This window comes from Zhongshania marina (assembly GCF_002915595.1).
Taxonomy (GTDB): Bacteria; Pseudomonadota; Gammaproteobacteria; order Pseudomonadales; family Spongiibacteraceae; genus Spongiibacter; species Spongiibacter marinus_B.
In genome coordinates this window covers 1-57671 of the sequence record NZ_PQGG01000033.1, presented here as the reverse complement: position 1 = coordinate 57671, position 57671 = coordinate 1, and the positions used below count along the sequence as shown (strand labels likewise).

Here is a 57671-nt window from a genome sequence, read left to right as displayed (position 1 = left end):
TACGGTTCTAGCGGCATTGCCCGACCAAGCTCTTCAGCGATCAGGCAACTTTCGAGAATACCGCCACCGAATCCACCGCTATTTTCGTCTAAGCCCGCGGCCATCCACCCTTGGCTAACCATGTATTCCAACGCCTGCCGATTGACTTCACCACTAGCGGCGTAATTAAGTCGATTTGCAAAGCTGTATTCTTTTTTTACATAGCGACGTACGCTATCGCGCAATAAGGTTTGCTCTTCATTTAATAAAAAATTCATTCACTATCTCCACGCTAGTACGTCAAAATTTTCCCAACATGGCATTCGCGATAATATTTCTTTGAATTTCATTACTCCCACCGTATATGGTAGTTGCACGTCTATACAAATAATCCGCCGCCACACCGTGAGCTAACTCAGGCCCCTGAGGATAGCCTCCCTCTGGTTTTGTCGTATATTTAGGAAAATATACCGCGCCGTAGCTGCCTAGCGCCTCTAATGTCAACGCACCAATTTCCTGCTGCATCTCTGAACCTTTAACATGTAAAATTGATCCTGCCTCCCAAGCCGATATACTCTCCCCGGCACTCGCCTCATGCTCACTCATGGCCCTTAAGGTCATATATTCAAGGGCATTCAAGCGTGCACTGAGATCGCAAATTTTTTCCTTAAAGGAATAACTATCTAGCAGCGGAGGCTGGCCATCAATAGACTGTGATGCAACTTCAATTAAGCGTTTCAGCAGCGCCTTATTTCTTGGAATTTCGGCGCTCCATGAACGCTCGTTCTCAAGAAGGAATTTTGCGTAGCTCCAGCCCTTCCCAAGCTCACCAACTAAGCCACTGGCGGGAACCACAACATCCTCAAAGAAAAACTCATTTAAGGTGTGGCCTTTTTCAATAGAGTAAATTGGCCGCATAGTAATGCCAGGTGAATCTGCTTTGACAAGAAAAAATGAGATCCCCGTCTGCGGCTTTACCGTCTTATCGGTGACCGCTAGCAAAAAAAGCCAATCAGCAAACTGGCCTAGTGTTGTCCAAATCTTATGGCCATTAATAATATAATTGCTGCCGTCAAACTCAGCGCTAGTTTTAAGCGACGCTAAATCCGATCCAGCATTCGGCTCAGAGAAACATTGCCCCCACCAGCTTTCAGCATTCTTTATTTTCGGCAAATGCATCTGCTTTTGTTCTGACGAGCCATAGGTATAAATAACCGGTGCCACCAGTGACAGACCAACAATAGGCTTTTGCGGCGCTCCGGCGCGCATACATTCCTCTTCAAAAACCAACTGTTTTGCCGTCCCCCAGCCAGTGCCGCCGTACTCTACCGGCCAGTTGATTGCTGACCAGCCTTGTTTCTCAAGAATTTGCATCCATAAAATTACGTCTGCTTTTTCTTCATGGTAGGCACGTAAGCCGCGCTGAGCCACCTCGACTGGAAGATTATCAGCAATAAACTGACGCACCTCTTGCCGAAACTCTACGATGGATTGATCGCTAGTTAAGTCCATGACACCCTCGAAATAAAACGTCCTTAAAATAATTTTTTAACATCTGACAATATAACTTTTAAGGTCGGCGTACGCGGCAGGCTATCAACAATCGTCCATTTCGCCGGTATTTGATAAGACAACAAGCGGTCTCTCGCATGCTTTTCAAGCTCTACAACTGTTAATTCAAACCCTTTAGCCAACTCGACGGCTGCGGCCGGAATTTGCCCTAATTTTTCGTCCTCAATGCCGACCACCGCAGCGTCTAGTACGGCTGGGTGTTCACGCAATGATTCAACAATCTGCTCTGGCAAAATTTTAAATCCGCCACGAATAATTGCGCCATCCCCCCGACCCTTTATGAATACAAAGCCATCCTCATCTAATAGGGCGAGATCCGTGGTTCTTATCCACGCTTCGCCCAAGCTATCTACTTGCGCTTCTAGCCAACCAGTCTCTCCTGCTGGTAACACGGTGTCGCCGTCTACATCGATTATGCGAACTTGTACACCCGCAATGGGTTTACCGGCACTACCCAATTTCGTGAGTCCAAAGTCTTTACGCAGCTGGAATGTCCAACTAATAATAGTGCCGCAGAACTCCGTTGCGCCGTAGGCCCACAATAATGGGATGCCATAGCGCTGTTCAAAACTGGTTTGTAATTCTGGCTCCAGCGGCCCTGCCCCACCCGACACCACTTGAATGCTACTCAATTTTTCTTTTGGCACATCAGCGTCAAGCAGTGTTCTTAATATTGTGGGCTGAACAAATAATATTTTTGGCTGATATTGCTCAACTGCCGCCAACCAATCGTCCAGCTTAAATTTTTCTAAAAGAGCAATGGGGCGCTGCAATGCGCTCCCTGTGACCAACTGGCATAAGCCGCCGATGGTGCCAAAAGGCCAACTCACAATATCAGGAGATTTCGCCACCTCAGGGCCAACGGCTAAAATACTATCTATAGCACGCTGGATAACTGAGAATGGCATAGTGGTACGTTTGGGCGCCCCTGTAGTACCGCTACTTAATACTTCAAATCCGGAGTTTCCAGCAGCGCGACGATGGGCAAAGTTTTTTTTGTACACGCCTATTGCGCGACAAGAATCTTCTCGATTCATCGGCAGGACGATGCCAAGTGCGTGGCTATTTTTCACCACCGCGGTGATATCATCGCTCCAATCCTGTTGGTCTCCAATCACCACCCCTAAATTTAATTCCTGTATATCCTTGGCCATGGCAACGGCGGATTGATATGCATGAACCATTGTTACCGCTCTATTCCGAGCGATCATACCCAAAATGACTGCAGCCTGCTGGGGCCTATTACGGGCGACAAGACCAATACTTACGTCACTATCAACATTGTGCTGAGAGAGGAATTCATCAAGCTCGTCGACAATAGCTGCAAATTCTGACCAGCACCAATCCTGCCCGTTGTAGCTAAGCAGAGGCGCTGTATTGTCGGCCCTCAGCAAAGTCGTTAACTTATCTTTAACATCACTCATACAATTCTCTAGCTCTTCGTGATTTGCGCAAATAAAGACTCTGCATTTAACTGACGCTGAAACTCGGCAAGAAACCTTCCTGCATCTGCACCGTTGATAACACGATGGTCATAACTGAGGGATAGTGGCAACATATACCTGATACTTGCCTGCTTATCTGCAGAAAAACTTTGCTTATACTCCGCCCGTGACACACCAATAATCGCAACTTCTGGCGCATTTATAATTGGTGTAAAACCAGTACCGCCCAGATCACCCAGCGAGCTTAGGGTAATGCCGCCACCAGACATTTCCTCCATTGCTAACCCGCGACTGCGAGCTTTAATTGACAACCTCGAAATCTCCTCAGAAATATCGCTAATGCTCTTTGAATCACACTGCTTTACAACACCAACCACTAGCCCCTTCTCTGTATCAATGGCGATACCAATATTGTAATAGTGCTTTAAAATGACATTTTTTCCAGAGTCGTCCAGAGACGAGTTAAATATTGGATACAGCTTTAATGTAGCTACCAAAGCCTTTATAAGCAGCGGCAACATTGTGACTTTCTGTTCTGGAAATGCGTTATTCCACTCCTTTCTTTTTTCATCTAGTGTAGAAATATCAACACTGTCGTGATGACAAACATGAGGAATAAGTAAGGCATTTCTGCTTAAAAACTTTCCGCCAATAAGTTGATTTGCCGGCAAAGCCCTAAGCGATACCTCTCCATATTGCGTGTAATCGATACTGGGGAGTGGCGGCAATTCAGCAAAATGTTCATTCATCAAACCAGCTCTCCGAGCACGGCACCAACTTCATAGACCTCGTCTGCTGGCGCAATTATTTTTAAAACACCAGCGCCAGGTGAAGGAATATCCTGAACCGATTTATCGCTTTCGAGGGCAAACAATAAATCCCCCTCTGCAACACTCTCACCATCGTCAACAAGCCACTGCGCTAGTTTTCCTTCGCTCATAGAAAAGCCAATTTTTGGCATAAGGATTTTCATCGCCATATTATTCTCCTTGAAACCGTCTATACTTACTTAAGAGCCAGTCTAATTTCGTTCTCAAGATCCGCTTCGCTAGTCATAAAGGCCAGCTCTAAGGGTCTTGAATAAGGTACCGGGCACGATGGCGCCCCCACCCGTCTAACCGGTGCAAGGAGATCTCCCCAAAGTTCCTGCTGCACTACCGCTGCGATTTCTGCGCCAACACCAAAGGCTTTAACTGCCTCATGATTTATGACTAAACGCCCAGTGCGCTTAACTGACTCCAGTACCGTCGCCTTATCCCAGGGACTGATGGTACGCAGATCAACGACCTCCAGCTCGACACCTTCTGCGCTAAGCTTTTCTGCTACTGCCAATGCTATCCCCACTTGCGGCCCATAACTAACCACCGTCACATGCTTACCCGCTCTGACAATGTTTGCCTTACCTAAAGGTATTCTTGAATTTTTCTCCGGCGCAGTACCTTTTTGCGCGTAGGCGATAAAGTTCTCAATAAATATGCACGGATCGTTATCAAAGATACATGACTGTAATAAACCATAGGCCTCGGCTGGACTTGAGTATGTGACTACCTTTATACCAGCGGTGTGAGCAAACCACGCCTCTAAATAGTCTGCGTGCTGACCGGCGGTAGACAATCCCGCGCCTGTTGCCATTCTTATTGTCAAAGGCACTTGAGTTTGCCCGCCCGACATGAATCTCAGTTTGGCGGCATGATTGACAATCATATCCATCGCGACCGTCGCAAAATTCATCATCATTATTTCCACAACTGGTCGCATACCAGCCATTGCGGCGCCAATGCCCGCTCCCACAATGGCTTGCTCTGATATCGGGGTAGAGCGCACTCGGCTATCACCAAAGCGAGTCGACAAGCCTCGGGTGACACCCGCGACGCCACCCTCTTCTGGATCAGCGACATCCTCCCCCAGTAAAATGATGCCATCTTCAATAGTCATGGCGTCTGCCAGCGCCGAGTTGATCGCTTCTACGGTGGTAATTTGATTATTTAACGATTCCATCATTCATTTCCTCAGTGTTGGGCTGCCGCGAGCACGTCAATATTTAACTCATCCAGTTCCGGCCATGGTGCCGATAGCGCGCTCGCAATCGCCTCTTTTACTTGTTTGTCGAATGCGACTTCTAGTTCCATCAACACTTGCTCTGAGGCATAACCCTGTTCGATAAGCCATGCTCTAAACTTGGGAAGCGGGTCTTCTGCCATAGCCTTAGCCTTCTCCTCCTTGTCCATATAGCCATCTTGATCACCGAAGACATGACCGTAAAACCGAAAAGTCATTGCCTCAATTAGGGTAGGTCCCTCACCATTCCGGGCTCTATCAATTGCGGTTTTAGCGGCGTTATACATTGCAACTGGATCGTTGCCATCAACATGAATACCTGGCATACCGTAAGCAGCAGCGCGGTCTGAAATTCTCGTCACCGAGGTCGCCTTTTCAAATTTAGTATGCTCACCATAGCGGTTGTTTTGGCACACAAACACTACTGGAAGCTTCCAAATAGAGGCCATATTTAATGCTTCATGAAAGGCGCCAATATTCGAGGCTGCGTCACCAAAATATGCGACACACACTTTCTTTTCATTCTTAATTTGATAGGACAGCGCCAAGCCATTGGCTATGGGAAGACTAGAACCAACAATCCCAGTGGTTAACATACAACCCGTTTCCGGATGGGTAATATGCATGGGGCCGCCTTTGCCCTTGCAGGTTCCTGTAGATTTGCCGGCATATTCCCCCCATAATTTTTCTAGGGGGATACCTTTGCAAACCATATCGTGCATGCCACGATAGATAGTGCATATTGAATCGCTATTATTGAGATTAACTGATATCGCCGCGGGAATGATTTCTTGCCCGCGAGGCGAGTAATAGATCATCGGCAAGCTGCCATTCATGATCACGCGGCGGGCATTCTCGTCATTTATTTTTGCAAGCGCACTTTTCTTATACATATCAAGTAGTATTTCTTGATTCGGAATATCTTGATTTGCCATGATATAATGCCTCTTTTTTTCATTTATTTACTTGGAACTCGATACTTTCTATGCCCATAGAGTCGGAACTATCAGACACTCAGAAAAATATTATTAACGAAGCTGAGAAATTATTTGCCAACCGAGGCTATTACGGAGTCTCGCTACGAGACATCTCTGGTGGCTGTGGTATTTCTCTGAATCTTATTCGTTATCACTTTGGTTCTAAAGACGATTTATTTCGTTTTGCAATACAGCGCAGAACAAAAACAATGAACCGCATTATGTTGGCCTCGCTAAACAAAAACATGCAGGACTCGCAAAGCGCTCCGTCTATTTACTCCGTTGTATCAGCCTATGTCACCGCCTTTGATGTTTTGAATTCAAAAAAACATAAATGGCGAAATTATTTAAAACTTCTTGTTCACTGCGACAGCCTTACTGACAAGCCCGAATTAATCAAAGGCCTGCGAGAAGCTTACCAGACCGTTTTTGAAAGTTATGTCTCTGCCTTTGAAAGCTGTGGTCTGAGCAAAAAAAATGCAAATTTGGCTGTGTATTTTATGCATACCGTTGTCGGCCAATCTGCTGTTGAAGTTTATTCAATATCCCACCTTTCAAATAACGTATGCGACCCCAACAACGACCCTACACACACCGAGCAAAAAATTCGTTTTATCGCCAATGGTCTATTAACACTTACCGATTAAATCATCCACCACATGCGTGCTTGGCGGCCCGTCTACCGGAATAAATACAATCCGCAATTGATGTGCCGCTGATGTAAAATCCGGCGGGAATGCCTACAGCACAACGCCCAACGGCGTACAAACCCGCAATAGGCTCACCACCATTTTGTAAAACGCCACCCGATTGCTCGTCAACTTTTAACCCCCCCATAGGAATAGATGGACAGGGGAACAACTTATTTTTTGTGGATAAGCTCAAGGCGTAATACGGTCCAGCTCCAAGCTTTTGCAAATACGCACTCGATTTTTCAAACGGATCGACACCATTAGTCACAATCTCATTGTAGGTCGCTACGGTATTACCAAGACCGACCTCGTCAATATCGCACTTTTGGGCCAAACCACTTAAAGTCGCAGACTTCTTTAAGTTAACGAGCAAATTCAACAGTAAGGGCGCACCAAAACTCAGCCAATTGTCATTTAATTTCGGCATTGCCTCGCGGTAGGCATTTTTGATCGCAGATTTATCGACGATAAGCCACGCGCAGTCATTCTCTTGCTCTACCAACAATCTACCTAGGTGCCCTAAATACACATCTTCTGCTACAAATCTCTTTCCCGCCTTGTTTACAACAATCCCGCTTACAAAGCTTAGTGGTGGCGATAGCGAACGCCATGCGGAGACTTTATCCATGTGCGACACAATACCGCCGACACTTTGCCCAAGGCGTATACCACTACCGTCACAGCCGACCGTGCCAATGGGAATGGCATCAATATAATTTGCTGCATATTGATTCACCATCGCTCTGTTAAACGCAAAACTACCAGTAGCAAGAATAACGCCGCACTGCGCACTGATGCGGCATACAACACCTTCAGAGGCCTCTAACTCGGCTATGCGCCGTAACGTTCCGAAGGCCAGCGCTGGTATAAATCGCTGGTAGCGATTGATCTTGGCAATCAGCTTTTGATGGCTACGAGCTGCTTTACTTCCCGCCGGTATAAGCAAAGCCTCAACACCAACAACCGCACCGCTCGTATCGACAATTAAACGTGCCACCCGCACTTGACGCCTAATAGCTACGCCACGCTCTGTTGCACTCTTTATTAATTTTTCAGCGAGTACTGATCCGGTAAAACCCTTGCCGCTCACCCTGTGCCCTCTCGGGGCCGGCGTCGAAGCCGCGGCATTGCTTTTGGCACGCTCATTACCGGAGTAATATAAGTCGTAACCGGCGCGAGGATACGATCTTTTACTAGTATCTACTCTGCTACCAAATTCCACGCCGTGTGATTCCAGCCATCGCAGGTTTTCAGCGCTGCGTGCACAAAAATCATGTAATGTGGCATCGCTTACCGCACCCGATATTTCCTTGTGCAAATAGGTATACATTTGTTCTGGAGTATCGTTGAACCCCGCTGCTTGTAAATGTTCCGTGGCACCGCCGTAGTAAATGCCCCCGCTAAGTGCTGTAGCGCCACCACCGTCAAAGCGCTCTAGCACGGTAACTCGCTTACCCTGAGCACATGCTTCTAATGCCGCACTGGCACCTGCGGCACCAAGCCCGACCACAAGAACATCGGTATCTTCACTCCAAAATCCTGGCTCATCGGAGGCGAGTAGCGGTTCATTAACAACATAAGAAGCCGAATCAATAAACTCGCTTACCGGCAATTTAAGCGCACTATTCATACTACTTTTCGGCACTCAAATATGAGTCAATCACACTGTGAAAGTGTATTATTTGCTGCTCTTGCACTGGGTTGGGCCTAAGTATATCGATACCATCCGAGTGCATACCCTTCTGAACTTCTTCCATATTTTTAACGTCTTGCAGTAACAACATCGGAATATCATCGGAATTAACTCGCCAGTTCTCGTACCGCTCCTTTTCAACTTTAGGTGCCTTATCTTTACCCCAAGCGATAATCGCACAGAGATCCAACGTACAATAATTGGGATCGCTATCATGCGGACGAGCACGCATCACTAATGTGCCGTCATAGCCAAACACCAAACTCATATTTGGAAAAACATTCCAATCCACACCAATTTTTGCCGCTGTTTCCGGATCAACCAAGGGGAAAAAAGCACCTTCGGCTTGAGCAGCCTCATACATGCTGGTCACCGCTGCCATCATAATTTCCATGTGATCCAGCCCTGCAGGCAAACCCTCTATTGCTTTAATCCCTGCATCCATTGAGCGCTTAGATTGCTGTCCATTTCTGGTTTTATCTGCAACCTGATCAAAGGTTTTAAAGAAGTTTATGATGGCTGAGCGATAATCCTCTGGCATATCACGGCCGGTGCGACGAGAAGGCGACCCAGGTGGCCGCTCCCACGTGTATATATGATGACCATGAATTCCCTGCGACTGGCTGTAGTTACTTTCATCGACGAACGGCAGAAATTGCGGGTGAACCCCCATAACATGGTAGCTCTCCATAAAGGCCTCTTGCGCCACTTTCCAATTGCAATTTAGTACCAGCGATTTATGCCAGCAATACTGCATATTCTCGAAGCCAAGGACATTCAAAAACTCGGGAACGGGCTTAATAAAATCTTCAAATGGCTGACAGTCTTCATCAAGATTAATAAATATAAACCCACCCCAAAAGCCAAGGTGCACCTCCTTCAGTTTGAGATCGGCGTCTTCCATGTGCTCGCAACCCTGCCAATCCTCTCTGTCTAGGACTCGCTTAATACTGCCGTCTAAATTCCATTGCCACGAATGAAATGGGCAACTCACATGGGAAAGGTGCGCGCTATCTTGAAGGAGCTGGCGGCCACGATGCGGACAAACATTATGAAAAGCCTTAACACTCGTATCCTTTTGGCGTATTAGCAGCACAGACTGACCAACAATATCAAATGTCACTACGTCGCCGGCATTTGGCAGTTCTTCTTCTCGGCACGCCCATAGCCACGCTCTTTTCCAAAGCAATTGCTGCTCTTTCTCTGCAAAGTCTTTCGAAGTATATCTATCGGTAGCAATGGTGAATTGATCACTCACTTTTGAGTTGATTTTATTATTCATCGTCATATTCATTTTAAATTCCTCTCGACTTTTTTGGCTCAGCGATAAAAGAAAACACCGAACCAGATATTTATTAAAAATTATTCGTTAGGTCAGTTAGTAAAAAGTCAATTTTAAGAATCTCGCCTACCACAATCACTGCTTACCTCCGGCCAATCCAGACATCCTTAAAAGGAATATTTCGCAAGGCACGGCAAGCTATACAGTCGTACAATTGGAATTCATACTATCCACCACGTTATAGCTTGTCAACAATAAGTAACTATGTGTAAGTTTTTTATTTAAGGCTACGCGCTGATTCATATAAGTAGCGAATTGCAGAAACTACTTGGCCTATCAAGCAAAACTGCAACACGCCCTTCTTTGACTACAGGCCAAACAGTGAATAGGTTTCTAGATCGTCGATGGCAGCTCCAAATCTGCGCATGGTTTCCAAAATAACCTCCTTTGGCTGCCAGCCATCTTGAGTAACTGCCCAGCAGATAAAGCCCCAAACTGGCCAGTGGCGATACTCCAGCCATGCATCGTCGAAACTCATGCCATGATCGACACCATGAGCGCTTAAAGCGCTGAGATAATGCTTTAGCAAATCTCGTTCATGTTTACGCCTATCCTCTACACTTAAGCTACAGCCAATAACATAAAAGACCTCTCTTATCGGACGCCCTCTTCGCACCAACTGCCAGTCCAACCAAGCCATGCGACCATTCACCCAATAGCTGTTACCCAGATGGGTATCGCCATGAATCAGACATCGAGGTGCCGTTGAGCTCGCTTCTCGCTGCACAAGCGCATCGACCACTTTTGCAATTTTCTCAGCGTCGTTCGCCTGAGCAGACAAGGTAGCCGCGCGCTCTGGTGGCGCCAGCAAACGTGCCATACCCTCTGCGCCGCCCTGAAAATTTACAAACTCAGCATCCAAGGTACCTTCGCCCTGGGCCAAGGGCAGCCAGTCCATTTTCATTAAATCTTCGCTACCCCACCAGCGCGCATGTAAGGCGGCAAAATCCTCCAACGCTAGCATCAACTGATCAACAGACAATGTATTAAGATTACTTCCGAAGGTGACATTTTTTTGTACAAGATCCTCCATTAAAATAATGCCTTGACCACTGACAGAGTCATAATCTGAGTAATACGCAACTGGCGCCAACATATCGATATGCGGCCTAATACGCTGATAAAACATGGCCTCTATCGCCCACAACCCCGCCACCATCGTAAAATCTGCGTGTTCAGTCCAGTTTGCCTTTACACACAAATACTCGGGAATCCCAGCCGCAATCGCCGCCTCATTGCGCTCAATTCGTACGCGAATACGACTGGACGTGCCCTCAAACACATTGACTATTTCAACGTTGTGGATTTTTACCCCGACTGAATGCTGGGCGAGAGCCCAAGTCATCCACTCTGGGGTAACTTCATTGATATTTTTGGGTATGGAATACGTGCTCATTTTTATCTCCGCTTAGTCCAATCCAGGCCAGGCCTGGGTAATTTCCCCCGCCGGCTCGATATCCAGCATGGTTGCCAGATATTGCATTCCGGTATTATTGTTCAGCATCCACTCAGATTCTGGCGGCAACCGTTTGGCAGCCTGCAACATACGCGACAATCTGAGCACAATAACCGCCAGACGATAGGCGTTAAAAACTAAATAAAACTTCATATTTTGTGCTTTTCGACCCATACGATCCTCCCATCCAGCAATAAGCTCGGCCGGCGATATAACCCCTTCTAAATGCGGAATACCCAAGCTCAATGTTGTTGCTCGATCCATACAAGCCCACCACGCCAAATCCAATTCAGCTCCACCCAAAGAAGCCATTTCCCAATCAAATACCGCTACACAATCTTGTCCGTTAAACATCATATTGCCCATGCGCGCATCACCCCAAGAAAACCCCGTGGGTGTATGGTCTGGGTAATTCGCCTTTAGCCATTGCTCTGACTTAACGATAAGCTCAGGTAAACCCTCCGGCATTGCCCACCGTCCATATTCCAAATAATAATTAAATTCCTGATCAAAACCGCTGGAGCCACGGGCCGGACGATTTAAAAAATTTATCGTATTTACATCTACTTTATGCAAATTCACCAAGGTGTCTAGTGCGCTGCTACACGTCGCTTTCCGCTGTTCTACAGTTTGATCAGCCACCCAACCGCTCAAATGAAATGGCGGATTATCTGCAGGCACTTTGCCCGCTATACACTCCATAACGTAAAACGGCTGACCTAGCAGACTGGCATCAGCTTCATAACCGTACAATTCCGGAACCGGAAGTATCGTCTCGGCACGAAGAGCATTAGCCACGTCATACTGCGATTTTAAACTGGCGTTCATATACAGGCCGTTGGGAGTATCTACCTTCACCACATAACGCCGATCTACACCAGCGACCACCGCATCAACCATCAAGGTTTCGCTGGATACACCGCTACCATCTGGCATTGTTACGCGATTAACTCGCACACCAGACTCAGAATGCAATTTAGAGCTAAGCCATTGTTCAACAACTCGCTTAGCCTGATCTAAATCCCGTTGTTGAGATTGCGTTGGCACACCAATATTAGGACTTCTCTCGGCACTCATACCTGCCTCCTACATTTGAACTTTTTAAACAATTTACCAATTCAAGCGAAGCGATTTGATCGCTCCGCCAGACCGTAGCTGACCTCGCCATTCCACGTCCAACGCGCGAATGACGGTGCTAATATCAAGCGCTGATTTCCAGCATCAGCGCCAAACGCCATACCCCAATCTTCAAGGGCGGTGGCAAATATAGAGCGGATAATCCCACCGCCAATCACGTGCTCACCCAGCTCGGAGCGCAAGCAAATTTCAAATTGCTCGTCGCCTTGGCGAACCTCAGTAATTTTTATAGGGGGACTTATGATATCGGCGTGATAGAGCCTACCTTGTTCAACGACATAGCCAACAGATAGACTCACAGCACCGCTCGGTGCCCACATCGCCATCAAGCCAAAAGCTCGTCCGCTCGGGAACAGCGCAGTAAAAAGATTGTGACCGCCATACTGATCCATGGCATGTCCCCGCTGCCCTCGGGAATGATCCCGCACACCTCGACCATCAAACTCTGTGCGAACGCCAGCAACGGTAATGTCGCCTTGGCAGCTGAATAATTGCTGATAATGCTGACTGGCCCAAGATTGATCTCGCATGCTGCCACGACCATGCGCAGCCATCGCAGTTTCATGGGTATCCCATACTGGTGCCACACACGCAATATCAAACTGGAATTTAAGCAGTCTCTTAATGCCGTCCCTAACTCTGCCAGACATCATTTCTTGATTAGAAGAGTGCACCGCAACGCCGTCGAACGTCACCCGCCATCGCTTAAATGGCTCAATGCATTCAAAGCGCAATGAGCCGCTCGCAGGCCTGCGCTCCGGTGGCGTTCGATGGTAGGAACTCATCCATAGCAGCCCGCCATCGCCAGGCAGCGAAATTAACACTTGGTCTTCCCACAAACCGAAGTCATCGGGGCAAGTACCTAGATGCAGCCACAAACCAATATCTGCCACTGCGTCATATGCAGAAAGCATATAGTTCTCTGCATAACGGTACTGAGGAGCCGACTCATGCAACGCAAATTCTCGAGAGGAGTCGAGTGCATCAAAATTATTATTCATACGATCATCCACTACAGTTAGAGATTATATTTACATTTCCCAAGCTACCGAAACGCTGTAGCTCTTGGGTGGCGCTAAGGCCTCTAATCTGCCGAAATCATTGGGAAACTGCGAATAAGCATGTATGGTATCAGCGAGATTTTTTCCAGACAGCGTAAACCTCAAACCTAGATCCTCTAATAAATAACTAATTCGCGCATTCACCAGATAATATTCAGCTTCTTTAAATGGGTCGCCCTGGGCCAAGTAGGAATAGCCAGAGTTATAATACCCATCAACCGTCAACTCCAAGGGCCCCAGCTCAGTATTAACCATCTTGCTTAAGGCGATTGTTCCTGAGAACTCAGGCGTTCTCACCACGGGTTTGCCAGTAAAATCCTGCCCTTCTTCATACAAGCCCGTTGATTCGTTAAAACCTGTGCCATCTTTATAATCTGTGTAAACGCCGTCCAAATACGCACCGCCGAAGGCTAAAATCAAATCATCAACCAGAGCGGGAAACAGCATGATGGTTGCATCGACCTCAGCTCCTCGAATACGCGCCGAGCCTGCATTTTCTAGCCGCACCGTCCCCCCAGCCAAAAGCGACACTACCTGAACCTGAATATCGTCAACGGTAGTTTCAAATATCGCAGTATTAACTCTTAGATTTCCACCAGAGCTCGTGTACTTTAAACCTAGCTCATACGCGGTGACATCTTCAGGGCCTGCGTAATCGATGTCGCTGTTGATATTAAAGGTATTAAACGTCCCGCTTTTGTACGCTTTTTGTGCAGACAAATAGACCATCGTGTCGTCGAGTGGATAAAAATTAAATGATATTTTCGGTGAGAAATTCGTCGAATCTGCCGTCGTTGGTGTTGCGCCACCACTTGCCCAATCTATGGCGGTAGTATAAGAGCCGTCGCCATTAGTCAAACCAAAACTAGACTGCAACACGTGGCGACTTTCTTGCTGATATCTAGCCCCCAGAGACATTTCCGACCACTCATTAAACGTGAATGTGGTTTGCGCAAATGCCGCGCTAGACTCCGTCGCCAGCTCCCCCTCCAAATGAAGACTAAGCCCACCAGCGAGCGGGACTGGCCCCAAAATCTCTGTAAGACCTGGCACCAAACTGATAATGTCATCTACTGGCACACTTAACCCAAACAACCCAGCCTGCCCCGTCTCCCCACCCAGCAATGCCAACTCAGCCGATACACCTGCAACACTATCGATATAGTACAAACCTGCAACCCACTGCAACCAACCCGCACCCCAACTATTTTCATTTGAGAGCAGTTGCAATTCAGCCGTCTTCACATCCGAATAAACTGGTGCGCCAAAATAAGCAATGGGGGCATTGCTTCCATCGAAATCAGTTTTTCCTAAATTATTTATATACTGATCGCTGACCAATAGCTTTATATCTAAAGCGTCAAGATAAGCGTTAAACTCAGCAAAATACACTTCACTATCAATATCAAAATTGATAGGTGCATTTACCGATACCGAATAATCTCTATCTTGCTTCTCCGCCCCTAACAATACTGCAAGATCAGATGGGCCAGTATTCGGCGCTAATGCTGTATTAAATCCGCTTTGCTCAACACCCACTGCCGCCAACATAAGATCAAACTTTTCAGCAAAACTCGCCTTTATTTTAAAGCGATACCCCTGTGCAATTTCGTCAGGTGAATGTTGTTGAATGGATTCCTCATCGAAACGCATATACTGCTCTGCAGTATCTGAAAATACCGCCAAAGTAGCAGCAAGGTTGCTAGTAAATGGGATATTGATATTTGCTCTTGCCTTTTGAAAATCGGCTCCATTTTCTTCGTAATGTCCGTAGGTATAACTTACCGATCCATGCATTTCATCAAAACTTGGTGTTTCAGTGGTAATACTGATTGCGCCACCAGTGGTATTTCGCCCAAACAAGGTGCCCTGCGGGCCTTTAAGTACCTCTATGCGCTCAACTTTACCAAATGATTGTGCCAAGCCACTGGCGAAGGGGTAGTAAATACCATCTATATAAGTTGCAACGCTCGGGTCGGCCATCAAAAAGGCGTCGGAGCCCACACCACGCAAATAAACAATGGCAAAACCTGTCGCAGAACCATAAGTCAACCCAGGGGTCACTGCCTGCAAATCGCTTGGGTCGTCAACACCCATTGCCTCTAACATATCACCACTCAAAGCTAGCACAGAGACCGGTACATCCTGCGCATTCTCTTCCCGCTTCTGAGCCGTAACCACAACCTCTTCTAGCAAGCGATTTTTGCGCTTGGTTTCAACTACATCTGCAGAGAATGCGGCATCACCATGTAACAATACCGCCATAGCCGCTAGCGATAACGAACATACTCTTACTAACGCGCGAAAATTAGCTGTGCTCACCCAATTATGCCCTCCACCTATAATTTTATTCTTATTCATAGTTGACGAGCTGGACGCATAAATTACTCTATGTAAGCGTTTTTATTGATCAACTCTACAGCAGGTAATTATACAACCGTACAACTCAATGTAATCGTATCTACCCACTCACCGCCATGTCAAGGAATAAATGATGGTGTGTAAGTTTTATTCAGTCACCAAAGCTACTGCTTGTATAGAATATAGGAGCCTTAACCATTCACCTAGAAAACAATCATGAAAGGAAAGTATTGAGAATAGCGTAACGAAGACGTTAATAAATTCACTCAGATCTCGTGTAGAACAAAATTAGATATAAATATTCTTTATATAAGCAATGTAGTATAAATTTATTGTATAAAAATAACTTATAATCCACGTCATTTAGTGTAGAGACTTTTCACCCAGCGCATCAATCAACGTTTCGTGCAAATCATACTTTGGCAGAAAACCTGTAGACCTGATCTTACTGTCGTCAAACAAGGTATTTGAACTCAATGTTTCGGCCATAAAGCGAGTGAGTGGCGGGGAACTACCAAAAGGAAAGACAAACTCCATTACACCGCCAAGAACTAAAGCTAATCCGCGCGGGAGATTGAATACACGACTTTTACGACCCAAAATATTATCGATTGCCGCCTTTAAATCCAACCAACTAATGTCATAGCCCTTCATCAAGTAAATCTCAGATCCCACAATAGTTAAGTCAACTAGGTGAGCAAATGCTCTGCCAACATCACGGGCATCAGCATTCGAATATCGCCACTCGCCGCCACCAATAACGGGAAAACCTCCTTTCTCCAATAGCGGTAATATCGCAGGCAGTGCGGAGGTATCTCTTTTGCCTAGGGTGTTAGACGGCCTTAATATTATCAGCTCCATAGGCGACGCCTCGGCCAAATCTAGCAGAACGCGTTCCCTGCGCGCCGCAATTCTGCTATAGCTATATTTTGGGTTTGGCGGATATTGTTCATCTATTGCGTGATCGGGCCGATCAAACCCGTAAAGCATGACTGTACTTAGTTGAATAAATCGCTTGGCGCCTGCAGCAGCGGCAACATTAAATATATGCGAAGTAAGATCAATTTCTACCTTGGAACGCTGCAGATCACTTAGGTGCATTCGAGTATCAGCGGTGCAATTAAGTACACAGCAGCCTTTTTCTATTACAGAAGCTAAGTCGCTGTTTTCAAAATCGACAACATGAATATCTGCTGAAATAGATTTTAAAAAGTCGATATCGCTCTGCGGACGAACAACGCATTTCACCTTGTGACCCGCGATCATTAATTGCTCTACAGCATGGCTCCCTAAATATCCTGTTGCACCAAAAACAACAACATCCATACATTACTCTTCCTATTAGCTAAACCTTAAAGCCAGGGTAACTATGATACTGGCCAACATAGCGGCAATTGCACTATTCCGTTCACCTGCCCCGCTGTAGTTGTCGCGTTTTTTCCAGGTGCTATAGAGAACTCAGGAATGCGCGTCAGCCACTCCTCGAGAAACATCGTTAGCTCCATCCTCGCCAGTGTCGATCCAACACAGCGATGGATCCCCAAGCCAAAAGCGGCGTGACTAGCTGCAATATTTGGTCGCATAAAGTCAACTACAAGCGGCTCATCTATCGCCCTGTCATCTACGCCAAACATACTATTAGGAACTTGAATCATATCGCCCCGCTTCATGAAGACACCGCCCAACTCAGTATCTTGAGCTATACTTCTAGAGAGATTGACAATACCGTGCAAGCGCAGCATTTCATCAATTGCTTTAGGGATAAGCTTGGGATTATCTATTAACTGTTGACGATGCTCAGGATTTTCTGCAAGAAACTTGGCCATAAATCCCAATATTGCAGCAACGGTATCAAGGCCACCAAACAACACGGTTGTTAACATACCTTGAATCTCATCGTGACTTAGCGGCTTACCATCAATCTTAGCGTTCACAATATCGCTAATTAAATCATCGCCAGGTTTAGCGCGACGCTCACGAATCCAATATTCGAGATAATTAATGACATGCAAAAAGGCCGTCATAATTTGCAATGAGCTTTTAGATCGTACAGCGACCTCCGTCCATTCCAATAATTTCTCTCGGTCATCATGGGGTAAGTCAACAAGCTGTAAAAATACCGCAATAGGTAGCCGCTTAGCAAAATCCTCTACAAACTCACACTCACCTTTTGCACGAAAACTTTCAATCATTTCTATTGTGAGCGCTCGGACCCCGTCACGCATTTCGGTAACGGCTTTTGGTGTAACTCGCTTCGCAATAATCGCTCGGTACGGACCGTGCTCTGACGGTTTTGCCTCAAGCGGAAGCAAACGTATAGGGTTAGCGCCTTTAGGCAGAATAATCTGATCGCTAGAAAAAATCTCTGGCGTCTTCATTACGGTAGAAATATATTCAGCTCGGGTAACGACCCAATGACCGCCATTTTGAGGCGTCCAAAATATATCCGGCTTATCAAATAACTTTCGCCACCCCGCATGTATATCCGTTTCGCTACAATCGATAGCGGAAAAGTTAAAATCTACTTCTAAATGCTCTGGCACATGGGATGGGCGAGACGCCTTACTTCCACCACCGACAGTTGCCAAAGTCTGTGCAGCACCTTTGAGAACAAGACTAGTCATCCAGCGCCAAGATTCTATATTTTGAATATAACGGTTGCTCTTAATTTTTTCTACAGAACTCATTACGCCCATATTGCACCTATACACTATTATTTTTTATCGAGATTTTGGTGTTAGCTCTTTTAGCTTTTTAAGAACCATACTTGCCGCAAGCTTAGGACTTAATCTTGAAATCACATCGAGTGCCCATGCGTCGTTCCCTACCATGATTCGATATTTTCCCTTTTCTATTCCATCAACAATAATCGATGCAGCCTTTTTTGGAGGAAGCATTTTGAAAGATGCATCTTCTGGGGTTATTGGCTGGGTATCACCTGCTCCTGAATTTTTTACAATATCGGTATCAATAGCGCCGGGAAATATAACTGAAACCCCCACCGCCGTACCGGCTAGCTCAGAGCGCAGCCCTTCTGTAAATAATTTCACTGCTGCCTTAGCCGCGCCGTAAATGGTCTGACCAGGAACAGGCACAAAACCGCCCATGCTAGATACATTAGCAATGTACGCTTGGGGCCTGAGAAGTAAATGTGGTAGAAACGCCCTTGTCACATTTACCGTGCCAAGGAAATTGACGTTAACCACACGGTCTATCGCTTCGTTTTCAAGGTCACTAAGATAAAGAAATGGTTGAACAATACCGGCATTATTGATAACCCCATCTATCGTGCCATGATGCGCGACAACCGCATCTGGAATAGCTGCCACCTGCTCCCTATTTGTTATGTCAGCAACATGGGTAGATATTTTTTCTTTGTATTCATGCGCCAGCAAACACGTAGCCTCAAGTGCCGCATCATTAACGTCGACTAAAGCAACATGTGCTCCGCGCCCGAGAAGATCTAGTGCGAGCAGTCTACCAATACCGTTACCTGCCCCCGTCACTACAAACACCTTGCCAAAAACTTTCATAGTTCCATCTCAATTATTTTAGTTTTTCAGTGATCTCAACCGCATCACCAGATATTCAAATAAATGTATCATCTAAAAGGCAACACTCATCATTAACACTATACAAACGTACAAATTAGGTTAAATTTTAACCCTTATTTTTATATGGCAACCAATGCAAAAATCCAAAAATTATCGTCAGGAAAATACTTAGCACCAAGCTTCCTGGGTATTTTTTTACGTATTTAAAGAATAAGCCTAGCTCCGCGACGTGCACTAGCAATATCGCAGCAATAAAGTACATATAATACGTCGTCCATTCCCCAAGTAGCTCGGGCATAAAAGCACACAGCAATGCCATTGAATACAGGGCAACGATCGCAACAATTAGCACCCTTCTCATCCCTTAATTCCACTCCGTAGAAATAAATCAAAAATAAGCGGTGCAATATCGTCACCGAACTCAGTATTTGCACATCAATTAAGATGTTTTGACACACCGCCACTAAAAGCACTACTCAACAACGTGCCAAACCTTATACAGATGTACTATCTTCTCACGCTATCACCTAGACAATTATTATGTCAACAATAAATGACAGGTAGTAAGTTAATGCATCAACCATTCAACAAAACGCCCTGGTCACGACGTGACACTAATGCGAAACCAAACCAGCGAAAGCGAGAATAAGCCAAATATACAATTCATTGTGATGATCCATGCCACCGCCCTGCGCAGCTCCTTACCTCGACCAACAGCAGATTTATGAGCGCCGGTAATATGCTCCAGCATGTGTAAACCATTTTTGTCCTTCCAAGTAAGCACCAGCGCTTCAACAACACCGTATACTGCAAAGGGCACTACTGGAAAAATCAGTGGATACGTCCCGCGCGTTGAATGCAGCGCAGGACCAAAGACTTCGTAGTAAGTCCACCAACCGACGACCGCTGAAAAACCTTCAACCATTAAGTTCCATATATAGAAAAATGGCGCCGCAATGAGCAGTACCACGAGCAGCCTACTCCACTCAGGCTTGGCAGCGCGCAATTTATCCACCAAAAACCAGATTAACGAATAGATCGCCAGGAAGTACCAACCGTAGGCGAAAGGCATAAACAAAGGCTTATTCGGCGTCGTAAAAGGCAGCTCAAGAGGAAACAGGGCGAAACTCGGCGAATACACCAAAAATGCCCCCCAATCAGCGGGAAACTCCAACCAAAACATTGAAGTCGCGCCAATAAAAATTAACGTATATCTACTTAAGCTGCCTGCCTGTTTGTAGGCGCGGTAAAAGTAAACCGCAATCATTAACCAGACCACCACTGAGCCGATTTCAAATATCCACGGCATCCATGGAGTCGCCACTGCGCCATCTGCATCGTGCCCAATGTTAAGCCATAACTCGCCCATCTTCTTATCCTTATTCTAAAGTATCATTCAGCATATAACTTACTATTAGTCAGCTATATTATCAACACCGTAGAATTAAATAACGCTCACTTTATTGTCAATTATCGCTATACGCCGCCGATACATCGAATCACGATATCGCAACGAAAATACCATCCTCACCGCAATGCAATAAATTCATTTTCCTAAATACAAAAAAGGCGCACTTATTACTAAGTGCGCCAAAGAGATATTTAACTGCCTAGGCATAGGGTAATTAACACCCCGCTGGCTAGGCTTTAATCATGACATTAGAAACTGTATTTTGCCGCCAACCCCCAGTAAGCCTGAGCACCACGAGAGGTAAACTGGAAGTAGCCACCGACGGGATCTGCCTGCCCCTTGCTGAGCGAGTAGTATTCGTCGGTTACGTTTTTGCCAAATATCGATATTTCGTAGCGCTCCTGCTTGTCGCGAATACCCATACTTACATTTAGCAAGCCATATTCGTCCTGCTCCAAACGCGGATCACGGGCCAGATCTGTTGCCGTCTCTGACTGCCACACATAGCTCACATTACCGAAAGCATTGAATGGTAAGTCAGCAAGTGGTTGATCGTAATTCGCCGACAAGGTGTATTTCAGCTCTGGCGCCTGTGGAGGGCGTTCGCCACTTAAATCCTGTTCGCCATTCACACAACCCTGTGCGGCGGTTTGCCCAACGTAGCAATCCATTTCGAACTCTTGAAACTCAACGTCAGTGTACGCCACACCCAATGTTAACATCAGCAAATCGGTCGCAAGCCAGCTAGTATTCAACTCAATACCTTGACTGCGAATCTTACCAACGTTGACCGGCGCTGTTAGCGTGCTACCTGGGATCCGCTTGGTCGACTGAATATCATCAACTTCCATATAATAAATAGCACCGTGAACCTGCGCAGTGCGATCTAACAAATCACTTTTAAAGCCAATCTCAAATGAATTTGCGATTGATGGATCTAGATAAGTATTTGTCGGCGTTGATGAACGCGTATAGTTAACACCTATACCAATAAAGCCACGAGAATAACTAGCATAAACATTACTGTCTTCAGAAACATCCCACTTTGCGCCAAAACGACCAGACCAGTCTGCACTATGACCATCAGATGTAAAATCGACAGAATTATTAACATATGCGGTCGTTAAGTCGATATCGCAAACATTGTTTGTACAGCTGAAATCTCGAGCAACGTAACTAAGCCGTTTATGTTTTAGTGTTGCTTCCTCATCAGTCCAACGCAAACCAGCAAATAACTGAACTACGTCATTAAGATCCCAGGTTACGTCACTAAATACCGCCCAAGATTGTTGACTATAATCATTTGTATATGGATCCGACTGAATAATTGGAGTCGGCAACGGTGGCGCACCACGAATCCAAAGTGGGACGTCAGTTTTCCCATCTTCCTGATAATCCTGCAAATAGAGACCGGTTACCAAACTTAAATCAGAACCTTGATACTCAAACCGCAGCTCCTGAGTAAAATATTCTAGTTCGTTATATATTCCCGAATCACCCAAGGGAGAGAGATTAGTACCGTCAAGGTAGACTCCAAACATCCCATAGGTTGGCCCGCCTACCAATGCTGTCGCGGTAGTACTATCGAGGTTACCCATAGAAGCCGGTGATGAATCAATATCTTGATTAAAAGTTTGATCTGAATACCGAAGCGCACTAATTGACTTCATCGTCCATGCTTCATTGAGCTGCCAAGTAACGTCAGCAACAAAGCCCTGCTGAGTATAATCCAAGTAATGCTCGGTATTTGCATTAACCGTAAATGGATCATCCAACACTCGCTGCCCCTTAGCGGCGTCGCCATCCCCAAGTGCAACTAAACGCGCTTGCGCACCGGGGTACAAGGTATCTAAACCAAAGGTAACCAAAGGGTTACCACCCGTTTTTGTGTCTACAAAATCGACACTTAACAACACGCTAAGATCGTCATTAATATCAAAATTTAATTTCGCCATGACACCGCGACTTTCCTCGCCACCCGCATCACCTTGTGATGGCGCAAGGTTCTTAATATGTCCATCGCGATCTTTAAAGAAAACATTTAATCGGCCCTGAACCTTGTCGGACAAAGCGCCATTAATCATGGCCTTAGTGCTTAGCTCATCATCATCGGTAACAGCAACTTCAAGCTCAGCAGCAAACTCCTCAGAAGGCCCTTTACGTACTATATTAAGCGCACCACCAATCGAGTTTCGACCAAACAGAGTCCCCTGCGGGCCAGCAATGACTTCAATGCGCTCAATATCACCCAGATCAGAACTGAATTCCGTCGACCTGGCTAAAGCAACACCATCAACAACTGTAGACACACTAGGTTGAACACCACCCTCAGTGGAAAACGATCCTAGGCCACGCATAGAAATCGAGTTTGAGAAATTACCCGCCGTACCATTACTAAAAGTAAAACTCGGAGAAATTAATTTTAAGTCCGCCAGCGACTCAAACCGCTCAGACTCTAATTTATCTGAAGTAAGCGCCTGGATAGCGAGAGGTACATCAGAAATTGCCTGCGCGCGCTTCTGCGCAGTAACAATCACCTCTTCGATCACATTTCGACCAGCAGCCTGCTCCTGCGCGATACCGGATACGGAGGCCGCCGCAATACACAAACCCAGTACCGTCCTGCTAAACCTTCCATGATCTTTCACTATTTTTATGTGCGTCATTTTATTTACCTACTTTTAGTTGTCTAAGCGGTTTAAAACTTACTATACGTCAGTTATTATGATAATACTATATCCTACAAAAAACAATGTTTGGGATTCATCACTTGTCACCGCCAATAAAATCGCCACATTAAGTACCCAAAATCCACACAGATAGCAGATTTATGAATGACGACAATATGATGCCAAAAAAACTAACAACAAGATATTAATTATAAGAATTGGAGCACACATTGAATTACCCAAACCTATTCAAACCCTTACGTATCCGTAATCTGCAGCTGCCCAACCGCATTGTTATGCCACCAATGTCGACCCAATTGGGCAGCTCCGCTGGAGAGGTGACCGACGCTCAAATTGCATTCTACAAAGCTCGAGCAGCGGGTGGCACTGGAATGATTATTGTCGAATTCTGCTGTGTCGAACGAGCCTCTGGCCAGTCTGAACCCAATCAGCTAGCACTAGAGAGTGAAAAAGACATTCGCGGCCACCGACGTCTAGTCAGCGCTATAAAGGAATGCGGTAGCGTTGCCTGCCTGCAACTCCAACACGGCGGCGCGGCTGCCAAGCGCAGCCTGCTGCAAACCGCTACCACTATTGGGCCTAGCAATATTTACTCGCGCAAAGATCCAGAACACCTCATCTGCAAAGAAATGAGTCATAGCGAAATAGAGGCAATGATCGAGTGTTTTGGCCGCAGTGCCGAACTTGGTATCAAAGCGGGTTATCAAGCAGTTGAGCTCCACGGCGCTCACGGCTATTTACTCACCCAATTTATGTCCCCTCGCAGCAATAAACGCAACGATGTTTGGGGTGGGAACGAAGCCGGACGCCTTGAGTTTCCGCGCAGAGTAGTCCATCGGGTACGTCAAGCCATTGGCAATCGCCCCCTCATTTATCGCTTATCTGCGGATGAATTTTGTGGAGGAGGACTTACCATTGAAGATATGGAGCGCATATGCCCGATACTGGTCGACGCCGGTATCGATGCAATTCATGTTTCTACCGGTGTTGGACCAGAGAGTTTTGACAAGGTGCTAGACCCGATGTCAGCACCTGATGGTTGGCGCCTACCCTATTCTCGCCGCCTCAGAAAAGTATGCAATGTACCTATTATCACCGTAGGCCAGATACGCCACCCCGATACCGCTGAACAAGCACTGCGCGATGGCGATGCTGATTTAATTGCCTTAGGACGTACTTTACTAGCCGACCCCGAATGGGCGAATAAAGCAAAAGCAGGCTCCGTCGAAAACATTATCCCCTGTACCTCATGCAACTTTTGTGTCGCCAATGGCTTCGCAGAAAACTCGATTCGCTGCGCCAACAACCCGACGACTGGCCGAGAATTAAGGAGTGATATACCTAAATTACAGGGCGCCTGCCGCGCCATCGTATTAGGCAGTGGCCCCGCCGGCATAAATGCTGCGCTGAATTTGGCTGCCGCAGGGGCTGACACCACACTACTTGAAACCCAGAACAAACTCGGCGGCGGTCTGATTGTGTCGGCTGCGCCCCCTTTTAAAGACAAGCTCGAACGCTATCGCCAATACCTCATCCGCCAACTGCAAACCAGCAACGTAACAGTAAAATTAAACGCCACGTTCGAATTTGATAGCATCAAAGCCATTAAGCCAGACATTGTTGTGTTTGCCACCGGAAGTCGCACGCGAAGTCAGCTTTTCAAAGGTTTAGACGCTCACAACAGCTGCGACGCGTTTGAACTACTTAACACCCTACCCGAGCACTCACTTCCATCGCCAGAAGCGGGCCCGATTTTAGTATTAGGAGGCGGCGAGACTGGCTGTGAAGTCAGTGAAACCCTGCTTGAAATGGGCTATCGAGTGATTTTATCAAGCCGCTCAGCTCGCCAACAATTAGCGCGCTCAGCGGAGATGATTTATCGCGGCGACTTATTAAAACGTTTGTTACGCAAACCCCAGTTAGAGCTAATCTGCCACAGTGAGCTCAAAGAATTCACCAACGGAAGTGCTCAATTGCAACTAGGTGAGGAGCGTATTACCCGAGCAGTCGCCTACTGCGTGTTAGCGCAAGGCCGCACCTCTGACAAGGAGCTTTACGACACGCTTGTCAACGAAACATTCCACAGAATACTCATTGGTGACGCAAACACCATGGGGCGGATAGGCGATGCAGTTGACGACGCTCATCAACAAACCCTCAACTTTATAACTGCCAGAAACAGGGCCACAAGCAACGTGGTGGCCTCATAGCCATTGCATTTTCAAAGGGAATTAGAAGATGAGTGCAGCAGAAACCGAAAAATCGCAGCCCCGTATACTCATTGCGCAAACACGCGGCAAAACAGAGCGCAAAATTATTGAGGATTGGTATCGTAAACACGAAGCACCCACCTGCGAAATCATCTACATTGACTACCCAAAGCTAGACACAAGCCGCGCGACACCTCAACTTCGTAAGCGTTTAGCCCAAGGGGATAACCCTCTGCTCTGTCCGCTGCGAATTGCGTGGCAACCTAAGTCGCGCAACGGCAAGCCGCAAGTATATTTGCGCGACATAATAACGCTAGGCGATCCGCGATCGCCAAGGGAGTACGCCAAAATACTCATAGCCAAATATCAAGTAGAACGGGTTAAAGTTCTAGAAGGCGAACCAGCCACATTGACGGAGCTACGCGCTATTTGGCAAAGCCAAAGCAGTAACAATGTAGAGCGCGAATTTGCGCGCTTTGTTGTTCGGCGTGCCACCCTAGCCTTAGAGCGCGCAACGTCACAACACCTAGGCCCCCAGTACAAAATGCCAAAACTGGTGCGCGAGGAAATCCGCAGCTCGAATCGTTTTAAAGAGGGCCTGCGTCAACTTGCAGAACAAAAACAACTTCCCATTGAACAGGCAGAACTGTTAGCAGATAAGGCGCTAAAGGAGTTGGCTTCTGGGTTTACCCCGATGGGCTTAGATATCAACTTAATCATGGGCCGCATTCTCTATCGACGCGGCTATGTCGAACAACTCGACATAGACTGCCAACAAATCGAGACCGTACGCGCAGCAGTCAACGGCAAGTCTGCCATTATCCTTCCGTCACACCGCTCCAATATGGATGTCGGGGTAATGTCGGTGGCACTGCACGAGGCTGACTTACCTCGCACTAGCACCTTGGGTGGTATTAACATGAGCTTTTGGCCCATGGGTTATATCATGCGCCGATCTGGCGTTATCTTTATTCGTCGAGATATTCGCAGTGACCCCGTTTACCGCTGGGTATTAAAAGAATACCTAGGCTATATGGTAGAGAAACGTTTCAGCCTGCAGTGGTACATCGAAGGCACCCGCTCGCGCACCGGCAAATCGCTCCCACCCAAACTCGGACTTTTAAAATACGTTGTAGACGCCTATCGCGATGGTCGTTGTGACGATATTGCGCTCATCCCCGCCTCCACCACCTACGACCAACTCAACGAGGTTAAAGGCTATGCGGGAGAAGCAATGGGAATAGCAAAGAAAAAAGAAGATTTAAAATGGATGATTAATTATTTTAAATCAGCCCATGGTCGCTTCGGGCGCATATATGTACGCTTTGGCCAACCACTGTCTCTAAGCAGTTATTTTGGCAGCCAAAAAGAAGCATGCCAACTCAGCGATAGCGAATACCAGTTAGCCCTGCAAAAATTAGCGTTCGAAATATCATGGCGCATCAATCAGGCGACCCCCATCACAGCCATTTCACTCATCACCATGACGGCGCTAAGCGCCTTCCGCCAAGCATTAAGCTTTGAGCAACTAAAAATGGCGCTGCGCGAATTTGTACATTACACCGAACTCAACAGTGCTCCCATGACCGCCAGTGCTAAACGCCTGCTCTGTGACGAAGGCATTCAAGACGAGCTCGACGCGCTGATCAACCAAGGCCTGATTCACGCCGAAACCGAAGGTCCAGAATCGGTCTACACCATTAATCGCGATGCCCACGTTGCTGCGTCCTATTACCGTAATTGGGTTATCCATCACTTTCTAGACAGTGCTATTGCAGAGCTCGCATTAACCGCTGCAGCGTCAAAAAAAGACAGCAATCAGGCCGTAACCGTCTTTTGGGATACCGCTTATCAGCTTCGTGATTTACTCAAATTTGATTTCTTCTTTCTTGAAAAAAATCAATTTCGCAAGTCACTCACTAATCGTCTACATCTTATTAATGACAATTGGGAACATGCAATTTCAGAAAATAGTACTAGCACAGCAACGCTACTCGATGCGATGAAACCCATAACCGCGGACAGTGTAGTGCGTAGCTTTCTAGAAAGTTATTGGGTCGTCGCAAATTGCCTGCAATTAAAATCAGACAAACCCATTATTGCCGACCACTCATTCTTCTCATTTTGCGCTGGCGCTGCACGTCAATATTTATTGCAAAAGCGCATCATTCACTCCGAAGCAGCGTCAATACACCTCTTTAAAACCGGGTTACAGCTCGCCGAAAATCGTGGCGTTATAAGTGACGACGGCGTTTATCAAGCGTCGCAAGGCCACGCATTCATCAACGAACTAGAGCTGCTCTTACAACTCAGTGACCTGCGTTTTGAATCTGCCCGCCGCACATTCAACTACCGTTTTTTTAATCGAGCCCAACACAATGACTGAAAATCATAGCCAATTTAACGACAAGGTCGACGCCCTTGAACTACTAATGCTGCGTGGCGAAGCCTCGGCAAAAACCCGCAGCGCCATGCTATCTATCGCCCTTCTAGACGAAGTACCAAATTTCGCCGCCCTGCGCGATACCTTTGAATACGCCAGCAGACAGTTTATTCGTCTGCGCCAACACGTCGTATTGCCAGCACTTGGCCTAGGTTCGGCGCGCTGGGTAATCGACCCTGACTTTAATTTAGACTTCCACCTAAGGAGGATTAGTGCCCCCAGTCCCGGCCAGCTGCGCGACATACTAGATATCGCCAGCCACATTCTACAAAGCCCTATGGATACCCAACGCCCGCTTTGGGAAGTATTCTTAATTGAAGGCATTAACGATGGCAACGCCAAAGCCGCACTCATTATTAAAATGCATCATGCCGTCTCTGACGGGATGGGCGGCTTACTGCTTTTAAAATTGCTATTTAATAGTAGCCGCGAGCAAATAAACCGCGAACTGCTACCCCAACCCATACCAGAAGATGTAAATAGCCTAACCTTGAGCCGGCGCGGGCTTAACCGCGCCCTGGGAGATGCCTTGCCAGCGATTAATCGCCTCATTCGCAGCGGCACGGCTCATACCAAGGATTTGCTCCAACACCCAACCAAATACATTGAGAACTTACGTCAGCAATTTGAATCAGCGCAACGAATTCTCTCAAATAGCGACTGTCATCCGTCGCCATTACTAATGCGCCGTAGCCTAGACCGCCAACTCGATGTACTCGAATATCCATTAGACGATCTCAAACACTGCGCAAAACATTTCAACGCCAGTGTGAACGACATTTATATTGCTGCCATCGCGGGCGGCCTGCAACGCTATCACAACGCCCTAGACTGCGAGCACGAGGCACTGCCGCTGGCCATGCCTGTAAGCTTGCGCCGCGCAAATAACGCAAATGGGGGCAATCACTTTGCCGCCGCTCGGATCAATTTGCCATTAACAGAATGCGATCCAAAACGCCGTATCGCCCAAATTCAACATCAAGTAAGCAGCGCCATTGCAGAACCCGCCATCAATATTATGAACCACATCGCACCGCTGCTGGTGCACTTACCCACTATCGCACTGAATGAACTTGGCGACCTCGCCAGCCATCTCGACGTGCAAGCATCGAACGTCCCCGGCCTGCGCGAAACAGCCTATATTGGCGGTAGTAAAATACTCAAACTTTATCCCTTTGGTCCCCTACCAGGAATTCCACTTATGCTGGTTATGATGTCCCATGACGGAGCCTGCTATTTAGGAAGCCACTGCGACACTGCCGCAGTCGCCAACCCAGAACTGCTAATGCGGTGTCTGAACGATGAATTTAATGAACTAATCGACGCCAGTAAAGCACCCACACGTAGAGCTAAGACCCCACGTAAAAGTACAGTAAAAGCTGCTACCCAGCGCAAAGCGGTTGCACGAACAAAGGCCACTAAACTCGACACCGCCACTGTGAAAGGAACCCAAGCATGAAGCCCTTAACATCAGATATAAATTCAATATTACAGGGCATATACAAATCCCCAACTGGCCCCACCGTGTGCGCCTTCTTTGATTTAGACGGTACTATTATCGCCGGCTTTTCAGCGATGCAACTTAGTAAGCAGCGTCTTAAAAGCAAGGATATTTCGCTACAGGAATTTCTGCGAACTGTGAACACCGCCATTAACGCTGCCACGGGAAAAGCCGATTTTGAAGATTTACTACTGATTGGCGCAGACGCCTGGAAAGGCCGTAATCACCAAGACTTGATGGCGATGGGAGAAATACTTTTTCACAAAAAAATCATTAATTTGATCTACCCAGAAATGCGAAAAATTATCAAAGCCCATCAACAGCAAGGACACACAATAGTCTTATCATCCTCGGCAACCTGCTATCAAGTGGAACCCGTAGCACGCTTCTTAGGCATTGAAAATGTGTTGTGTAATCGTTTTGCGCTAAACGGCGAACAACTCAATGGCGAACTGTGCAAGCCCTTGATCTGGGGGAAAGGAAAAGCACAGGCAGCTCAGCAATTCGCTGATTGCCAACAGATAAATCTTAAAGACTGCTATTTCTACGCCGATGGCAATGAAGACGAAGCCCTAATGCATTTGGTTGGCCACCCCCGCCCCACCAACCCCGGGAAAAATTTAGCTCGGGTTGCCCGCGCCCGTGGCTGGCCGATTCAGCGCTTTGTAAGCCGTAATAATAACGGCGCATTGCGCTCAACAGCTGGGGTTATTAGCGTGTTGCCCTTCGCCGCTGTTGGCGTCGGCTTAGGCCTTCTTAAACGCGACAAGCGTGCCATATTAAATTACGCCTCACCACGCTGGATTGATCGCATGTTTAAAATAAACGGCGTGAAACTCAATGTGATTGGCAAGGAGAATCTCTGGGCACAGCGACCCGCAGTATTTATCTTTAATCACCGCAATAACTACGACGCTTTTATGGCCGCCAAACTGATTGAAAAAGACTTTACCGGCGTCGGTAAAAAAGAATTAGAAAACCACTGGCTCACCGGCACCATTGGCAAACTCGCCGATGTCGCCTTTATCGATCGCGCCGACTCTAAAGGCTCGGTAGAGGCGCTTAAACCAATTGAAGAGCTGGCCCGTAAAGGTATTTCAATCTGCCTAGCCCCAGAGGGAAATCGGGTGGACACAGAACTAGTTGGCGATTTTAAAAAAGGCGCTTTTCGCATGGCAATGGCAGCAGGTATTCCAATTGTGCCTATTGTATTTCGTAACGCCGAAATGATCGCCGCTCGAGACGCAGCAGTAATGAGTCCAGGCACCGTTGACGTTGCTGTACTGCCGCCTATTTCTATAAAAAACTGGACACTGAAAAATTTAGAACACAATATAAGCGAGGTGCGCCAATTATATATCGACACCCTTACTGACTGGCCAAAAAACTAAATAGATGACGCTGATATTTTCACGAGAATATCAGCGTTTTTTAAAAGAAGCACGACGGCTATTGCAACTCAAAAAATGGCATCCAAACATCTTCACGCTGCTCAAAAAATACCTTCACCCGATCACCGATGCTGACACTGCCTGGCTCGGCGTTAGGCATTGCCGACGTTAAACGCAAGCCTGCTTGTTCATCCAATTCAATAATCACCAGAAGATAGGGAATCTTTAAACCTGGCATCCACGGCATGCGGTTTACGGTAATTGCCGCCACCGTGCCAGTGCCAGACATGGGTTTGGCGGTAATTTCCTCACCTAAGCATTTACGGCAGCAGACACTGGGGGGATGCTGCCAATACTGGCAGTCTTCGCAGTATTGCATACGCAGTTGGCCGTCGGCGCCGGAGCTCCAGAAAAAACTATTCAGTTCATCTAGCTCGGGTGTGGGGCCTACCGTCTTTTCTAAAGCATTTGTATCAGTCATTTAGTCATCCATCTTATCGGCTGAATACCACTGTTATTGTCCTTAGTGAGCATTCATCTATAGGCTGTTGAAATGTCGCCCACCCTAAATCAGTCGCTGCGCAGTAACGCTGCGCCAGAGAGGTTACCGCCGCCATTGCTGACTACCGCCAACTTTCTTTCACCGCTCAACTGGTGATTACCGGCTTCACCGCGCAATTGTTTTACAGCCTCGTGGAAATAGCCTAATCCGTGGGTACGCCCCGCCGACAATTGCCCGCCGTGACTTGCCAAAGGTAGCTCGCCGTCGCGGGCAATGCGCTGACCACCCTCGACAAAGGCCGCCGCTTCACCGCGACCGCAAAAGCCCAAGCCCTCTAGCCACAACAGGGTTAAAAAGCTAAAGCCATCGTACAGCTCAGCAAAGTCGACATCTTTGGGTTTAAAGTCGGTGCGCGACCACAGCATTTTGCCGGCGTCTTCGGCGCCAAAGCGGGTGAGGTCGTCTTGCTGATCCCAACTGTCACGGCCGTAAAGCGGGCCGCCTATGGCTTCAATATGAATGGCCTTGGATTTCAAATCTGCAGCGCAGTCTTTGTGAGAAATAATAATCACCGTGGAACCATCGATGGGCACATCGCAATCATACAAACACAGCGGATCTGAAATCATTCGCGACGCCAGGTAATCATCTAGGCTGAGCGGGTCACGATACACCGCACGCTCGTTCAGCATGGCATTGCTTCGTGCATTCACTGCAATCTGACCAAGCTGTTCCCGTGTAGCGCCAAACTCATGCATATAGCGCGACGCCACCATGGCAACCCAGCTACTGGCAGAGAATGCGCCAAAGGGCAGCTGCCACTGAAACGGTCCACTAATGCGCTGACTACCCGTGCCTTGCACGCTAGAACGGGTGCCCTTGGCCATAGAACTGGCCTCGGTCATGGTACGAAAGCAAATAACATGGCGAGCTTGACCACTCGCCACCGCCATGCAGGCATTAATAATGGCCGACATTTGCGTAGACTCAATACCGGCGTTATACCAGCTAAGCTTTAAATCCATTGCCTCGCGCAAATCAGTAATCGACACCGGCGAAAAGCCAGGTGCGGCGTGTTGCATTTGCCCCGGCCAGCTCGACACACCGTCAATATCGCTGCGCGATAAGCCCGCATCATCCAAGGCTTGCTTTACGGCATCAACGGTTAGTTGCAATCCATTTCGGGGCAGACGACGGCCAATTTCAGACTGCCCAATACCGGAGATAACACACTGCTTTTCTGAAAAGATATTCGCCATAAATCAGCTCAACTCTTTAAACGGTTTATTTTTATCTGGGCGATAATCCTGGGGCAAGCCCAGCACCCGCTCGGCGATAGTATTTAATAACACTTCATCTGTGCCGCCTGCAATACGACCGGCGGGATCAATCCACGACCAAGCATAATCGGTGCGAAAATCCCCTTGGGGATCCATCTCAATCCCATCGGGGCCGATTAAATCCAGCGCTAATGCACCTAGACGCTGACGCGCGCGCCCCATAATTAATTTACGAATACCGGCTTCTGGTCCCGGCTCTTTACCGTTACCCACCGCCGCCATGCCCCGACGATAAATAGACCGCAACCCCTGACGCTCAATGTAGGCTTCTAGTAAAGTAGCGCGAATTTCGCCGTCAGCGATTGCCGGTGCACCTGCAATGTCATATTGTTGGGCATGCTCAAATAAGGCATTAAGAGACATACCGCCGATGCTTTCATCATACACACCGGCAACACGCTCAATCATTAGCATTTCCATCGCCACCGCAAAACCACGGCCCTCATCGCCTAGGCGTTGAGTATCTGGAATAAAGACATTATCGAAAAACACTTCGTTAACATCGTCATGACCAGCCATGCGCCGAATTGGCCGTACGCTAATACCCTGACTATGCATGTCAGCATAGAAACAGGTAATACCGGCGTGCTTGGGGCCATCACTATTGGTTCTGGCAACGATAAAGCCCCAGTCAGCAACTTGTGCCCAGCTGGTCCACAATTTTTGACCGTTTAACAACCAGCCCTCAACGCCGTCTTTGCTGTGACGTTCTGCCTTTAAACGCACTGCGGCAAGATCGGAACCAGCCCCCGGCTCGGAGAACATTTGACACCAGATTTGCTCACCGCGAATTGCCTTTGGCCCTAACTCACGACGGGCTTGTTCCGGCGCATAGCGCAGAAAAATCGCCATTAATTGTGCGGTACTGATAACAAAATATTCAGTGGGCAAGAGGTATTTGAGTTCTTCTTCGCCAAACACAATTTTATGCAATTCAGTAAGACCGGCACCGCCGTATTCGGCTGGCAAATTAATACAGGCAAAGCCCCCTTCCACTTTTTTGGCCTGCCACTGCCGACCAAGGGCGAGGTCTTCTTCAAAGCTCAATCCCTTACGCACCTCACCTGAAAAAGCCGGCGCATTTTCTGCCAACCATTCGCGTGCTTGCTGGCGATAAGCACCCAGCTCCGGCAACGCCTCAATAGGTTCACGCTCATTGCCACTATCAGCAAGACGATAACTAAAAAAGCGTTCACGCCATTCCAAGCGGCTACCCAACTCCAGCGCCAATACCCGCGAGCGCCGATAGTGATGCTGAGGCAATCCCTCCCAGGTTGAACCCAAGCCACCAAAGGTTTGCATACTCTCTTTGGCACTAAATTCGTAAGCTTCGATTGCCGCAACCCGCGACGCCGCTGCCAACTCGCGCCAGCTGTCATCACCAGCCTCATAGGCCAATAGCGCGTCATCGACACAACCCCGCGCCAACTCTATTCGCCAGTACATATCCGCTATTTTGTGTTTAATCGCTTGGAAAGCGCCCAAGGTTTGACCAAACACCTTGCGTTCTAATGCGTAGTCCCTAGCCAATAACATCGCCGCTTCGGCACCTGCACTCTGTTCAACTGCTGTTAACAAGGCTGCAACAGCAAGTGCGTCGGCTTGGATTTGTTCAGCATTATCAGTGACGAGCACCGTCACTTCGGCATCAGTAAAGTGCAGCCGCGCCTGAGCGCGAGCTTGGTCAATAGCCGGTACGGCTTCTTTTGTTACCGCCGCATTAGCCAAATTAACCAAGACTAATTTTTTCTGTCCGCCGTCATCGGCCAATGCAATAGCGTAATCCGCCACTGCCGCAAACGGCGTAGCAACAGTGCAACCCTGTAATTTACCCGCTACCAAAGCAAGTGGACTAGCGCAAACAAAGCAGGCAATACCACTACCCGCCATCAAACCATCTAACACTTCATTCTTGTCGCCACCAGTATTCGAAGCCTTAAGAATTTGAGCCAGCTGATACACCGCCAACAAGGGCAGCGACACCGTAGTACGGCCCATTTCCTGAGCGAGTACTGCCAAACCGCGCAAACCCAAACCTAGGCCGCCTTGCGCTTCGTCTACTGCCAACATCGGCCACCCCATTTCCGCCGTGCTGCCCCAGCTTTCGCTGTCAAAGGACGCTGGCTTGTCTAATAGAGCTTTCAGGTATTCGGGATCAGCTCGCTCAGTCAAAAAGCGCGCAGCCTGATCTTGAATAGCCTGTAAATCTTCGTTAATTGCAATCACGTCTTATGCCGCCTAAATATCACTTATTCGTCTTTAGCCTTAAGGGCTATTAGCATCAATTCCGTCAGCCTTTTCAGGCCGGATCAAACTCAGCATAGCCGTTGTTTAGCACCAACAACTCACGCTCTACCACAAAAGTGCGAAAGGCCGCCTTGCCGTCACCCTCATTCCAAATTTCAGTGCGCAGAGTTTCACCCGGAAATACCGGACTGGCGAATCGCAGATTAAACTTGCGCAGGCGCGCAGGATCACCATCGCAAACCGCAGAAATCACCGCTCGCGCTGCAAAACCGTAGGTACACAGGCCATGAAGAATGGGTTTTGGGAAACCGCCCATCGCCGCAAATTTGGGGTCAATATGCAGGGGATTGGTGTCGCCCGTTAGGCGGTAAAGCGCCGCCTGTTCTTCACGACTAATAGAGTCTATCACCACATCGGGTGCGCGCTCTGGAATCGGCTGCGGCACAGGCTGACCGCTAGCGGGACCGCCGCAACCACCATTGCCGCGTAAAAATACCGCCGAGGTACAAGTGGCCAGTAATTCGCCGCTGTCAGCATCACTAATTTCCCGTGCAAGCATCATTACCGAGCCTTTCTCAACGCCCTTATCGTAAATCTCTTGTACGTAACTGCGGCTCTTCACCGTGGCTTCGCTGGGCAGGGGCTTGTGTATAGTGAGATATTGTTCGCCATGCAAGAGCTTGCTCAAATCGATACCGGTCTTTGGATCCGCCACCCACATTGTGCCCTGAGAAGCCATAGTCACCGCCATAGTCGGCAACACATCCAATTTCTTCTCGTAGATTAAATTCAAATCTGCAGCGGGGTCGCCAGCACCAGCGCCCACACTGAGCGCATATAAAATACAGTCATTTGCAGAGTAGTTCTGATGACCTTCCGGAATTGGCCAATTTTTAATTTTTTCGTATTCAAAACCCACGCGATACACTCCAAGCTAATAATGAAATCCACAGCGCCTAAGCGCTGTAGCGGCAAACTCGTCAAATGGACAGTAGCAAGCACTCAAATCTACACAAAAACTAACACATAATCAGCTACTGATCAACACGAAGCACACCAGACTTTTCCGAGCCACATACACCAACACGACGTAAAAATAGGTGATTAAATATTGAAAAGCACTACAACTACGCAGCGCCAACAGCTAATATAAATGACACATAATCACTAAATTAAATAATAAGTCGGCAAGCCATGACCCTCACTCCCAACGCTCCATCCGCGCTATCAAACAGCCTCAGCAAGGCACTAGCTCAAAGTCCGTCACACGACACCGCGTTTTACTTCAAAGACCGCGAGTATTGTTGGCAAGACGTTAGTAATACGATTCGTAGCGTAGACCAGCTATTGAGCAAACACCCTATGGGTAACGTGTCTCGTGTGGCATTTATTGCCCGCAGCCGTCCTATGCATATCAGTTGCCTGTGGGGGCTACTTATTAGCGATCGCTGCGCCTCAATGATCCACTGCTACCAATCCACCGCCAAAATCATCAACGATATTCGCAAGGAAGGCTACCGCGCTCTTATCGCTGATCAACAAGACTGGAACGCGGATTTACTAGCAGCAGTAAAAGACATGGAATGCCTCGGTATTGCCATCACCGAGCACAGCGTCGAACTGCGCCATTGCCCGGAGCAAGACGCCGCAACACCAGCAGATGTCAAAGGCAGTACAGTTCCGCAAGACGATTCTGCCACCGCCATCGAAACCCTGAGCAGCGGCACCACAGGCGCCCCCAAACGCATTCAACTGAGCCGCCGCAACCTCGCCGCTAGCACAGAGGCCGCCAAACAGGCACTCACCCAAATGAATGTCAGCGCCAGCCAACCAGCTCCCATTATCTCGGTGTTGCCGCTCAGCAATATCAGCGGTGTGTATGCGAGCACACCAGCACTGGCCATGGGTATGCCGATGGCGATCTTAGAGAAATTCCAACTAGACGACTGGCTGGCCATTGTGCAGCGTTTCAAACCCGTAGCGGCCGATATCCCCCCCGCAGCCATGGCCGCCCTTCACCAACGCCAGCTATCCAAGGAAGTGTTTAGCAGCATTAAGGTCGTTCGCACTGGCGCCGCGCCGCTAGACCGCGAAGTACAGGCTTATTTTCAAAACGAGCTGGGTATACCAGTGAATTTAAGTTACGGCGCCAGCGAATTCTGTGGGGTTATCACCAGCTGGTCGATGGCCGAGCTAGCAGAGTACTCTGCCAGTAAAATGGGCAGTTGCGGCCGCGCCCTACCCGGCGTTGAATTAAGAGTTAGTGATCCAGACACTGGTGCAGTACTAGCAGCAAACGCAGTAGGAAGATTAGAGGCGAAAGTCGAGCGCGTCGGCCCTGACTGGATAGCCACCTCGGACCAAGCCCGTATCGATGAAGACGGTTTTATGTGGTTTGAAGGACGGCTAGAAGAAACTATTTTTCGCGGCGGTTTTAAATTATCGCCACTGCTCATTGCCGAACAATTACGCCGCCACCCTGCTATTGCAGATGCGGCAGTTATTGGGGTAGACGATCCAACGTTGGGACAAATTCCGGTCGCCGCACTAGTACTTAAAACAGGCCACACCCAACCAGACAATGACGAACTAAACTGCTTTGCCCGCGACCACCTCAGCGCACCAGAAATCCCCAGTGCCTATTATTTTGTTGATGAATTACCCCGCACCGCAAGTTATAAGATAAGCCTGATTGAATTGAAAAAGCTTATTGAGGCGCTTAAATGAAATGATTTAAAAACCAGGACAATGACTGAGCAAAGCGGGTGGTATAAACCACACCACCCGCCCCCTGTAGTCTTCATTATAAATTCGCATTAAAATCCAAAACCACTATAGTTGCGGGCAGCCACTCAAGCAGATACACGCCATAATAATTGCGCTTTACAATTTACCGTAAAATAAGATTATGCCCTAACTTGCCAATACCGGTCCCGCAAACCTTTCTTATACAGTTTTCCGTTATCCATGCGCGGCAGGGCCGCATCAAAATCAATACTGCGCGGGCATTTAATCGCGGAAAGTTGAGCACGACAGTAGGCCATTAACTCCGCTGCCAAGTCATCGCCAACCTCGCTCCAATTTAGCGGCTGTATTACAGCTTTTACTTCTTCACCAAACTCAGCATTTGGCACGCCGAACACGGCAACGTCCATTACTTTGGGATGCACAGTTAAGATATTTTCTATTTCTTGGGGATAAATATTTACGCCACCGGAGATGATCATAAAACTCTTGCGGTCGGTTAAGAATAAATAGCCATCATCGTCGAGGTAACCTACATCGCCCAGGGTTGACCAGCTAGGGTGCTTTGGGTTGCGAGCGTCTTTAGTTTTAGCTTCATCGTTTTTGTATTTAAAATCAAAACCACCTTCAAAATACACCGCACCCTGTTCACCTGCGGGCAACTCATCACCCTCTTCGTTGCAAATATGCAAAATACCCCACTGGGCACGACCCACCGAACCCGGTTTTTTCAGCCATTCCTCCGAAGTTATATACGTGGCGCCATTACCCTCTGAACCGCCGTAGTATTCATAGAGAATCGGCCCCCACCAATCAATCATCTGTTGTTTAATGGGTACAGGACAGGGCGCTGCGGCGTGAATAACACACTCCAAACTAGAACAATCAACACCATTGCGCTGAGACTCCGGTAATTTTAATAAGCGCACAAACATGGTAGGCACCATTTGCATATGCGTCACTTTAAAACGCTCAATGGCATTGAGTAGCGCGACAGGCTCAAACTTCTCACAGATCACCACGCAGCCGCCAATACTTTGCACCGTCATGCTGAATACCAAGGGTGCCGCGTGATAAAGCGGCGCTGGGGACAAATAAATACTATTCTCTGACACACCATACTGCTCGCGCTGCATCGCTACGAACGGCAAAGGTTGGTCTGCCGGCGCGCCACTAAGTGGTAATTGCACACCTTTAGGCTTACCCGTAGTACCCGATGAGTAAACCATGTATTGACCTGCGGTTTCATCGCTAATACGCTCAGCGGGCTGCTTGATAATAGCTTGCGGCCAACTCGGTAGCGTTGCTGATTCGCTGTCTACAAAAAAGTTAAATTGCTCGCCAAACTCTGCTGCCGCACCTTTTGCAATTAGCTCTTTAACGCCCGGTAATTCTGGCGACGCCACCAATAAAGACGCGCCCGAGTCTTTAATTATGTAAGCCGCCTCTGCCAAGGTAAGGTGGGTAGATATCGGTGTAAAATATAAGCCGGAGCGTTGCGCTGCCCAACTTATCTCAAGGAAACTAGATGAGTTGTGCATCCAAATAGCAATACCATCGCCGGGCTTTAAGCCCAGCGCACGAAATTGCTGGGCGCCTTGATTGGAGCGGCTCTCTAGCTGCGCATAAGTGGTGACTTCACCGCTGCCTGCCATGATGATTGCAGGGGTATTGGGTCGTTCCTTGGCGTGAATACTCGGGTGCATACATAGCTCCAGAAAAAGCGAACAATAATTTTAAAAAAATGGTGTTAAGCGTTTTAATTCTTCAGCAATGCATTAATTGCCGAATCTGTATTTATCCAATCGAGCTTAATTTCGCGGTAATCAAATAACCAATTACCCACATCGTCCGACGACATCTGATCGATATAGTAACCGGTATGATCGAGTCCAATATTGGAGTACACCGAAAAGCGCGTTTCAATGCGCGCAGAGCTGGTTTTAAGCTCCTGAATATCTGGCATTGCAAGATGATGTTTTAATCGCGGCGGTTTTGGACCGCCCGCATTTAACAAGGCGATAAATTCGCCCTGTAGATCCACAAAAAATTGCCGCACTCCCGCTGGGCCACGATACATATCGCGACCCACTATCGGTAGGTATTGTGCTTGGGCATGAAAGAGCGCCGATAAGTTTTGACTGTCACCTGCATCAACATAGCGGCAATAGCGCGACAGAGTCGCGCGAATCGCCTCGGCGGCGACACATTGCGCTAGCGATGCAGCGTCAGGCATTGGTTTATTCGCCAGACTTTTTGCCTTCAGAAACCATTTTCGCTACGCCCTGGTTAACGATATCCCAAAACTCCTTAGTAGAAGAGCTTACCGTGTGAGTGTCGAAGTGGGCGTTAAGCGAATTGCGGTAACCTTGAATATCGGCGGTGCGATTCAGCGAGCGCTTGAGCATGGCGGTAGCGTGTGGCGGCGCCTTGGCAATTTGCTGAGCCATTTTCATGGTGAAATCTTCCAGCTCAGCGCGGGGCACAACGTGGTTGACCATGCCCCACTCTTTGCCGTCTTGGGCGCTGATTTTACCGCCAGTGAACAGCAGTTCTTTGGCTTTACGGGTATTCAGTACCCAAGGGTGGAGCAGCGCTTCTACCGCAGCAGCGCCCATGGAATGCAACACTGGATCAGAGAAGTAAGCGTCGTCGCTGGCAATGACCAAATCGCAAGAGTTAGCGACCATAAAACCACCAGCGATACAGGCGCCGCTGACTTCAGCAATCGTAGGCTTGGGCAGATCCCAAATACGCATGGCATTGCCAAGGAAGTGTTCCTGCTCCCAGTGCCAGTGTTGCTCTACGGTGTAATCACCACGCAGCTTCATGCCGTCGGCCAGATCGTGACCCGCCGAGAAATGTTTTCCCTGACCGCCAATAATCACAACACGCACTTCGCTATCTGCCTTGGCGCGGGCCAGCGCGTCGTCTAGCTCGGCGAGCAAGCGCGTTGACTGGGCGTTGCCCTTGTCTGGACGGTTGTGGCAAACCCGCAGTACAGCGCCGGTTTTTTCATAAGTAATATCGTTATATTCCATGCTCATCTCCGTTATTGCTGGACGGGTGTTCAAGGTGGCCCGAGTCCAATCAATGCAGCTGTTGAATTCAGCACTTCTTGGCCGCCCCAACAACTAACTATGTGTTAGCTTTCAAATTAGCACATGCGCGCCTCGCTGGCAATTCGCAGTGCTACGCTCTTTTATCTCTACGGCGCAATTATCTTATGCAGTTAGTGACGACCACAGCTGCTCTGAACCAGCGGCCAATACTTTATTGCCCAGCTGCTCTGACCAGTAGCGCTCATTGCCCGCCTCTGCACGCCATTGCCACAGACGGCGCGTGTAATAATGCAGCTCGTGCTCGTCGGTAATACCAATAGCGCCAAATACTTGGTGGCCAATTCGGCTCACCTCTTTAGCGGCGACGCTGGCAGTATATTTTGCCACCGCAGCGCCAGCCAAAAACTGATTATTATCCAGCTCGCGACAGGCGTATTTACCGGCCATTTCCGCCGCTGCGGCACGGCAACTGGCCTCGGCCAATTGGTGCTGCAGGGCCTGAAACTTGCCAATTGGCTTGCCAAACTGCTTGCGGGTATTGGCGTAGTCCACGGCCAATTCCACTACCTTGTCGCAGGCGCCACTGATCATTAAGGCGCGCATTACAGCCAAGCCACTGCGAATTTGGCTGGCATCGCTCATTGCCACCACTGCCAGTGGCGTAATGCCGCTGAAATCGACGGCGGATGTTGGCGCGCGCCCCAAGCTATCGCATTGTTCTAGGCGCGCCGCGACATCGCTAGCGGCAACACTAAACAAGAAAGCCTCATCACCGCGACGAGCAAGACCCAGCAATTGCGTAGCCCAGCTCGCCCAGCTGACCATTGCGGCTTCACCTTGCAAACAACCCGAACCATCGAGCTGAATATCGGCATTGGCACTGGGATCGATTAGCGCCAGTGGCCCTTCGGGTATGCCCAAGTTGGCTTGACTCATTAGGCGACGAGCAAACAAAGTCTCTGCCAAAGGCAGCGGCGCAGCATGGCGACCCAGCACGCGAAACAACTCGGCGCAGTCCTGCCAGCCTAGACCGGCATCGTCGTCACCAGTTCGCATTACATCGGCCACACCCATTTCTTCGATTTCTTGCCACAGAGACAAATCAGCGCCGCCCGCTTCCAAGATGGCGAGACTCTCGGCATTCACGCGCGCCGACAGCAGTTTTTCGAGCTGGTCGGCCAATAATTCGGCAATATTCATTTCGTTCATAACAGCACTTTTTCCGTTCTTTAAATAAGCGAATTAAAGGCCCATGCCACGCGCAATAATCATTTTCATGATCTCGTTGGTGCCGCCACGCAGAGAAAAACTCGGTTCAACTTGAATAAGATAGGCCAGTGCCTCCGACAGGGTATCACCAGCACGACGCAGCGGTTGCGCCTCGACAATATCGGCGATCAAACCTGGCATGCGCTGCTCTAAACCCGTGCCCAATAATTTGGTGATCGCCGCTTCTTGCAATGGAGTTTCGCCATTTTCCAGCTGATTTTGAATCGACAGCGACATTTGCCGTAGCACCGTAAGCTCGGCCACCATGGCGCCAATATCTCGAGCGATGGACGGATCGTCAACGGACTCACCAAGTTTAGCCAGCGCCAAGGGCAGTAAGGGAAAAGAACTTAAATAGCGGTCTGGGCCGCTGCGCTCAAAGGCTAGTTCGGCATTGGCCTGTGCCCAACCGCCGTTTTCCACGCCCATTAAAGCGTCTTCGGCGAGCATGACATTGTCGAAAACAATCTCATTAAAATGGGACTCACCGGTTAAATCCTTGATCGGATTGATTTCAATTCCCGGTGTTTTTAAATCGATAAGAAATTGCGACAAGCCTTTGTGCTTACCGTGCTCCTCAGAAAACCCGGTGCGGAATAAACCGATCATGACGTCGCAGTCTTGGGCGTAGGTTGTCCAAACTTTGCGACCATTCAGCAGCCAACCGCCGTCAACGCGCTCGGCTTTTGAGCGCAAGGAGGCCAGATCGGAACCCGCATCTGGCTCAGACAAACCAATACAAAACGCCGCTTCGCCGCGACAAATCGCTGGCAGGTATTTGGCTTTTTGTGCCTCGGTACCCAAGCGCATAATCAGCGGCCCGCTCTGGCGATCCGCCACCCAGTGGGCGCCGACTGGCGCGCCCGCTGCGAGCAGCTCTTCCAATACTACATAGCGTTCCAGGGCGCTGCGCTCATGGCCGCCGTATTGCTTGGGCCAAGTCATACCAATCCAGCCGCGCTCGCCCAGCTTGCGGCTCAATTCACGATCAAAGCCCGTCCAGGAATGGCCTATTTGCCAACCATTCCACTGTTTGGCTTCCTCTTGCACAAAGGCTCTTACCTCGGCGCGCAGGGCCACGGTTTCTGGCGGTAATTCAAAAGGGGTAAAACGATACGCTGCGCTCATATAGCCCCCTGCGCTTGCAGGGCTTTGATTTGCGCTTCGTCAAAGCCCAACCAAGACGACAGAATCTGTTCGTTGTGCTCGCCCAATAGTGGCGGCGCCTGACGATAGGTCACCGGCGACGCCGAAAAGCGCATAGGGCTAGCGGCGCTGCGAATGGTGCCGTTAGTGGGATGCTCTTGACTGACAATCAATTCACGGGCCAGCACTTGGGGGTCTTTTTCAAGATCGGCCATTTCATTAATGCCGCCACAGGACACCGTACCGGCATTGAGAATTTCTACCCACTCGGCCTTGGTTTTGCCTTTTAACGCCTCGGTGACGAGGGCTTTCAGTTCTTCACGGTTGGCAACCCGCGCACCCATGCTGCAGAAGCGGGTGTCGGTGGCCCATTCGGCATGACCAAGCACCGCCGACAAACGCACAAATTCACGGTCGTTGAAGGTGGCAATCAAAATAAAGCCATCGTCTACTGGGAATACGCCATAAGGCGCGGCGCTGGGGTGATCGTTGCCGGTGCGGCCCAATGCCGTGCCGCCGTTAAACCAGCCAGAAAAGGTATTAAGCATTGCTGATAATTGCGAATCGAATAGTGACACATCAATGTATTGTCCCTCGCCACTCACATTGCGGTAATTGAGCGCCGCCAATACCGAGATCGCCGCGTACAAGCCCGCGCAAATATCAGCAATGGGTACGCCAACCCGCATTGGTCCGTCACCCGGTTCGCCGTCGTGATGACCAGTTACCGACATCAGCCCCGCCATGGCCTGAACCAAGTAGTCATAGCCCGAGCGGCCAGCATAGGGGCCGGTTTGGCCAAAGCCGGTCACCGAGCAGTAAATCAATTTGGGATTAATGGCTTTAAGTTCTTCATAACCCAAGCCGTAGCGCGCCAAGGTGCCGCTGCGGTAGTTTTCTACGAGGACATCGGCATTGGCCGCCAATTGGCGAATTAAATCGGCACCGGCTTCGGTGGCAAAATCCACTGAGATTGAGCTTTTATTGCGATTCACCGATTGGTAATAGGTAGAGTCTTGGCCTTGGCGGCCAAGCTCATTGTCCATCCACGGCGGGCCAACGCGACGGCAGTCATCGCCCTCACCTTTGCGTTCAATCTTGACGACTTCGGCGCCAAGATCACCCAAAATTTGGCCTGCGTAAGGACCGGCAACAACCCGAGTCATATCAAGTACGCGGATACCACTAAGTGCGCCCTTATTTAACATCTTCATACTCCTTTGCTGCCGATCATTGTGTCGGCATCCAGATCAGGCCTGCAGGCCGAGAACAGTTTTGGCGAGAATATCTCGCTGTATTTCATTGGCACCGGCAAATATGGTGACTGGACGCGCCATCATTAATTGCCAATATAAATCTGCCTGCATATCCGCAGTTGAAACGCCGCCAATCTCGACATCGCCCACCACTGCACCATACTCAGCACCAATCTCAACATTGAATTCCGTCAGGCGATGCAGTAACTCCGAGGCGTAAACCTTGAGCATCGACACCTCTGGCCCCGGCGCTTTACCACTGTCGGCAATAGCGTCGCAGGTGCGGGAGTAAAGCAGACGGTAGTCGTGGAGATCCGCTTGCAACTGCGCCAATTCATCCATTACCCCGCGGTCGTCCTCCAAGCCCAATTGCTGCACCAGATGTTCGCCAAGGGCGAGAGCTTTGCCAGCCAGTGCCGGGCTGCCAATCCACACCCGCTCGTAACCGAGCAAAGCTTTAGCAACCGTCCAGCCCTGATGTAATTCGCCAACCAAATTGGCCTTTGGCACCCGAACATTTTCAAAGAAGACTTCGCAAAACTCGTCTTCGCCCGCCAAATTAATAATCGGTCGAATTGAGATACCAGGAGTGTCGAGATCAATCAGCAAAAAGCTAATGCCCTGCTGTTTCTTTTCAAACTTACCGGTGCGCACCAAGGTAAAAATATGGGTGGAGTCATTGGCGTGAGTAGTCCAAATTTTTTGGCCATTCACCACAAACTCGTCGCCATCTAATTCGGCGCTGGTGCGCAAACTCGCCAGATCAGAACCGGCATTGGGTTCGGAATAACCCTGACACCACACATGCTCGCAGTTAAGTATGCGCGGTAGGTAATACTCGCTCTGCTCAGGGCTGCCCATTTTAATAATGGTGGGGCCGAGTTGGGTTTCGCCCAGATCGATAATGCGCGCCACCCCCGCGTGCTCCAGCTCTTCGTGATAAATCAGCTGCTTGCGGAACGACAATCCCATACCGCCACTTTCCCGAGGCCATGCCGGCGCGCGCCAACCATGCTTCTGCAACGTTCGCTGCCAGTCATTAGCGGGTTCGCCACGCAAACGACGGAAGGGCCGATGAAAATCTTGCTTCAGTTCTGCGGGATAATGCTCTGCCAAAAATGCGCGAAATTCAGCGCGAAAATCGGCATCATCCATTTCATCGCGATTTACATTTAAGCTATTCATGCCAAGGCCTCCGCTGTGCGTGCCGATTGAAACGCGCGGCGCATGCTTTTAGCGCTGCCCAGCCAATTGCCGTATTGGAGCGCCAAGCGCAGGTATTCACCCACCGAGCACTCCTCGGTAAAGCCCATCGCGCCATGCAGCTGCACAGCCTGACGGCAAACATCTTGGGCGGTATCGCTGGCACGGGCCTTGGCGGCGCTTAAGCTTGCTTCATCGCCAGCCTCGGCGGCGACTCGCCATACTGCCTCTGCAAGCTCAATATGAATATGCATATCCACGCAGCGGTGGGAGACACTCTGAAAACTCGACAATTTTCGGCCAAACTGCTGGCGCTGATTAAGATAATCCACCGTGTCGCGCAAACAGGCGCGGGACAAACCGCTGAGGAAGGCACTCGCCAATAAGCGTCCCGCCGCTATGGCCGAGGCCAAAGCCTGCTCTGCACCTGTACCAGCCAATAATGGCGTGCAGGTAACCTTGTCGAAACTGAGCTGACAAAAACTCCCCGACGCAGTGGCACTGCGCTGAGCGGTGATGCCGTCGGCATCGCTGTTTACCAGCACAATGGCAGGGCCATTAACGCTGCTAACACACACCAGCAATTGACTGCCCGGCTCGACCGCCGCCACAAAACTTTTTTGACCGCTGATTTGACCATCGCTCAAGACGCACGCCGCAAAGGCCGCATCGCTCCCAGCGCGATCTTGCCACGCTAGGCTGAACAAAGTTTCACCGCTGATAAGTTCTGCGGCCAAGGCCTCGTTATCTGCCGCCGCCAATATTTGCGCAGGCATAATCGCCGCTTCGATATACGGCACCGGAAAACGATAACGGCCCATGACGTCTGCCAACTCAGCCGCCGCCGATACTGGCAAAGCTAAACCGCCCTGCGACTCTGGCAATAACAGTCCCAACCAACCCAACTCGGCCATGGCAGTCCACAGTTCGCGATTGAGCGGGCGCGGCACAGCAATTTCGGTTTTAGCGCCAGGCGAGGCCTGAAAATCAGCCAAAAAGCCCTCGGCGCTATCGCGTAACATCGCGATAAATTCGTCCATTTCCTGCATTTCAAATACCTTACATTGCGATAGTGAAACCACCGTTCACAGACAAAATCTGGCCGGTGATATAAGACGCCGCATCAGACAATAAGAAACACACCGGCTTGGCCACTTCTTCTGGTGAGGACCAACGGCCCAAAGGAATCTGAGCAAGGTAATTGTCAGCAAAACGCTCGTCGTTACGCACGGTTTCGGTCATGGCGGTGGCAACCACGCCAAAACACACTGCGTTACAACGAATATTAAATTTGGCCCACTCCCGCGCTGCAGTCATGGTGGCGCCAAAAATACCGGCCTTGGCGGAGGCGTAGTTAATTTGGCCTAAGCTGCCGCGACGACCCGCGTCAGAGGCGATATTCACAATGGCGCCAGGCTCTTTGTTACCCGCTTTGGCCTCAGCCAACATATGCCGACCTACCGCCTGCATAAAGTACACTGAACCGCTCAAATTAACGTCGATCACCGACTGCCACGCTTCAATCGACATTTTTTCGATCATCGCTGGGCGGGTGATACCTGCGTTGTTGATAAGGCCATTTAATGAACCGAAATGCTCAACTGTGCGGGTCACCGCCTCTGCCGCAAAATTCACGTCGGTAACGCTGCCGGGCAGGGCCAAAAAGCCTTCACCTAGATCGCTAGCCACGCCATTTAAGGTATCGGCATTCATATCAACACCCGCCACTTTGGCGCCTAGGTCGAGTAATTGACGGCTCAGGGCCAAGCCAATTCCCTGACCGGCCCCCGTTACCATAATGACACGGCCTTCCATTGACATTGGGTTGTTCATATTCTTCTCCCTTACTTAAGTATTTGGGTGGGTTTGGCCCCGCCAAACGACCACCATAAAGTGGTGACCCGGCTTAGGCTGGATCAAATACGATGTAGGGCGGCTCGTCGCCCTCGATCAAAATTCGTGCTTTAACAGGCATACCGATACAAACCGCATCCGGCGCGACACCTTCAACGCGGCTCATCATGCGCGGGCCTTCCTGTAACTGAATCAAAGACACGTTGTAGTCACTTTTAGGTGGACGAGCGCGAACTGTGGTTGTTGAATAGACCGTGCCGCGACCATCCGCCTCGACCCACTCCAAGTCATCAAGGCCACTGCCCGGCGCAATGGTGCGCGGATAAAACACATATTTGCCGCTGCCGCTGCTGCGCTGAATACAAAACTTACCCTCATTCAGAAAACTGAGGTATTCGAGATCGGGACGAATTTCAGCCATGGGACGCTCTCCACTCAAGGCAAGACCGCACTTATGCGCCTTGCTGTTTTAACTCGAATTAACGGAACTTGACCGCTAAAATCATGAAAAATACTTTAAATTCACCAACAGCAAACTATATTTTATGTAACTACTGCGCTGACGAAACCTCGACGGGTGTCGCGCCGAGCTGCTAATGAGTCTAAACAAGTGCAGTGATATTTGCACCAATAAATGACTATGTGTTAGTTTATGGGTGTTCGATAACAACGTCAACTGCGGGAAGCCAGACAATGACAAATGAAAAGTCGCCCACACCATGGGGAAGTGAGCAGCAGGATACGATTAACGCCGTGCTTCGGCGGGCACTTGAAGCCAATCCTGATAGAGAGTTTTTAGATTTTCTTGGCAAGAAATTCAGCGTCGCTGACATCGACAAGCAGGCGTGCCGACTTGCCAACGGTTTAACCGCCCTAGGTATCAAAAAAGGCCATACCGTCGCCACGCTACTCGATAATAGTGAAGACGCTGTTTTTATTTGGCTGGCCATCAATAAGCTTGGCGCCATCTCTGTACCCATTAATACGGCCTACAAAGGCGAGTTCCTGCGCCACCAATTGGGTGACAGCGACGCCAGCGTGGTGATTGCCGAGAGTGATTACGCCGACCGCGTTATCGCCATTGGTGAGCAACTGCCGAGCGTAAAAACCCTAGTTCATCGCGGGACCGCGCCAAGCGCTAGTTTCGGCGGTCAAGTAATGAGCTGGGAACAGTTATTGTCTGATGACAGCAGCGACCCCCAAGTTGAGGTAGGCCCCGCAGATTTGGCGATGTTGATTTATACCGGCGGTACCACTGGCCCATCCAAAGGCTGCATGGTCAGCCACAACTACGCCTGCAATTTGGCACGTGTTGTCAGCGAAGGTACTGGTCGCAGCGCTGAGACGGTGAGCTGGACAGCCCTACCGTTATTCCACTTTAATGCGGTAAGCAATGTGATTTGCGAACTTATGCACGGTGGCCGTATCGCGATTTATCCACGTTTTTCTGTATCTAATTTTTGGCCTGAAATTGAGCGAACCGGCGCCAACTACACCACCTTGCTCGGCTCCATGTTTCCCATGTTGCTCGGCGCGCCAGAAAACGAAGCCGAAAAGCGCTGCTTCGGGCAAATTTCCATTGTTGGCGGCGCCCCCTTTCCCGACAAATTACAACAGGCGTGGAAAAAGCGCTTTGGCGCCAAACACACCGCCTGCCCAGGCTTTGGCCTGACCGAATGCTCATTAGTTACCTCTGTGCCACTGGGTATTCAAGTGCCTGGAGACTGCTCCGGCATGCGTAACGACAGCTTTGATGTGCGCATTATCGACGACAACGGTATTGAAGTACCCGAGGGCGAATCTGGGGAAGTGATCGTGCGGCCACTGCGTCCCAATGTAATGTTCCAGGGTTACTGGAAACGGCCAGAAGACACCTTAAAGGTCTACCAAAATATGTGGTTCCACACTGGCGACATCGGCAAGTTCGACGAAAATGGCTATTTCTATTTTGTTGACCGCAAAAAAGATTATTTGCGCCGTCGTGGCGAGAACATCTCTAGCTTCGAAGTGGAATCAGCCTTTCGCAGTCACCCCGCGATAGAAGATGTCGCCGCTCATGCGGTATTGTCAGAACTTACTGAGGATGACTTGAAAGTTACGCTTACTGTAAAAGAAGGCAGCAACCTTACAGAAGAAGAGCTATGCGCTTGGTCGGCAGAACAACTGCCTTATTTTGCCGTTCCGCGCTACTTTGAATTTCGCAGCAGCGCTGAGATGCCCCGCAGCCCCGTAGGCCGTATTCTCAAATACAAGCTGCGTGACGAAGGCGTTACCGCAAATACCTGGGACCGTGAAAAAGCTGGGTTTCAGCTCAAGAAGCGCTAACACCTGCTTTTGATATAAAAAAACCGACGTTATTGCTAGCGTCGGTTTTTTATTAAGCAATAACCATATTAACGGTATTAATTAAACTGCTATTCCTGCATAAAATCCGCTGGACTCGGTGGTGCACTGAGAGTTCTTGCAATAATACGCGTCATTGCACCCCACATTTCGTCGGCCCCCACACCACGCTCAACTGATTTGGGATCGGTTGCCGCCAAACGCTCCATTGCCGCTACCAATACCGAGGCATCGGCCTGGGCAGTGGTTTTAGTGCCACCACTATTTTCAGGGTAAGCAGCGACAATATGCTCGGCAAAGCGATTTACAATCCGTACCGATGTCCGCAAACGAATATTCTCAAAAACGGGATCACCGCGATCCGCTTCTAAGTTCCGGTAGCGCAAAACTTCGCGATGCTTATCCCAAACCGACACAAAGGCATTTACGACCCGACGGGAGTGCTCAACATCTAATATTTTAGGATCCCAAGGTTCATCCAAGATATTGTGCACTGCCTGCATATCTGACTCTGCCTCTTCAGTTAAGGCAAGTAAAATGCCCCGCACATCAGAAAAATAGAGATAAAAAGTGGCTGAAGATGACTTTGCCCGCTTAGCAATTGACACCGCAGTCAATTCTACCGGAGAGCCCGATTTCAATAATTTACGCGCCGCATCCATTAACCGCTTGCGGGTTTCCGCTCCTTTACGACCCAGCGACTGGCCGTGATTATTTGTAGTAACTACTGTTCGCATTCTCTAGGACGCCCAAAAAACATACACAATGAAACTTAATATTACATCAAATTGTAATAAAAATCGCAGCTTGCCACAAAACTCTAAATTGCTACTCATCTGCAGAATCCCTAATACAGCTACGCTCAGGTAATAAATTTACAAACCGTAGGATGAATAGCTAACAAAATTCCGACCAGCAATCCTTGATAGCCAAAATAACTGATGGTATATTAGTTTTATTCAGCGCCATAGCTAAAAAATACACCGCCCAAACAGGGGCTACCTGTTAACGGAGTTTAAGTCATGAATTTAAAAGAACTGCCTTTTTCAATGAAGCCGGTCGGCTGGTTCCAAATTGCGTGGAGTGGTGAAATCCCTGCAGGCGAAGTCAAGCCATTACGTTATTTTGGCGAAGATCTAGTTGCTTTTCGCGGTGAAGATGGTGAGCTGCGATTAATGAATGCCCACTGCCACCATATGGGCGCCCACCTCGGTCACGGAGGCAAGGTTAAAGGCAATTGCGTAACCTGCCCCTATCACGGCTGGGTATGGAACGGCGAAGGCAAGAATGTTGAAATTCCTTACCAGGAAAATACCATTAACAAACGTATAAAGACGTGGCATGTTACTGAACAGCATGGCTGTGTCTTTATGTGGCACGACCCCACCGGCTCTGCGCCTCGCTGGGAACTGCCTCATATGTTTGATAGTTTCCGTGAGTTCTCCGATCGCGACGAATCTGAATTTTATCCCATATACCCACATGGCACTCGGCGCTGGCCTAACGAGCCTGTTCATCCGCAAATTACCTTCGAGAACAGTGTTGATTCAATGCACTTTCGCTATGTTCATGACTCCCCATTAGACCCAATGTTGCTAGAGATGGACATTCGCGAAAACGATTCTGTCTTTAGAACGCTTTTCGGATTTAAGTCAGTTCGAACCAATAACATCGAAATGACCTTTGACACGCGCACCAGTGGCGTCGGTTGCTCTTTCAATGTATTCAAAGGCGCTTACAACTACCGTGTGCTCTTTTCAGCAACACCAATCGACGATGAAACATCAGAACTATTCAATACAATTTGGTGGGAACGTAAGGACGGTGAAGCGGGCGATATGCCTCTCGTCATTCAAGAACGTATCAAAAACGAAATTCTTACTACCGTAGACGAAGACTTACTTGTTTGGCGCCATCAAAAATATGTCGACCGTCCCATGCTCGCCAAGCAAGACGTAAAAGCCTTTAACATGCTAAGAAAATGGCAGGCCGGTTTTTACGACCTCCCTCCTGCGGAGCAGGTAGATTAGTTGAAGTATCGCCGCAGCGACACCTGACCTATTAATGTTTTCTCATTTCAGCCTAGCTGCACGCCCCTTCAACCAGGATTTAAATATTAAGTAATGCAGAAATTATTAAATATTTTTTTGACAAGAGAACCCAGCGATGGCCCTAATAAAATTTATATCCGTAAACGGCGATGTTCGCGAAGTCAACGCTGACTCTGGCAGTAATCTAATGCAAGTCGCACTAGACAATGGCATCGATGAAATACTTGGAGAATGCGGCGGCTCCTGCAGTTGCGCTACCTGTCACTGCTATATAGCTGAAGACTGGCTAGCTAAATCAGGGACGCCGGATGAAATTGAGCAAGAGATGCTGGAATGCGCCCTAGACCCAGCAAAAAATAGTCGCCTAGCTTGCCAAGTCAATATCAGCAATGAACTTGATGGTATGGTAGTACATCTTCCAGAATCGCAATATTAAATACCATATCATTCTCTCACCACTAGCATGCGCAGTAAGATCTTAATGGCAGGCCACAGATCCAATACTTCATTATTAGATAGGCCGTCATTTTTGAAGAAAACCTACACTCTGAGCAAGCTTCCAACTTCAATTTTGGTAGCTTCAGCCGATCACGCAATATCGCCTTTATAGTTTGCGACCTCTTCAGCGCCAGCACCCTCGATAATTCCATATTCTTAGTACCACCAACGGTGATACATAAAGAAAATATCCCAACATTACTTACCAAAAATTTTATGTCGAACCTATGAGATAATGCACCCGAACAGTCGTGCGTATCAATATGATTCATCTATTCGCTTGAGCTTTTCCATCAAGCGCTGCGCGAGCGAGAGCGTTAGCTCACTCGGGAAATAGGTATAGGTCTTTCCCTGCACGGAAATCCAACTAGCAATTTGATCAATGGAATTACCTCGACCACCTATCGCTAAATTGATCAATGAATCAATGCCAGATCTTGACCCGTATCCAAATATCAAAAAGTATATTGCGCGCGCAATTCGCCGTAATTCTTGATCGCTTAATAGTTTTATTTGTACAAAATCATGTGGTGCCTGTATTTCAGAAATTGAACCGCCCATCACTTCCATTCGTAAATCAGTGAGGTGCTGATTTAATACCTCTGAAGCACTTTCCAGAATCATGTTCGGATGACTAACATCAATATCTGCAAAACGAGACAGCAGCCAAGATTGAATGGCACCTTCATTATGTGATTCACGCCCAACACCAAGAATCGCGACCATATCATCGCTATGAATCGTTGATAGTTGACTATTAAGTACTTTTGCCAATGAACCTGCCGTTTCTTTTGTTAATGTTTTCATTATTCCACTCCCCCTCCCATTCGCTGTAACAGCAGCCGCTCAAAGGCCGAACCATCTTGACGGGTTAGATTGGGAACGTAGCGCGAGTAGACTTTAAATAACATCTCCGTACTGGCATGCCCCATTTGTCTCGCTATCCATTCGGGTGATTCGCCGGAGGCTAACCAAAGTGTTGCTGCCGTGTGACGGGTTTGGTAAAAACGGCGGTCTTTCATCCCGAGCAATTTCAATGTGGGCTTCCACACGCGCTTGTTTACGTTCAGAGGGTCTATCGGCGTACCGGCTCCGGTGCAGAACACATACTCACTAAGATGACCGGTTGCTCTTTGTTGCTCTTTAAGAGCTTGGTACACCGGTTCTGACATGTGGACTTCACGTTGCGAGCCATCGTTTTTGGTGTACTCCCGCCCCAAATGACTAAAGGTCTCCCGAACTAAGATTTCTCGCCGCTCGAAATCGATATTTCGCCACTTGAAGACCGTGGACTTCGCCAGTTCGCAACTCCGTAAAAAAGCGGACGGTAAAGTACGGTTTATAATCTGGACGAACATTGACAATAAACTTCTCAACTTCATCAAACGACAGCGGGTCGATATGCACCTTCTGCGTCTTGAGACGCTTTACGTTTTGCATCGGATTGGGAAATTCGTAACGATCAGCCCCCTCGGCAAGTATGGCACCCAGAATCTGCATAATTTCATTAACAGTTTTTGCAGAAAGCGTTCGCTTCTTCATACTGCCACCGGTCTTAGCGATATCAGCCCGAAACGCCAAACAGTCTGCTTTCAGAATCTGATGCATCTGCTTGTCAGCAAAGCGTGGTAACAAATAACCGTTAACATGTACCTTTGTGGATATCATGGTGTTCCTGCGCCAGACTGCGTCATTTTCTGCTAACCAAATTTCGGTGAACTCAGAAAAGGTAGGCGTAGCACGTTCTAGCACCGCTGCTGGCATTAAAGGCGCGGCTATATCACCTCCGCCACCCACACTAGGTACTACATCAACCGAAGCAGTCGATGGGCGGGCTCCAAACTGACTTGCCCTGTTACTACCTGGAAAGAACGTACCGTAATCAAATGTTCCCGCCACAATTTCACGCTCAATACGCTCGAGAACTTTTTCCATTTTACGGCGATTAGCTTTTGTATCCTTGAGGGTGGTTTGTTCCCGGCAGCGAGAACCCCGATAATTAAAATCAAAAAGAAGAGTTCCGGTTTCTTTTCTAACGCTAATCTTAGACATTGCAAACACCTCCCGAAGCAAGAGGAATTGAAATAAGATCTGCATTTGAAGCCGCAGTCATATCACGCTCAATGTTCTCCCAAATATAAAGAATCTTTCTGCCTCCAAAAGGACGGATATAGTGCGTTCCTTCGAATAAAACCGAATCCTTAAGGCAAGAACGAATTGTTGTCGGCTCGTAATGAATTCGAGCTGCTAGCGCATCAGTAGTAAGGTACGTATAACTCATGTATATTTCCTCTAAGTTGCCTATCCAGTCAAAAGTTAGCCTATACGCCAACTTGTTTGCAGGATATACGCACAATAAGACGCATGTCAACACATTAATTAGCTTATAGGCCAATTTATTAACATGATCAGAGTCCGTTTAAAGGAAATGCTTGCAGACAAAGAGTTTCGCGAGGGTAAATCTGCCACTATGGTAGAGATATCCGAGGCTACTGGAATTCACCGAGCGACACTTTCAAAAATTGGTAAGAATAGAGGCTACAACCCAACGCTCGACATTATTGATCGGCTTTGTGAGTACTTTGATTGTGATATTGGTGACCTTTTAGTGCGCTCTAACAATAGCGTGACAAGTGATGACTAACAGGTCAAATCAGTACTTTTTAACCTGAGGTAGAAATAATTTTTTGTCACAGATTTGTAAGCGCTCAACAAACCCCGCCCAATTAATTATTTGCAAACTCAGATAATGCACCTATAGTTTTCTACAGGCTCTGGATGAGTCTACAGCATGGAAGGTAATCTCAAGGATGAGGGGCAGCAAGGGATTGGATGGCGTTGCCAAGAAGGCGACTGCCTTCCTGCTACTTTTCTGTATTAGGCGTTTGCCCACGGCAACAATGCCTGTAATTCTTCGGTTGTTGTCATACTTGGTAATTGATTAAAGACTTTGCACAAATACACGTAAGGCTCAAGGCCATTGGCTTTTGCCGTTTCGATTAAACTATAAATAGCGGCGCTGGTATGAGCACCTCTAGGCGTTGCGCTAAACAGCCAGTTCTTGCGACCTATAACAAAAGGCCGGATGGCATTCTCGGCAAGGTTGTTATCAATATTCACGTCACCATCTTCCGTGTATCGAATCAACTTTTCCCAATTTTTATTGAGATAACCCAGTGCGGTACCCAGCAGGCCTTTGGGCAAGGTACTGTGTAAAGTTTTGTCCAACCACTCCCTAAGGGCATTGAGGATCGGAACGCTTTTGTCTTGTCGCAGCTGGTGACGGGCTTCGCTGCTCGCGTCCTTCGCCTGCTTTTCGATAGCATACAGCTTGGCAATATAGTTAATGGCCACATCGGCCTTGCCGGTGCGGGTAGTCTTTTTGTCTTTGGAGATAGCCGCCTTTTGGGCATCAATGAATTTACGGCGTGCGTGTGCCCAGCACCCCACATGGCTAATATCTTCTTGGCGGCCGACGGCATGGTAGCCTGCATAGTCATCGGTTTGCAGATAACCACTAAAACCCGTGAGTAAGTTCTTCGCCACGCTGCCAGCGCGACTCGGCGCATAGTCATACAACACGATGGGGTGATCTGGGGCGCCACTACGCCTGACCCACATATACGATTGGCTACTCGCGGGCCTGTCCGGTTCGTTTAATACCTGAAGCGGCGTTTCGTCGCACTGGATGATTTTGCCTCGGCGAAGCTCGTGATCAAGCTGGGTGATGAGTGGCGCGATCAATTCGCCGCTGCGCATCATCCAATTCGCGAGGGTGTTGCGGGGGATATCAATTTCCATCCGTTTGAAGATGGCTTCTTGGCGGTGCAGCGGCAGCGCATCTTGGTATTTCGCGGTAGCGATATACGCCAGTAGGCCTGGGCTCGCATTGCTCTTTGGAATGGGCTGTGCGGGTAATGCGGCGGTACATACTGTCGACTCACACGCTTTGCAGGCGTATTTCAGTCGGGCGTGTACTAAGACTTGGACGGTTGCGGGAATGATATCCAACTGCTCGCTGGTGTCTTCGCCAATATGCGTTAGCGCACAACCGCAGTCACAGACTTTCTCTACATCAGACAGGTCATGTTCGATACGGACGCGAGGCAAGTCAGCAGGCAACGATTTACGACCACGAGATTTGCGACGCTCGTATTGGATCGTTTCGGTTTCGGCGTCATCCGTGTTTTCGCTAAGGTCGTCTTCAGAAGCAGGCTCAGCCGCTTCGGCTTCATTAAACAGCTCGGCCTGTTCGTCCGACTTCTCGCTACTGGCCGCAAAGCGTTTATGCCTGAGTAAACGCACTTGCTCTTCGAGTAACGAGATGCGTTTATCCTTCTCATTGAGGCGAAGTTCTTTCTCAAACAGCAAAGCTTTGAGTGCAGAAATATCATCGGGAAGTGTGTTGGTGGGAGGCGGTGTCATGCTGTGTATTATATCAAAAGTGAGTCAGCTAACCGAATCAAAATACAAGGTTTCATGCGGTTTATTGCGCCAAATATCCAAGCCATCAAGCAAAAAGTTTAAGTCGCGACCATCGCGTAATTCATAGCCGGATTCGCATTGGCGAGGCCATTTAAAGCGCTGCTTTTCTAGGCGCTTATACCAGACCACAAAACCGTTTCGCTCCCAATACAGAAGTTTGATTTTATCCCGGCCACGATTACAAAATACAAATAGCACCTCCATCATCGGCGAGAGCGCCAGCTCGGTTTCAACCAGCGCGGCCAATCCGTTGATGGACTTGCGCATATCCACCGGAGCCATGTACAAATAGACCTCAACATGGGAGGTCGGCCGCAGCATCAGTTCGACTCCCGCAGGATATGTAGTACCACGGGCAAGACAACAGGCAAATCGTTGGCGGATAATTCCAATCGAACGCCCAGCGGCAAATTCATGATCATACGAGATGAGGTCGGCATACCGCCCAGCTTCATTAATTTCGCAGCCGGTTCTTTTGCGGGGCTCAGCCGATTACGCCAATAAGCAAAGTTGTGAAACTTGATCTCATGCTGCTTGCAATACGCAGCTTGAGATAGGTTGCTGCCTTGCCAAGCAGAGACGTGGTCTTGCCAGAATTGTGTTTTGTTGATTGTGTTCATGGACGACTCCTCAGCTTAAAACTGAAGAGTAAATCTACCGCGACGAAATTATTAGATGGGGTTTATTGAGCGCTTAC

Annotated in this window: 51 protein-coding genes (1 of these 51 running past the window's edge); 10 read left to right on the top strand and 41 right to left on the bottom strand. The window is 48.6% G+C overall.

What is annotated here, in order from left to right; all coding sequences use genetic code 11:
* The 7 genes in view from C0068_RS14855 to C0068_RS14825 are tightly spaced (at most 26 nt apart) and all read right to left on the bottom strand, a layout consistent with a single transcriptional unit that may run on beyond the window.
* Nucleotides 1-257 carry the beginning of an acyl-CoA dehydrogenase family protein gene (locus C0068_RS14855; RefSeq protein ID WP_103685272.1) on the bottom strand. It extends 871 nt beyond the left edge of the window, so the window shows 257 of its 1128 coding nt (coding positions 1-257); the start codon lies at nucleotides 255-257; its stop codon lies off the left edge, out of view.
* Between the two features lie 22 nt (nucleotides 258-279).
* Nucleotides 280-1491, bottom strand: coding sequence for an acyl-CoA dehydrogenase family protein (locus C0068_RS14850; RefSeq protein WP_103685271.1), 1212 nt, complete (start codon nucleotides 1489-1491; stop codon nucleotides 280-282).
* 23 nt (nucleotides 1492-1514) lie between these two features.
* The gene (locus tag C0068_RS14845) at nucleotides 1515-2975 is read right to left on the bottom strand and encodes an ANL family adenylate-forming protein (protein WP_103685270.1); all 1461 of its coding nucleotides are present in this window, start codon (nucleotides 2973-2975) and stop codon (nucleotides 1515-1517) included.
* Between the two features lie 8 nt (nucleotides 2976-2983).
* On the bottom strand, nucleotides 2984-3745 hold the full coding sequence (locus C0068_RS14840; protein WP_103685269.1) for a 2-oxo acid dehydrogenase subunit E2: 762 nt from the start codon (nucleotides 3743-3745) through the stop codon (nucleotides 2984-2986).
* Nucleotides 3745-3975: a lipoyl domain-containing protein gene (locus tag C0068_RS14835; RefSeq protein ID WP_103685268.1), complete on the bottom strand. Its 231-nt coding sequence runs from the start codon at nucleotides 3973-3975 to the stop codon at nucleotides 3745-3747. Before C0068_RS14835 ends, C0068_RS14840 begins: the two co-directional genes overlap by 1 nt.
* A gap of 26 nt (nucleotides 3976-4001) precedes the next feature.
* A complete protein-coding gene (locus tag C0068_RS14830; protein WP_199176194.1) occupies nucleotides 4002-4997 on the bottom strand; it encodes an alpha-ketoacid dehydrogenase subunit beta in 996 nt (331 codons plus the stop codon).
* 8 nt (nucleotides 4998-5005) lie between these two features.
* Nucleotides 5006-5989: a thiamine pyrophosphate-dependent dehydrogenase E1 component subunit alpha gene (locus tag C0068_RS14825; RefSeq protein WP_103685266.1), complete on the bottom strand. Its 984-nt coding sequence runs from the start codon at nucleotides 5987-5989 to the stop codon at nucleotides 5006-5008.
* Between the two features lie 50 nt (nucleotides 5990-6039).
* Here C0068_RS14825 and C0068_RS14820 point away from each other — a divergent pair, with 50 nt between their 5' ends.
* Nucleotides 6040-6678 (top strand): TetR/AcrR family transcriptional regulator, encoded by a 639-nt coding sequence (locus tag C0068_RS14820; protein WP_103685265.1) that lies wholly within the window; start codon nucleotides 6040-6042, stop codon nucleotides 6676-6678.
* Between the two features lies 1 nt (nucleotide 6679).
* On the opposite strand, the gene C0068_RS14815 is transcribed toward C0068_RS14820, so the two are convergent.
* The 12 genes from C0068_RS14815 to C0068_RS14760 all read right to left on the bottom strand — a co-directional run bounded on the left by C0068_RS14815 (nucleotide 6680) and on the right by C0068_RS14760 (nucleotide 23404).
* A complete protein-coding gene (locus C0068_RS14815) occupies nucleotides 6680-8353 on the bottom strand; it encodes an FAD-binding protein (RefSeq protein ID WP_103685264.1) in 1674 nt (557 codons plus the stop codon).
* 1 nt (nucleotide 8354) lies between these two features.
* Nucleotides 8355-9710 (bottom strand): aromatic ring-hydroxylating oxygenase subunit alpha, encoded by a 1356-nt coding sequence (locus C0068_RS14810; RefSeq protein ID WP_103685263.1) that lies wholly within the window; start codon nucleotides 9708-9710, stop codon nucleotides 8355-8357.
* Between the two features lie 355 nt (nucleotides 9711-10065).
* Nucleotides 10066-11154, bottom strand: coding sequence for a phosphotransferase (locus C0068_RS14805; protein ID WP_103685262.1), 1089 nt, complete (start codon nucleotides 11152-11154; stop codon nucleotides 10066-10068).
* A gap of 12 nt (nucleotides 11155-11166) precedes the next feature.
* Complete coding sequence (locus C0068_RS14800) at nucleotides 11167-12291, bottom strand: phosphotransferase family protein (RefSeq protein ID WP_103685261.1); 1125 nt, start codon at nucleotides 12289-12291, stop codon at nucleotides 11167-11169.
* A gap of 41 nt (nucleotides 12292-12332) precedes the next feature.
* Nucleotides 12333-13352 carry a DUF7064 domain-containing protein gene (locus C0068_RS14795; protein ID WP_103685260.1) on the bottom strand — a complete coding sequence of 340 codons (1020 nt, stop codon included), beginning with the start codon at nucleotides 13350-13352 and terminating at the stop codon, nucleotides 12333-12335.
* Nucleotides 13353-13382: 30 nt separating this feature from the next.
* Nucleotides 13383-15734 carry a TonB-dependent receptor gene (locus C0068_RS14790; RefSeq protein ID WP_158250004.1) on the bottom strand — a complete coding sequence of 784 codons (2352 nt, stop codon included), beginning with the start codon at nucleotides 15732-15734 and terminating at the stop codon, nucleotides 13383-13385.
* Nucleotides 15735-16136: 402 nt separating this feature from the next.
* Nucleotides 16137-17099 (bottom strand): NAD-dependent epimerase/dehydratase family protein, encoded by a 963-nt coding sequence (locus tag C0068_RS14785; RefSeq protein ID WP_103685258.1) that lies wholly within the window; start codon nucleotides 17097-17099, stop codon nucleotides 16137-16139.
* A gap of 41 nt (nucleotides 17100-17140) precedes the next feature.
* Nucleotides 17141-18460, bottom strand: a complete 1320-nt coding sequence (locus C0068_RS14780; RefSeq protein WP_158250003.1) for a cytochrome P450 — start codon at nucleotides 18458-18460, stop codon at nucleotides 17141-17143.
* A gap of 33 nt (nucleotides 18461-18493) precedes the next feature.
* Nucleotides 18494-19306, bottom strand: coding sequence for an SDR family NAD(P)-dependent oxidoreductase (locus tag C0068_RS14775; RefSeq protein ID WP_103685256.1), 813 nt, complete (start codon nucleotides 19304-19306; stop codon nucleotides 18494-18496).
* A 127-nt stretch (nucleotides 19307-19433) separates the two neighbouring features.
* Nucleotides 19434-19688 (bottom strand): hypothetical protein, encoded by a 255-nt coding sequence (locus C0068_RS14770; protein ID WP_103685255.1) that lies wholly within the window; start codon nucleotides 19686-19688, stop codon nucleotides 19434-19436.
* A 240-nt stretch (nucleotides 19689-19928) separates the two neighbouring features.
* Nucleotides 19929-20696: a hypothetical protein gene (locus C0068_RS14765; protein ID WP_103685254.1), complete on the bottom strand. Its 768-nt coding sequence runs from the start codon at nucleotides 20694-20696 to the stop codon at nucleotides 19929-19931.
* Between the two features lie 290 nt (nucleotides 20697-20986).
* A complete protein-coding gene (locus C0068_RS14760; protein WP_103685253.1) occupies nucleotides 20987-23404 on the bottom strand; it encodes a TonB-dependent receptor in 2418 nt (805 codons plus the stop codon).
* A 233-nt stretch (nucleotides 23405-23637) separates the two neighbouring features.
* Between C0068_RS14760 and C0068_RS14755 the strand changes: the two genes are divergently transcribed.
* Genes C0068_RS14755 through C0068_RS14740 form a run of 4 tightly spaced genes read left to right on the top strand, consistent with a single transcriptional unit; the run spans nucleotide 23638 to nucleotide 30973 of the window.
* Nucleotides 23638-25638, top strand: a complete 2001-nt coding sequence (locus C0068_RS14755) for an oxidoreductase (RefSeq protein WP_199176193.1) — start codon at nucleotides 23638-23640, stop codon at nucleotides 25636-25638.
* Between the two features lie 28 nt (nucleotides 25639-25666).
* Complete coding sequence (locus C0068_RS14750) at nucleotides 25667-28024, top strand: glycerol-3-phosphate 1-O-acyltransferase (RefSeq protein WP_103685252.1); 2358 nt, start codon at nucleotides 25667-25669, stop codon at nucleotides 28022-28024.
* Nucleotides 28017-29540: a wax ester/triacylglycerol synthase domain-containing protein gene (locus C0068_RS14745; RefSeq protein ID WP_103685251.1), complete on the top strand. Its 1524-nt coding sequence runs from the start codon at nucleotides 28017-28019 to the stop codon at nucleotides 29538-29540. Before C0068_RS14750 ends, C0068_RS14745 begins: the two co-directional genes overlap by 8 nt.
* Complete coding sequence (locus C0068_RS14740) at nucleotides 29537-30973, top strand: HAD-IB family hydrolase (protein ID WP_103685250.1); 1437 nt, start codon at nucleotides 29537-29539, stop codon at nucleotides 30971-30973. The genes C0068_RS14745 and C0068_RS14740 overlap by 4 nt, the downstream gene beginning before the upstream one ends.
* A gap of 58 nt (nucleotides 30974-31031) precedes the next feature.
* Here C0068_RS14740 and C0068_RS14735 read toward each other — a convergent pair whose 3' ends face one another.
* From C0068_RS14735 to C0068_RS14720, 4 genes are all read right to left on the bottom strand, one after another.
* Nucleotides 31032-31454: a Zn-ribbon domain-containing OB-fold protein gene (locus C0068_RS14735; protein WP_103685249.1), complete on the bottom strand. Its 423-nt coding sequence runs from the start codon at nucleotides 31452-31454 to the stop codon at nucleotides 31032-31034.
* An 89-nt stretch (nucleotides 31455-31543) separates the two neighbouring features.
* Nucleotides 31544-32734, bottom strand: coding sequence for a thiolase family protein (locus C0068_RS14730; protein ID WP_103685248.1), 1191 nt, complete (start codon nucleotides 32732-32734; stop codon nucleotides 31544-31546).
* Between the two features lie 3 nt (nucleotides 32735-32737).
* Nucleotides 32738-35041 (bottom strand): acyl-CoA dehydrogenase family protein, encoded by a 2304-nt coding sequence (locus C0068_RS14725; protein ID WP_103685247.1) that lies wholly within the window; start codon nucleotides 35039-35041, stop codon nucleotides 32738-32740.
* A 73-nt stretch (nucleotides 35042-35114) separates the two neighbouring features.
* Nucleotides 35115-35981: a MaoC/PaaZ C-terminal domain-containing protein gene (locus tag C0068_RS14720; protein WP_103685246.1), complete on the bottom strand. Its 867-nt coding sequence runs from the start codon at nucleotides 35979-35981 to the stop codon at nucleotides 35115-35117.
* A 275-nt stretch (nucleotides 35982-36256) separates the two neighbouring features.
* Here C0068_RS14720 and C0068_RS14715 point away from each other — a divergent pair, with 275 nt between their 5' ends.
* Nucleotides 36257-37789: a class I adenylate-forming enzyme family protein gene (locus tag C0068_RS14715; RefSeq protein WP_103685245.1), complete on the top strand. Its 1533-nt coding sequence runs from the start codon at nucleotides 36257-36259 to the stop codon at nucleotides 37787-37789.
* A 179-nt stretch (nucleotides 37790-37968) separates the two neighbouring features.
* Here C0068_RS14715 and C0068_RS14710 read toward each other — a convergent pair whose 3' ends face one another.
* From C0068_RS14710 to C0068_RS14665, 10 genes are all read right to left on the bottom strand, one after another.
* Nucleotides 37969-39513, bottom strand: coding sequence for an acyl-CoA synthetase (locus C0068_RS14710; protein WP_103685244.1), 1545 nt, complete (start codon nucleotides 39511-39513; stop codon nucleotides 37969-37971).
* Between the two features lie 53 nt (nucleotides 39514-39566).
* On the bottom strand, nucleotides 39567-40043 hold the full coding sequence (locus C0068_RS14705) for a nuclear transport factor 2 family protein (protein ID WP_103685243.1): 477 nt from the start codon (nucleotides 40041-40043) through the stop codon (nucleotides 39567-39569).
* Nucleotides 40044-40047: 4 nt separating this feature from the next.
* Nucleotides 40048-40848 carry an enoyl-CoA hydratase gene (locus tag C0068_RS14700; RefSeq protein ID WP_103685242.1) on the bottom strand — a complete coding sequence of 267 codons (801 nt, stop codon included), beginning with the start codon at nucleotides 40846-40848 and terminating at the stop codon, nucleotides 40048-40050.
* 183 nt (nucleotides 40849-41031) lie between these two features.
* Entirely contained in the window at nucleotides 41032-42078 is a 1047-nt protein-coding gene (locus C0068_RS14695) for an acyl-CoA dehydrogenase family protein (protein ID WP_103685241.1), read from the bottom strand.
* Nucleotides 42079-42111: 33 nt separating this feature from the next.
* Nucleotides 42112-43266: an acyl-CoA dehydrogenase family protein gene (locus C0068_RS14690; RefSeq protein ID WP_103685240.1), complete on the bottom strand. Its 1155-nt coding sequence runs from the start codon at nucleotides 43264-43266 to the stop codon at nucleotides 42112-42114.
* Nucleotides 43263-44492: a CaiB/BaiF CoA transferase family protein gene (locus tag C0068_RS14685; protein ID WP_103685239.1), complete on the bottom strand. Its 1230-nt coding sequence runs from the start codon at nucleotides 44490-44492 to the stop codon at nucleotides 43263-43265. The genes C0068_RS14690 and C0068_RS14685 overlap by 4 nt, the downstream gene beginning before the upstream one ends.
* Nucleotides 44493-44534: 42 nt before the next feature.
* Nucleotides 44535-45725 carry an acyl-CoA dehydrogenase family protein gene (locus C0068_RS14680; protein ID WP_103685238.1) on the bottom strand — a complete coding sequence of 397 codons (1191 nt, stop codon included), beginning with the start codon at nucleotides 45723-45725 and terminating at the stop codon, nucleotides 44535-44537.
* The gene (locus C0068_RS14675; RefSeq protein WP_103685237.1) at nucleotides 45722-46792 is read right to left on the bottom strand and encodes an acyl-CoA dehydrogenase family protein; all 1071 of its coding nucleotides are present in this window, start codon (nucleotides 46790-46792) and stop codon (nucleotides 45722-45724) included. The genes C0068_RS14680 and C0068_RS14675 overlap by 4 nt, the downstream gene beginning before the upstream one ends.
* Nucleotides 46793-46802: 10 nt before the next feature.
* The gene (locus C0068_RS14670) at nucleotides 46803-47576 is read right to left on the bottom strand and encodes an SDR family NAD(P)-dependent oxidoreductase (protein ID WP_103685236.1); all 774 of its coding nucleotides are present in this window, start codon (nucleotides 47574-47576) and stop codon (nucleotides 46803-46805) included.
* 73 nt (nucleotides 47577-47649) lie between these two features.
* Nucleotides 47650-48018, bottom strand: coding sequence for a Zn-ribbon domain-containing OB-fold protein (locus tag C0068_RS14665; protein WP_103685235.1), 369 nt, complete (start codon nucleotides 48016-48018; stop codon nucleotides 47650-47652).
* Between the two features lie 272 nt (nucleotides 48019-48290).
* Between C0068_RS14665 and C0068_RS14660 the strand changes: the two genes are divergently transcribed.
* Nucleotides 48291-49922 (top strand): AMP-binding protein, encoded by a 1632-nt coding sequence (locus C0068_RS14660; protein ID WP_103685234.1) that lies wholly within the window; start codon nucleotides 48291-48293, stop codon nucleotides 49920-49922.
* Nucleotides 49923-50011: 89 nt separating this feature from the next.
* Here the strand turns inward: C0068_RS14660 and C0068_RS14655 are convergent, their stop codons facing one another.
* On the bottom strand, nucleotides 50012-50677 hold the full coding sequence (locus C0068_RS14655) for a TetR/AcrR family transcriptional regulator (protein ID WP_146047909.1): 666 nt from the start codon (nucleotides 50675-50677) through the stop codon (nucleotides 50012-50014).
* Nucleotides 50678-50962: 285 nt separating this feature from the next.
* Here C0068_RS14655 and C0068_RS14650 point away from each other — a divergent pair, with 285 nt between their 5' ends.
* Together C0068_RS14650 and C0068_RS14645 are read left to right on the top strand one after the other, a co-directional pair.
* Nucleotides 50963-51970 carry a Rieske 2Fe-2S domain-containing protein gene (locus C0068_RS14650; RefSeq protein WP_103685232.1) on the top strand — a complete coding sequence of 336 codons (1008 nt, stop codon included), beginning with the start codon at nucleotides 50963-50965 and terminating at the stop codon, nucleotides 51968-51970.
* A 136-nt stretch (nucleotides 51971-52106) separates the two neighbouring features.
* Nucleotides 52107-52427: a 2Fe-2S iron-sulfur cluster-binding protein gene (locus tag C0068_RS14645; RefSeq protein WP_103685231.1), complete on the top strand. Its 321-nt coding sequence runs from the start codon at nucleotides 52107-52109 to the stop codon at nucleotides 52425-52427.
* A gap of 320 nt (nucleotides 52428-52747) precedes the next feature.
* Here the strand turns inward: C0068_RS14645 and C0068_RS14640 are convergent, their stop codons facing one another.
* Genes C0068_RS14640 through C0068_RS14630 form a run of 4 tightly spaced genes read right to left on the bottom strand, consistent with a single transcriptional unit; the run spans nucleotide 52748 to nucleotide 54770 of the window.
* Nucleotides 52748-53296, bottom strand: a complete 549-nt coding sequence (locus C0068_RS14640; protein ID WP_103685230.1) for a hypothetical protein — start codon at nucleotides 53294-53296, stop codon at nucleotides 52748-52750.
* Nucleotides 53296-53736, bottom strand: a complete 441-nt coding sequence (locus C0068_RS19580; protein ID WP_233208829.1) for a tyrosine-type recombinase/integrase — start codon at nucleotides 53734-53736, stop codon at nucleotides 53296-53298. The genes C0068_RS14640 and C0068_RS19580 overlap by 1 nt, the downstream gene beginning before the upstream one ends.
* Entirely contained in the window at nucleotides 53714-54541 is an 828-nt protein-coding gene (locus C0068_RS14635) for an Arm DNA-binding domain-containing protein (protein ID WP_199176192.1), read from the bottom strand. Before C0068_RS14635 ends, C0068_RS19580 begins: the two co-directional genes overlap by 23 nt.
* Complete coding sequence (locus C0068_RS14630; protein WP_103685229.1) at nucleotides 54534-54770, bottom strand: hypothetical protein; 237 nt, start codon at nucleotides 54768-54770, stop codon at nucleotides 54534-54536. The genes C0068_RS14635 and C0068_RS14630 overlap by 8 nt, the downstream gene beginning before the upstream one ends.
* 123 nt (nucleotides 54771-54893) lie before the next feature.
* Between C0068_RS14630 and C0068_RS14625 the strand changes: the two genes are divergently transcribed.
* Nucleotides 54894-55133, top strand: a complete 240-nt coding sequence (locus tag C0068_RS14625) for a helix-turn-helix domain-containing protein (protein WP_103685228.1) — start codon at nucleotides 54894-54896, stop codon at nucleotides 55131-55133.
* A 233-nt stretch (nucleotides 55134-55366) separates the two neighbouring features.
* On the opposite strand, the gene tnpC is transcribed toward C0068_RS14625, so the two are convergent.
* The 3 genes from tnpC to tnpA are packed head-to-tail and all read right to left on the bottom strand — an operon-like array spanning nucleotide 55367 to nucleotide 57594.
* A complete protein-coding gene (gene tnpC, locus C0068_RS14620; protein WP_103682443.1) occupies nucleotides 55367-56914 on the bottom strand; it encodes an IS66 family transposase in 1548 nt (515 codons plus the stop codon).
* A 24-nt stretch (nucleotides 56915-56938) separates the two neighbouring features.
* On the bottom strand, nucleotides 56939-57295 hold the full coding sequence (gene tnpB, locus C0068_RS14615) for an IS66 family insertion sequence element accessory protein TnpB (protein ID WP_103682444.1): 357 nt from the start codon (nucleotides 57293-57295) through the stop codon (nucleotides 56939-56941).
* Entirely contained in the window at nucleotides 57295-57594 is a 300-nt protein-coding gene (tnpA, locus tag C0068_RS14610) for an IS66 family insertion sequence element accessory protein TnpA (RefSeq protein WP_103682445.1), read from the bottom strand. The genes tnpB and tnpA overlap by 1 nt, the downstream gene beginning before the upstream one ends.
* Between the last annotated feature and the right edge of the window lie 77 nt (nucleotides 57595-57671).

Bases quoted from the DNA above. Each gene is read 5' to 3' on its own strand.
- C0068_RS14795 (WP_103685260.1), bottom strand. From the start codon at position 13,352: ATGAATAATAATTTTGATGCACTCGACTCCTCTCGAGAATTTGCGTTG.
- C0068_RS14685 (WP_103685239.1), bottom strand. From the start codon at position 44,492: ATGTTAAATAAGGGCGCACTTAGTGGTATCCGCGTACTTGATATGACT.
- C0068_RS14710 (WP_103685244.1), bottom strand. From the start codon at position 39,513: ATGCACCCGAGTATTCACGCCAAGGAACGACCCAATACCCCTGCAATC.
- C0068_RS14665 (WP_103685235.1), bottom strand. From the start codon at position 48,018: ATGGCTGAAATTCGTCCCGATCTCGAATACCTCAGTTTTCTGAATGAG.
- C0068_RS14735 (WP_103685249.1), bottom strand. From the start codon at position 31,454: ATGACTGATACAAATGCTTTAGAAAAGACGGTAGGCCCCACACCCGAG.
- C0068_RS14815 (WP_103685264.1), bottom strand. From the start codon at position 8,353: ATGAATAGTGCGCTTAAATTGCCGGTAAGCGAGTTTATTGATTCGGCT.
- C0068_RS14760 (WP_103685253.1), bottom strand. From the start codon at position 23,404: ATGACGCACATAAAAATAGTGAAAGATCATGGAAGGTTTAGCAGGACG.
- tnpC (WP_103682443.1), bottom strand. From the start codon at position 56,914: ATGACACCGCCTCCCACCAACACACTTCCCGATGATATTTCTGCACTC.
- C0068_RS14715 (WP_103685245.1), top strand. From the start codon at position 36,257: ATGACCCTCACTCCCAACGCTCCATCCGCGCTATCAAACAGCCTCAGC.
- C0068_RS14775 (WP_103685256.1), bottom strand. From the start codon at position 19,306: ATGAAAGTTTTTGGCAAGGTGTTTGTAGTGACGGGGGCAGGTAACGGT.
- C0068_RS14750 (WP_103685252.1), top strand. From the start codon at position 25,667: ATGAGTGCAGCAGAAACCGAAAAATCGCAGCCCCGTATACTCATTGCG.
- C0068_RS14835 (WP_103685268.1), bottom strand. From the start codon at position 3,975: ATGGCGATGAAAATCCTTATGCCAAAAATTGGCTTTTCTATGAGCGAA.
- C0068_RS14635 (WP_199176192.1), bottom strand. From the start codon at position 54,541: ATGTCTAAGATTAGCGTTAGAAAAGAAACCGGAACTCTTCTTTTTGAT.
- C0068_RS14810 (WP_103685263.1), bottom strand. From the start codon at position 9,710: ATGAATATGACGATGAATAATAAAATCAACTCAAAAGTGAGTGATCAA.
- C0068_RS14845 (WP_103685270.1), bottom strand. From the start codon at position 2,975: ATGAGTGATGTTAAAGATAAGTTAACGACTTTGCTGAGGGCCGACAAT.
- tnpB (WP_103682444.1), bottom strand. From the start codon at position 57,295: ATGCTGCGGCCGACCTCCCATGTTGAGGTCTATTTGTACATGGCTCCG.
- C0068_RS14850 (WP_103685271.1), bottom strand. From the start codon at position 1,491: ATGGACTTAACTAGCGATCAATCCATCGTAGAGTTTCGGCAAGAGGTG.
- C0068_RS14625 (WP_103685228.1), top strand. From the start codon at position 54,894: ATGATCAGAGTCCGTTTAAAGGAAATGCTTGCAGACAAAGAGTTTCGC.
- C0068_RS14780 (WP_158250003.1), bottom strand. From the start codon at position 18,460: ATGAGTTCTGTAGAAAAAATTAAGAGCAACCGTTATATTCAAAATATA.
- C0068_RS14670 (WP_103685236.1), bottom strand. From the start codon at position 47,576: ATGAACAACCCAATGTCAATGGAAGGCCGTGTCATTATGGTAACGGGG.
- C0068_RS14675 (WP_103685237.1), bottom strand. From the start codon at position 46,792: ATGCAGGAAATGGACGAATTTATCGCGATGTTACGCGATAGCGCCGAG.
- C0068_RS14690 (WP_103685240.1), bottom strand. From the start codon at position 43,266: ATGAGCGCAGCGTATCGTTTTACCCCTTTTGAATTACCGCCAGAAACC.
- C0068_RS14740 (WP_103685250.1), top strand. From the start codon at position 29,537: ATGAAGCCCTTAACATCAGATATAAATTCAATATTACAGGGCATATAC.
- C0068_RS14695 (WP_103685241.1), bottom strand. From the start codon at position 42,078: ATGAACGAAATGAATATTGCCGAATTATTGGCCGACCAGCTCGAAAAA.
- C0068_RS14830 (WP_199176194.1), bottom strand. From the start codon at position 4,997: ATGATGGAATCGTTAAATAATCAAATTACCACCGTAGAAGCGATCAAC.
- C0068_RS14660 (WP_103685234.1), top strand. From the start codon at position 48,291: ATGACAAATGAAAAGTCGCCCACACCATGGGGAAGTGAGCAGCAGGAT.
- C0068_RS14745 (WP_103685251.1), top strand. From the start codon at position 28,017: ATGACTGAAAATCATAGCCAATTTAACGACAAGGTCGACGCCCTTGAA.
- C0068_RS14700 (WP_103685242.1), bottom strand. From the start codon at position 40,848: ATGGAATATAACGATATTACTTATGAAAAAACCGGCGCTGTACTGCGG.
- C0068_RS14765 (WP_103685254.1), bottom strand. From the start codon at position 20,696: ATGGGCGAGTTATGGCTTAACATTGGGCACGATGCAGATGGCGCAGTG.
- C0068_RS14650 (WP_103685232.1), top strand. From the start codon at position 50,963: ATGAATTTAAAAGAACTGCCTTTTTCAATGAAGCCGGTCGGCTGGTTC.
- C0068_RS14825 (WP_103685266.1), bottom strand. From the start codon at position 5,989: ATGGCAAATCAAGATATTCCGAATCAAGAAATACTACTTGATATGTAT.
- tnpA (WP_103682445.1), bottom strand. From the start codon at position 57,594: ATGAACACAATCAACAAAACACAATTCTGGCAAGACCACGTCTCTGCT.
- C0068_RS14800 (WP_103685261.1), bottom strand. From the start codon at position 12,291: ATGAGTGCCGAGAGAAGTCCTAATATTGGTGTGCCAACGCAATCTCAA.
- C0068_RS14770 (WP_103685255.1), bottom strand. From the start codon at position 19,688: ATGAGAAGGGTGCTAATTGTTGCGATCGTTGCCCTGTATTCAATGGCA.
- C0068_RS14645 (WP_103685231.1), top strand. From the start codon at position 52,107: ATGGCCCTAATAAAATTTATATCCGTAAACGGCGATGTTCGCGAAGTC.
- C0068_RS14805 (WP_103685262.1), bottom strand. From the start codon at position 11,154: ATGAGCACGTATTCCATACCCAAAAATATCAATGAAGTTACCCCAGAG.
- C0068_RS14840 (WP_103685269.1), bottom strand. From the start codon at position 3,745: ATGAATGAACATTTTGCTGAATTGCCGCCACTCCCCAGTATCGATTAC.
- C0068_RS14655 (WP_146047909.1), bottom strand. From the start codon at position 50,677: ATGCGAACAGTAGTTACTACAAATAATCACGGCCAGTCGCTGGGTCGT.
- C0068_RS14785 (WP_103685258.1), bottom strand. From the start codon at position 17,099: ATGGATGTTGTTGTTTTTGGTGCAACAGGATATTTAGGGAGCCATGCT.
- C0068_RS14705 (WP_103685243.1), bottom strand. From the start codon at position 40,043: ATGCCTGACGCTGCATCGCTAGCGCAATGTGTCGCCGCCGAGGCGATT.
- C0068_RS14630 (WP_103685229.1), bottom strand. From the start codon at position 54,770: ATGAGTTATACGTACCTTACTACTGATGCGCTAGCAGCTCGAATTCAT.
- C0068_RS14640 (WP_103685230.1), bottom strand. From the start codon at position 53,296: ATGAAAACATTAACAAAAGAAACGGCAGGTTCATTGGCAAAAGTACTT.
- C0068_RS14820 (WP_103685265.1), top strand. From the start codon at position 6,040: ATGCCCATAGAGTCGGAACTATCAGACACTCAGAAAAATATTATTAAC.
- C0068_RS14680 (WP_103685238.1), bottom strand. From the start codon at position 45,725: ATGAATAGCTTAAATGTAAATCGCGATGAAATGGATGATGCCGATTTT.
- C0068_RS14730 (WP_103685248.1), bottom strand. From the start codon at position 32,734: ATGGCGAATATCTTTTCAGAAAAGCAGTGTGTTATCTCCGGTATTGGG.